This is a genomic window from Azospirillum sp. TSO5 (assembly GCF_003116065.1).
Taxonomy (GTDB): Bacteria; Pseudomonadota; Alphaproteobacteria; order Azospirillales; family Azospirillaceae; genus Azospirillum.
This window is the reverse complement of the sequence record NZ_LGQY01000057.1, coordinates 1-48,771: the sequence shown is the minus strand read 5'-3', so window position 1 is coordinate 48,771 and position 48,771 is coordinate 1. Positions and strand designations below refer to the sequence as shown.

Sequence of the window (48,771 nt, the reverse complement as noted above, 5' to 3'; positions counted from 1 at the left end):
GGCGTCAGGAACTTGGTCAGCAGGTTGAACACCGTGCTCTTGCCGGCGCCGTTCGGGCCGATCAGCGCGTGGATGGTGCCCCGCTTCACTTGCAGGTTCACGCCCCGAACCGCCACGAAGCCTTTGAACTCCTTCGTCAGGTTGCGCGCTTCCAGGATGATGTCGTCGGTCATCGGCGATGCGACCCCCCTTGCCACTCTTCGGTCGTGCAGCCGGCCGGCGATTCCAGGCGGAACTGCCGGCCGGCGCGTCCCCATTGGTCCCGCCCGTCAGCCCTTGACGAGGGGGCACTTGCTTTCGGACAGCGGCAGGAAGGCGTCGTTGCCGGGAATGGTGCTGAGGATCTTGTAATAGTCCCAGCGTCCCTTGGACTCTTGCGGGCTCTTGACCTCGACGAGGTGCATGTCGTGGACCATGCGGCCGTCGGCGCGGACCTTGCCGTTGCGGGCGAACATGTCCTCGATGGGCATGGTCTTCAGCTGGTTGACCACGGTCAGCCCCTTGTCGGTGCCGCTGGCGTCAATGGCCTTCAGGTAGTTCAGCACCGCCGAATAGACGCCGGCCTGCACCATGGTCGGCATCCTGCCCTCGTGACGCTGGCCGAAGCGCTTGGCGAACTCCCGCGTCCGCTCGTCGGTGTCCCAATACCAGCCGGTGGTGATGATCATCCCCTTGGTGACGTCGAGGCCCAGGCTGTCGATGTCGGTCAGGAAGACCAGCATGCCGACCATCTTCTGGCCGCCCTGGGTCAGGCCGAACTCGTTGGCCTGCTTCACCGCGTTGACGAAGTCGCCGCCGGCATTGGCGAGCGCCACCACCTGCGCGCCCGACGCCTGCGCCTGGAGCAGGAAGGAGGAGAAGTCCGGCGTGGCCACCGGCGCCCGGACCGTGCCCAGGACCTCGCCGCCGGCCTTCTTCACTGCGTTCGAGGTGTTGGTTTCAAGGCTGCGGCCGAAGGTGTAGTCGGCGGTGATGAAGAACCAGGACTTGTTGCCCTGCTGGGTCAGGGCGCGGCCGGCGCCGTTGGCGAGCGCGTAGGTGTCGTAGGTCCAGTGGACGCCGGTGGGGGAGCATTTCTCGTTGGTCAGCTCGGTGGTGCCGGCGGTGGAGTTCAGGTGAACCCGCCCGGTCTCGCGCGTCACCTCCTGCACCGCGAGCGCGGCGGCGGAGTTGCCGACATCGACGATCACGTCGACCTGTTCGCGGTCGATCCACTGGCGGGAGACGCTGGCGGCGATGTCGGCCTTGTTCTGGTGGTCGGCGAAGACGACCTGGACCGGCGCGCCCTTGACCTTGCCGCCGAAATCCTCCACCGCCATCTGCGCGGCTACCACCGAGCCGCGCCCGGCAAGGTCGGCATAGATGCCGGTCATGTCGTCGAGCACGGCGATCTTCACCACATTGTCGGAGATCTGTGCCTGCGCCGTGCCGGCCAAGATGCCGGTGAAGGCGAAGGCGGCCATACCCGCGAGCAGAGCGGTCTTGAGCGTGGTCATCCGTTTGTCCTCCCTATTCTGATTGATTTGAAAGGTCGTCTCAGGCCTTGGCTGCCGCCGCGGCGTCGCGCAGCAGGCGGCCGAGCAGGAACTGGTCGCTGTCGCCATGGGCCAGCCGCGTCTGGTCGGCCTGGGCGTCGATGGCCCGCTTGGTCATGCGCAGGGCCAGCGGCGGGACCGCCGCCGCCTCGCCCGCCAGCCGCATGCTTTCGTCGACCGCGGCGCCGTCCTCCGCGACGAGGTCGGCCAGACCCCAATCGAGCGCCAGCGCCGGATCGACCCGCAGGTCGGTGAACAGCAGCCGCTTGGCCCGCGCCGGACCGACCAGCGAGACCAGACGCGGCAGTCCGCCCCAGGCCAGGTTGAAGCCGAGCCGGGCCTCCGGCAGCCGCAGATGCGCGCTCCGCCCGAAGACCCGCAGGTCCAGCGCCAGCGCCAGCACGCCGCCGCCGCCGACCGCCGGTCCCTCCACGGCGGCGATGGTGAGCTGGGGAAGTGCCGCCCAGGCGTCGCACAGGGCACGCCCGCGCTCGACCGCGGCGTGCTGTTCCAGCACATCCGTGCCGGTAGGCCAGAGCAGCGGATCGGACAGGTCGATGCCGCCGGAGAACACCGTGCCGGTGCCGGTCAGCACCACCGCGCGGACGCCGGTGTCGGCGCGCAGGCGGTGAGCGACGTCGGTCAGCCTCTCCATCGCCGCCGCGCTCAAGGCGTTGGCCCGCCCGCCGCGGTCGTAGCGGACCAGCGCCACCCCGTCGGCATGCTCGATCGAAACAAGGCTCATTCCGCTTTTTCCTCCCCGACCATGGCCCGACCATGGCTCCGCCGGCGCGGCGTGCCGTTCTTGCCGGTGCCCACTCCCTAACATTCTACCGAGTATGTTGCAATCTTTTGATTGGCGGTGCAAACATATGAACGGCAGCAGCCGGCACTGGCGCGAGGCCCGTGGTCCGGACAGGGTTTGGAAAGAACAGGGAGGGTTTTCGGCGATGCACGGCGATGATTGGGCGCGGATCCCCACGGCGGACGAGTGCGTGCTGCGCAATCTTCTGGAGGCGCAGGCCGCGCGGCAGCCCGACGCGGTGTTCGTCGCCTTCTGGCGGGGCGAGAGCTGGAGCTACCGGGAGACGCTGGAGCGTGTCCGCCGCCGCGCCGCGGCCCTGCGGGCGCAAGGTGTGCGCCAGGGCGACCATGTGCTGTGCTGGATGGGAAACGGGCCGGACCTGCTGACCGCGTGGTTCGCCATCAACTATCTCGGCGCGGTCTATGTGCCGCTCAACACGGCCAGCCGCGGGCGCCCGCTGGAGCATATGCTGGACAATGCCGGCGCCACGGTCCTCATTGCCCACGCCGCCCTGATCGGCCGCCTGGCGGAGATCGGGCGCGGGCCGCTGGCCAGGATCCTGACCGTCGGCACGGCGGATGCGGACCCGCCCGACCTGCCCGGCGTCTCCGTCGCGCCGCTGGTCGATGCGCCGGCCGATGCGGACCTCAGCCTGCCGCTCGACCGGCCGATCCAGCCCTGGGACCCCCACGCGATCATGTATTCGTCGGGAACCACCGGGGCGGCCAAGGGGGTCGTGACCTCCTACGTGCAGATCTACACGATGGGGCCGGACGCCTTCGACAGCATCACGGCGGACGACCGCTGCATGATCTGCGGTCCGATTTTCCATTGCGGCAGCACGCTTTACGTCTATTGCATGCTGGGCAAGGGCGGGTCGATGGCGATGGTTCCGGAGTTTCGGACGCCGGACTTCTGGGATTCGATCCGCGACACCCGCAGCACGGTGGTCCTGCTTCTGGGCATCATGGCGAACTTCCTGCTGAAGGCGCCGCCGGATGCGCGGGACCGCGACCATACCCTCAAGAAGGTCTTCATCGTCCCCTTCGGCGAGGACGCACCCCGGTTCGGCGAGCGCTTCGGCGTCGAACTCCACACCGTCTACAACATGACCGAGATCGCCAGCCCCCTGACCGCCGGGCCGCGCACCGCCGGACCGGACGGGATGGTGCCGGGCCTGTGCGGCCGCGCGCGCCCCTGCTTCGAGCTGCGCGTGGTCGACGGCAACGATGCCGAGCTGCCGCCGGGCACGGTCGGCGAGCTGATCATCCGCTCGCACCGGCCCTGGGCGCTCGGCTCCGGCTACTACCGCAATCCGGAGGCGACGCTGGCGTCCATGCGCAACGGCTGGTTCCACACCGGCGACGCCTTCCGCATGGAGGCGGACGGGCGCTTCTTCTTCGTCGACCGCCTGAAGGACGTCATCCGCCGCCGCGGCGAGAACATCTCCTCCTTCGAATTGGAGGCGGAGATCTGCGCCCATCCGGCGGTGCGCGAGGCGGTGACCGTCGCCGTGCCCAGCGACGTCGGCGAGGACGAGGTGCTGGCGGTCGTCGCCCCGATCCCCGGCGCCGCGATCGACCCGGCCGAGCTGGTCGGCTTCCTCGCCGCGAGGGTGGCGCACTACATGGTCCCGCGCTATGTCCGCGTGGTGGAGGAACTGCCCAAGACGGCCAGCGGCAAGCTCCAGAAGCACATGCTGCGCGCCGATGGGCTGACGGAGGATTGCTGGGACCGCGAGGCCGCGGGCATCCGCCTCAAGCGCGAAAGGCTCGGCTGAGAAGCGGTCGAGCGCAGTGAGTTTTCAACGGCGGCCGGGCCCCTCTCCCCTTGCGGGAGAGGGGCTTTTCCCTCATCCCGGCGCGTTCAGGCCCTGCATGATCGAATCCACGATCTTATCGGCCAGGATCTCGCGGTCGTCGCGGGTCTCGGCGGGGCGGGGGCGGTACCAGATCGACAGCCAGTTGATGGCGCCCAGTGCCACCTTGACCGCCACCGACACGTCGCTGGTGCGGATCGAGCCGTCCTCGACACCCTCGTAGGCGACCCGCTTGAACAGGCTCTCGAAGTCGTTGCGCACGGTCATCAGCTCGGCCAGCGTGCGGCGCTGCTCGGGCGTCGTGGCGCCGAAGCGGTGCATCTCGACCCCCTGCACGACCACCGCCTCCAGGGCGAGATTCTCCATCATCGACAGGGCGTGCTGGCGGAACATGGCGCTGAGGCGCTTCGCCGCCGGCTCCGGCCCCTTCATCACCGGGGTGACGGCCTCGAAGTTGCGCCGCATTCCCTCGCGGTGGACGTCGAAGAACAGCTCCGTCTTGGAGCGGTAGTAATGATAGATGCGGCCCTTCGTAGCGCCCAGACGCCGCGCCACGTCATCGATGCTCGTCGCGTGATAGCCCTGCTCCATGAAGCATTCGGCGGCGGCGGTCAGGATATCGATGTTCCCGGTCTTGTCGATGCGGGGTGACAGCTGGCTCTTTTCACTGCTCATCGTCCAGTTCCAACTCGATAATTTCGTCGGCGATCAACCCGTTCCGCCCGCATCGTCCCTTCGCGGCACCCCGGCAGGGGCCGGTCAGGCGAAGCTAGGACCAATCCATCCCACAGGCAACATTTCTGCCTGGACAGAGCGGACGCGCTCACATACTACTTGGTAGGTTTTTTGTGCGTGACGCAAGCAATCTTTGCGGCGAGCGCATCCGACCGAAGGCCGAATGGCCACCACGAACATGGCCCAAACGAAGACGGGAACGCGCCCAATGAACGAACCCATTCCCGCCGGGGAGCTGGAGCGGCGCGTCGGCGGCGAGATCGGTGTGTCGCGCTGGTTCGAGATCGACCAGACGCGCATCGACGCCTTTGCCGACGCCATCGACGACCACCAGTTCATCCATGTCGATCCCGAGCGGGCGAGCCGAGACACTCCCTTCGGCGGCACCATCGCCCACGGCTTCCTGTCGCTGTCGCTGCTGACCGCGATGGGGGAGGGCGTGCTGCCGAGGATCGCCGGAGAGGCGATGGTCATCAATTACGGCTTCGACCGCGTCCGCTTCCCCGCCCCGGTTCGGTCCGGCGCACGGGTCCGCGCCCGCTTCGTTCTGAGCGAGGTCACCCGCCGGTCGGATCGGGAACTGGCCGCGCGCTATGCGGTGACGGTGGAGATCGAGGGCGGCGGCAGGCCGGCGCTGGCGGCCGACTGGATCATCCTGACCCTTTTGAAAGAACAGGTGAACGCAGCATGAGCATTGAATCGGAAGGCATCCGCTTCGACGGGCGGGTCGCCATCGTCACCGGGGCGGGGAACGGCCTGGGGCGCGGCTATGCGCTGGAACTGGCGGCGCGCGGCGCCAGGGTGGTGGTCAACGATTTGGGCGGCGGGCGCGACGGCCGCGGCGCCTCCGATGCCGCCGAGACGGTGGTCGCGGAGATCCGCAGCCGCGGCGGCGAGGCCATCGCCGACGGCGCGAACGTCACCGACCCGGCGCAGGTCGCGGCGATGGTCGGGCACGCCCACGGCCTGTGGGGCCGCATCGACGTGCTGATCAACAACGCCGGCATCCTGCGCGACAAGAGCTTCGCCAAGATGGAGCTGGAGGATTTCCGCTCGGTCGTCGACGTGCATCTTATGGGGGCGGCCAACGTCACCCATGCGGTCTGGCCGATCATGCGGGCGCAGGGCTATGGCCGCGTCCTGATGACGACCTCCACCTCGGGCGTCTACGGTAATTTCGGCCAGTCGAACTACGGCGCGGCGAAGGCCGGTCTGGTCGGGCTGATGAATGTCCTGCATCTGGAGGGCATCCGCAACGGCATCCACGTCAACGCGGTCGCCCCGACGGCGGCGACCCGCATGACCTCCGACATCCTCGACGAGACGGCGCTGGCCCGGCTGAACCCGGATTTCGTCACCCCGGCGGCGCTGTTCCTGGTGTCGGAGCGGGCGCCCAGCCGCACGGTGATCCTCGCCGGCGCCGGCACCTACGCCCGGCTCGCCATCGTCGAATCGGACGGCGTCTACCTGCCCGAGGGCGAGCGGACGCCGGAAGCCGTGGCCGCCCGCTTCGCCGAGATCGCCTCGCTCGACCGCCAGCACGAGATCGACGCCGGCCTGAGCCATGTCGACCGCATCCTGAAGCGCGCGGCGGACGCCGCCGGCTGAGCCGGCCGGCCGAGACCCGGCTGAAACGAGGAGAAGACCGGTGAGAGAAGCCGTCATCGTATCGACCGCCCGCACGGCCATCGGCAAGGCCTACCGCGGCGCCTTCAACGACACCCAGGCGCAGGCGCTGGGCGGGCACGCCATCGCCCATGCCGTCGCCCGCGCCGGGATCGATCCCGCCGAAATCGACGACGTGGTGATGGGGGCGGCGCTGCAGCAGGGCGCCACCCACATGAACATGGCCCGGCAATGCGCGCTGCGCGCCGGCTTGCCCACCTCGGTGGCGGCGCAGTCGGTGGACCGGCAATGCGCCTCCGGCCTGATGGCCATCGCCATCGCCGCCAAGCAGATCGTCGCCGACGGCATGACCGTGGCGGTCGGCGGCGGGCTGGAATCGCTGTCGCTGGTGCAGACCGACCGAATGAACGTCGAGCGCTGGCGCGATCCCTGGCTGGTCGAGCACCGCCCCGACGTCTACATGGCGATGATCGAGACGGCGGAGATCGTGGCGGCGCGCTACGGCGTGCCGCGCGAGGCGCAGGACGCCTACGCCGCCCGCTCCCAGGCCCGCACCGCCGAGGCGCAGGATGCCGGGCGTTTCGACGCGGAGATCGTGCCGCTCACCACCACCATGACCCGCTTCGACAAGGCGACCGGCGAGACCACTCGTCATACCGTCACGCTGGACCGTGACGAGAGCAACCGGCCGGACACCACGTTGGCCGGACTGTCGGCGCTGAAGCCGGTGTTCCGCGACGGCCAGCAGATCCGGGAAGGGCGCTTCGTCACCGCCGGCAACGCCTCGCAACTGTCGGACGGGGCGTCGGCCTGCGTTCTGATGGAGGCGTCGGAGGCCGAGCGGCGGGGCCTGCAGGCGCTCGGCATCTACCGGGGTATCGCCGTCGCCGGCTGCGACCCGGACGAGATGGGGATCGGCCCGGTCTTCGCGGTGCCGAAGCTGCTGAAGCAACATGGCCTGACCGTCGACGATATCGGGCTTTGGGAGTTGAACGAGGCCTTCGCCGCCCAGGTGATCCACTGCCGCGACCGGCTCGGCATTCCCGACGAGCGGCTGAACGTCAATGGCGGGGCCATCGCCGTCGGTCATCCCTATGGCATGTCGGGCGCCCGTCTGGTCGGCCACGCCCTGATCGAGGGCAAGCGCCGGGGTGTGCGCCATGTCGTCGTCACCATGTGTGTCGGTGGCGGCATGGGTGCCGCCGGCCTGTTCGAAGTCGCCTGAAGCCCCCGAAAACGAACCAGAGACAGGGAGGAACCCAAATGGACCGCAAGCACGACACCCGCGCCTCCTATCCCCATTTCCAGATCGTCCCGACCCGGTGGATGGACAACGACGCCTACGGCCATGTCAACAACGTGGTCTATTACAGCTATTTCGACACGGTGGTGAACCAGTACCTGATCGAGAACGGCGCGCTCGACATCGAGAACAGCCCGGTGATCGGGCTGGTGGTGGACACCGGCTGCAGCTATTACGCGCCGGTCAGCTTCCCCGACCGGGTCGAGGCCGGGCTGCGCGTGGCGCGGCTGGGCACCAGCAGCGTCCGCTACGAGGTCGGGCTGTTCCGCAACGACGACCCCACCCCGGCGGCCTGCGGCCATTTCGTGCATGTCTACGTCGACCGCGAGACGCGCCGCCCGGCGGCGCTGCCGGAGACGCTCCGCACGGTGCTCGGGCGGCTGGTCGCGCCGGCCGAAACCGCCTGAAACCCCGATCCGGTGAGGACCGAGACATGACGGACTTCGTGTTCGAAACCACGCCGAAGCTGGTGTGCGAGGCGGGGGCGGCGGCCCGGCTGGGCGCAATGGCGAAGGAGCTGGGTATCCGCCGCGCGCTGATCGTCACCGATGCCGGTCTGGTGGCGGCCGGCCTGCTGGAGCCGGTCGAGGCCGGCTTCAAGGCCGCCGGCACCGCCTGCGCCCTGTTCTCCGACGTGCTGGCCGACCCGCCGGAAGAGTCGGTGGCGCTGGCGGTGCGGGCGGCGCGCGAGGCCGGGGCAGACGGGGTGATCGGCTTCGGCGGCGGCAGCTCGCTCGACACCGCCAAGCTGGTCGCCCTGCTGGCCGGCACGCCGCAGGAGCTGCCGGACATCTACGGCATCGGCCTCGCCAAGGGGCCGCGGCTGCCGCTGATCCAGGTGCCGACCACCGCCGGCACGGGGTCGGAGGTGACGCCCATCGCCATCGTCACCACGCCCGCCAGCGAGAAGAAGGGGGTGGTTTCCAGCCTGCTCTATCCCGACCTTGCGGTGCTCGACGCCCATCTGACGCTGGGGCTGCCGCCGCGGGTCACCGCGATGACCGGCATCGACGCGATGGTCCACGCCATCGAGGCCTACACCACCCGCCACAAGAAGAACCCGCTGTCGGACAGCCTCGCGCTGCGGGCGCTGGCCCTGCTGGGCGGCAACATCCGCGCCGTCATCGCGGACGGGCGCGACGTCGCCGCCCGCGCGGCGATGCTCCAGGGCTCGCTGCTCGCCGGCATCGCCTTCGCCAACGCGCCGGTCGGGGCGGTCCACGCCCTGGCCTATCCGCTGGGCGGCCATTTCCACGTGCCGCACGGGCTGAGCAACGCGCTGATGCTCGGACCGGTGCTGGAGTTCAACCGGCCGGCCGCGGAGGGGCTTTATGCCGAACTCGCCCCGGCGATCCTGCCCGGCCGCTCCTTCGCCACGCCGGCCGGGGCGGCGGCGGCCTTCATCGACGCCATGCGCGATCTCGTCGCCGCCATGCCGATGGAGCAGCGGCTGGAACAGGTCGGCGTGCGGCGGGACGATCTGCCGATGCTGGCCGCCGACGCCATGAAGGTGCAGAGGCTTCTGGTCAACAATCCGCGCGATGTCCGCTACGAGGACGCCTTGGATCTCTACGGTCAGGCATGGTGAAGGGGCCGGGCTGATCGGGGAGTGGCGGGCGAGGGGGCCCGCCGAGCATCACGGCGGCCACCGGCTTCCGCCCGACCGTCCCGTCCCAGCCTGATTGTCCTGATTTTCGCGACGACGCATCCCGGTGGCATCGTCACATTAACTTGATCGAGACCAAGAAGGCGGCTGCAGCAGCCCGCCAACGCCCATCAGGCCATCTTGCGGACACACGTCTCCTGCTGCCAGACGGCGAAAGCGTTGGCTCGATAGGCCCGATATTCGGCGGCCGTCATAAGGTGCCGGCGCGGGTGGGAATGCTGGTGAATGGGGCCATGGGCGGAGAGAAACTGCTGGGCCTGCCGGGGTGACGTGAAGCGCTTCATCCGTCGCTCACGCAGCCGGGTCGGCTGGTGCGAGTTCTCAGCGCGATTGTTGAGATACCGGCTTTGCCGGTGCTCCACGCCGGGGATGATCTTCCCTTTGGCGGCGGCGTACGACTTCAGCTTGTCGGTTACGACGACGCGGGGCACGTAGCGCAACCCCGTCAACAGCTTCCTGAAGAAGCGCTTGGCCGCCTTGGTGTTGCGCCGGTTCTGCACCAGGATGTCGAGCACCACACCCTCCTGATCGACCGCGCGCCAGAGGTAGTGCTGGACACCATGGATCTTGATGAAGACCTCGTCCAAGTGCCAGCGGTCACCGGGCTGTGGGCGCCGGCGGCGCAGCCGGTTGGCAAAGGTCTGGGCGAACTTGCGGCACCAGCGCCGCACCGTTTCATAGGAAACCTCAACGCCGCGGTCGGCCAGGAGCAGTTCGACATCCCGAAAGCTGAGCGGGAATGTATGGTAGAGCCAAACCGCATGCGCGATCAGCTCGGCCGGGAAGCGGTGGCGGTAATGGGGATCGGGCTCACGTCTCATCCCGCCACTATGCCCAGTGCAACAGGAGCTCGCCAGCCCCGCGGTTTATGTGACAATGCCCAGTGGATGGTCGAGTGGTGACGATCCACAGCCTCGGCGATCGCCATCATCGGCATTGCGCATAGTTGATGTGATGGTGCTCGGAGAAATTAATCTGCAAGTAATGCTCACCCATCAGCGGTCACAACCGGTAAACCACTGCCATCACAAGAAACTCGCACTTCAGATTAGAACCTACCGCCTACAATATTAAAAACACATAATCTGTGTTATGGAAATAGAATCCGATCATGCGATATCGCATAGGTCTAAAAACGCAAAAGTTTCACGTCCTGGATCATTGACAATCAGGCCAAGGGAAGCGTTCGTCAAAGTTGATGATTATCAAGTGACCTCAACATCATCTCAACATCATGGGACCATGTTGCACGGAAGTGATGAGCAACTGTCTTGTTCATGTGTTGGTGGGAATGGCTGCCAGTGCGTCACGGACCCGAGCGTTGAGAATTGTCAGCATTTTGTGGATGACAGCGACGACAGCGACCTTTCCCGGCTTTCCGGCGGCTCTGAGGCGCTCGGAGAAGGCTTTGAGGGTTGGATCATATCGCATGGCGGTTAGTGCGGCCATGTAGAGTGCGTTGCGCAGTCCAAGGCGCCCACCGCGGATCATGCGCTTGGCGTCGCTCTTGCCGCTTTGGCGGGTGTAAGGGCACACCCCAACCAATGCGGCGATCTTTCGCCGGTCGAGCCTGCCCAGTTCAGGCAACTCGGCCAGCAGGGTGGCGACCGTGACCGGGCCGACTCCCTTGATCGAGTGGATCGGCTTGGTCACGGCGGTCCAGGCCGGATTGGCCTGGATCTGCTTGGCGATCTCGTCGCTGATCCGCTCGATCAGCGTTTCGAGCCGGGTCAGCAGGCCGCGCGTGGCACGGCGCAGGGAGGTGCTGGTCAAGCCACGCAGTTGATTGTCCAGCGCGGTCTTCTGCTCGATCAGCTGGCGGCGCCAGCGCACAGTCTCAGCCAGCCGCTCGGTGGCTTGGTCGAAGACCGCCGGGGTGGTGGTGAAGGTCTGGGCGAAGCGGGCGATGACGCGGGCGTCGATGGCGTCGGTCTTGGCGAACTGACCGGCGGCCTCGGCGAAGCGGCGCACGCGTACCGGATCGAGGATGGAGACGGTATAGCCCGCCTCGGCGAACTTGCGGGCGCAGCCCTTCTCGAAGCCACCGCTGGCCTCCAGGGCGATGGTGATCTGGGCCGGCTCGCCGTGGCGTTCCAGCCACGCCATCAGTTGTTTCCAGCCCTGCTCGGTGTTGTCCGCGCGCCAGGAAGCGTTGCCGGGCAGGAGATGGACATCGAGAGCGTCTTTGCTTACATCAATGCCGACAAATATGAGAAGAAGTGCCATTCTTCGGATCCCTTCCTTGCCTGTTCGGCGGTCGTGCCAGGCAACTGTTCGGGCGTGGAAGACGGCGGAGCGGTCCCAAGCTCATCCGCGGCCGGCCAGGGCCAAGGGTTTAGCGGGTGCCGCTCCACCCTGGGGGGTGGGGCATGCCCCACCCCCCAGGGCTTCTTCTCTAGCAAAATTCAAAGACACAAGGGCTGGAGATCACTCCGGCCCCACCGTCGGCCATGAGAATCGGACGGAGTTCGAGCGCCCAAGATCGATCGTGCGGTCAAGTACCGTGATGCCGACGGCAACCTCCGTTGTCTGCGCTGCATCAGAGCACAAGTACTGCTCCAGCTTAATCCCGCTATTTGTTTATTGTTTCTTGAAGCGTCTTGATTTTCGCAAGTATGTCATCAAAAGACGGAGGCTTTTCATCGAACATCATGGGTGCCATTGCTCTGTAGTCGGCGCGAAGGTCCTTGATCCTCGTCTCGTGCGGCAAGAGCTGCAGCGTTCCTGGGCGAGCGGTATCGTAATTGGCCCAGCCGGAGCGGAAGAACGTGGCTTTGTGCCTGGCGACCTGCGCGAGAAGCTCAAAGTCCCCAGCGGCGATTTTTCCGTCGCTGGTATCGAGGAGCATGGCGAGATCGTAATAGTGCCGTGAAAAATATTGTGGTGTCGGCGATCCAGCGGGCCTGTGAGCCTCGGCATGCAACGCCGTCGCTTTCTCCCAAAAGGTGCGTCGAGCGGATAGGACGACGACAGTGCTGTCCGAGTCTTCGAAGAAGTCAGGAAAATCGTCCGCTGCATAGGGCCGGATGATCCGCTCTTCAGTTGGCCAGGGGTCGCCGCGAGCGCCGAATTCGAGCTTCACGCGGGGAGTGATGTACCCCATGCTCCTGTATTCCGTCGCTGTGAGCGCGGTAGGATAGTGGAAGTTCAATGTTTGAGCGTCGGCGGCATCGATCTCCAATGCCCATTCGTCATTGGTCGGTTCGCCAAGCTGTTTGATGATTGCAATACGAAGCGCAGGAAGAAGATTTTCAGCGATGTACAACTCGACGTCGTGAGTTAGCTTGTCGATGAGCTGCCCCGCCTTCTTTCTACTTAGGCCTTCTTTCTCCGGATCTCGGTCCCCGGTGTAGCCGAGATCGGCCCGATCGAAAGACAGGTCGATATCTTCCGAGAAGCGACGGATGGCGTTGAAGGCCTTGGAGAGAGAGGTGCCGCCCTTGAACACGAGCGCCGCGGTATCGGCCGGTTGCTCAAAGAGACGGCGCAGTGTCCAGCAGACCCAAAAATCTTTCTCAATGATGGTATCCGCGACGCCGCGAGACGCGCCGGTCTCCCCGAATAGGGCGGCACGATCTTGGGCGGGAAGTAGAGCGACCTTATCCATCAGCCTCACCTGACGACACGGTGTTTGCGATAGACACGAGCGTCGGCCGCATCCATGCAGGCGCCTGAACGGCTGTAGACGCAAGCGTCTTCTTATCCTTGGCAGAAAGGTGACGAGCCGCAACCTGCTCAACGTCGGCGGCACGGAAGACCCCGACATGACGCAAGGCTTGGACCACGGTGCCGGCCGCACTTCCCGGCGCGATGAGGTGCTTGGGCGAAGCGTGCCGAAGATCGACGACGCGCTTGCCCAGCACAACCCGACGGGAGGGGCCATTAGTGAGGTAGGTACTCTTTGCCGGAACCTGCGTCGACAGACCGAGCTCATTGGCTGCACGAGCACCAGCGACCTGCACTTGCGAACCCGTCTCCCGCGCCAATGCGTGGGCCACATCATCCGGTGCCGGTGAAAGAGGGCCGAGCTTCGGATGAATCTTGGGAAAGTCGTATAGCCCCCGCGCCAGACGACGAAGCTGACCGCTCTTGGCCAGCCGCGAAAGCGCCTGATCGATCGCCGACCGTCCTGCCACGTCCAAGAAGTCGCTCGGCGTGAAAACGCCACCACGCCCGCGGGCACGGGCGCGTTTCATGATCCGATCAGGAACCGATGTGGCTGTAGCTTTCATATGTCAGAAAATAGGCTATTTTTTCCTGACATTCAAGAGGTGGTCGGTTATGTGGAGCGTGCCCTGCTATCCCGCCAATGTGCAGGGTAGAGGCCGGATGGTGTGAACCAAAATCCAAGTCTGGGGCATTGCTTTGCGCCCTATTACGTTGATGTTGCTGAGAAATCTACTTTGGTCGCGTTGGCAGCAGATCAAACGGATCCGCATTGCACCATCCAGCCGAGCAATCAAATCCAGCGTTTCGGCATCATCTCCTGCTGCTCCGTGCTTTACGGCGTTGGGCGTCATACTCAACCTGGGTCAGCCGCCTGCCGTCTCCTTGGCGCAAACCTCGCTCATCGACCTGCGCCTGGGTGCCGCGCGCCTGCGCCAGGTCGGCTGCCATGCGCTGCCGCTCGCCCCGCGCCAGTCCGGCCGACACCTGTTCGACCAGCTCTCCCCTACCCTGCGAGCGTGCCAGATCGTTCCAGTCGGTGCCGCGGTCATTCGGTCGGAAGGTCGGCAGCAACATCGTCCCTCCAACCCTGGCCGCCGCGTCCTCGGCCTTCTCCCGCCCGACGTTCGGCTTGCCCTGGCGCTCCTTGACGTGGTCGTTGTCGCCGGCGATCACCAGCGGCTTGTCCGGATAACGCTGGCGCAGCGCCTCGGCCACCGGCCCAAGATTGCCGGCGTTGAAGGCCACCGCCACGGCCAACCCGGTTTCCCGGTGCAGCGTCGCCGCGGTGGCATAGCCCTCCGCCACCAGCACCGACTTTGAGGTCGCGGCATCCCCGATCAGGAAGTGCCCGCCTTGGGTGCGTGCCTCCTTCTGAAAGCTCTTGCGCCCCTCGGCGGTGATCGCCTGCACCGACATCACCTTGCCATCCATGTCCCGGATCGGCACCAGCAGGTTCCCCTCGCGGTCCTGGCGCAACCCGTAGGACGGCACATCCTTGGACCGCAGATAGGGATGATCGTCAGTCGCCGGCTCGGCCTGGGCAAGCCGTGCCTCGGCGGCGTTGGCCGCCCGCTCCTGCACCAGCTCGCGCTCCTGCGCGCGGGTCTGCCGGCGCTGGGCCGCCTCCGCCGTCAGCCGGGCCCGGTCCACCGCTGTGGCGGCCTGCACCCGGCCTGGCGCCTTCCAATTCCGCTCCATCCCCGTCTTGTGGTTCTTGATGTAGCCGGCCGGATGCCCATCGGTGTGGCCGACATAGGCGCCGCTGCGCTCGCCTGGCTTGTCGCCCTCCACCTTCACCCGCCGCATCTGCCCATCCATCTCCGGCGGCCCGTCCAGGCGCAAGCCCGCCTCCCGCAAGGCGGCGGCGAACTCGGCGCGGGGATCGCAGCCGGCGTCCACATGCAGATCGGTATGCCCCGGCCGCCATTTCTCCAGCGGCGCCAGATCGACACCGGGCGGCGCATACCACGCCTTCTGCTCGCGGTCCCACCGTGCGCCCAGCCCCTTCGCCTCGTCCTTTTCCGCATAGGGCACCGCCAGATAGACCCGCTCGTCGGCCGTCTGCATTGCCACAGCCTGCGTCTCTGTGATGAGCACCGGCATCTTGACCTGCACCCCCTCGTCCTGGCCCTGCGCCGGCACCGAGGTTTGGTCGGGGCCCTGATCCTGGCTAAGTTGCTGCCCCAGCCCGTTGAGGTGCTTCACGATCTTCTCGGCGTCGGCCGCCGCGCGGAAAATCTCACGCGGGTCCTCCTGCAGGGCTTCGATCCACGAGCCGATGTAGGCGACGTGCTGGCCGGGGTCGTGGCCGATTTCAAGCTGCTGCCCCAGCACCATCGAGGCGATTTCCGCCCGCAATTCCTCCCTCGCGTATCCCGCCGAGCCGAACGGGTGCGACAGGTCGCGGTCCAGGCGGGAGCTGTGTCCGGTCCAATGCCCCTTCTCGTGGAGCGCCGTCGCATAGAAGCCGTCGGCGCTCGGAAACTGCGAGCGCTCCGGCAGCACGATGTGGTCCCATACTGGACTGTAGAAGGCGCGGTTGCCGCCTTCATGGAGGATCTTCGGATCGCCGGCCGACAGCAGGCGCTCCGCTTGCTCCTGCCGCTGCCACTCCGGCAGCGCCGGCTTCGCCTCAGCCGCCGGCAGCCCGTCAACCTGAGCTGCATTGAACACCACGGCGGAGAGAACGCGGGGCCGCTCATAGCGCACCATCTGCTTGAGCGGCTGGCCGTCCTCGCCGGTTACCGGCTTGCCGTCCTGCCCCAGCACCGGCTCCAGGCCCTGCCATTTCCAATACTGGACGCGGGTGCCCGTCTCCCCCTTACGCACCTGGCCATCAAAGCTTTGGGCTTGGTTGTAGGTCATCCAGCGCGGATCGCCGTAGCCCCTGGCCTGCCCCACCGCCATCAGCCACAGGGTGTTGGCGCCGCGATAGTCGTTGCCGGTGGTTGGGTTGTAGGGCAGGTGCCGCTCGCCCGGCTTCCACGGCTTGATCCAGGGCGCCGTTCCCTCCTTGAGCTGGTTGATGATGGTGTCTGCGACAGTCTGGACGAACTCATTCGACGCCATGGCCGTGGCCCTCCAGCGCGTCGCCTAAGTCGGCGTTCGACTCCCAAGCGGCCGCCTCGGTCAGCGCGGTTTCCTCGAACGCGCCCAGCGCCTCGGCCTCGTCGGGATCGACCTCGACCACCACCCCTGGCGTGCCGAAGTCCGACAGGCTGGTGGAGAGGATCGCGTCCTGCTGGATGCGGGTCGGTGCCTGTTCGGCGTCATTGGCGGCCGGGGGCAGAGCCCCGGCGGTCAAGCTGCTGTTGGACATTGGTCGTCCTCCGGTAAGCCGTGGTTTCGACGTGATACGGATCGGCCGGCACCGCCTTGGGCGCCGGCTGGGGGAAGGGCTGGCGCGGCGCTGCCGCGTCGCCCGAAGCTGCACCGGCCGCAAGCGTCACGCCCCCGCCGTAGTAGCGGGCGACATAGCCGTTGCGGAACCCGCGCTCGAAACTGCCGGTGTTGTAGGCGCTGAGCGCGGCCTTCAACGCCTCCTGGCCGGGGCCGTGGCGCTCGATCGCCCGCCCATAGTTGGCGGTCAGGATCGCCGCCCCGGCTTTCAGGTTGGTGCAGGGGTCGAACATCTGCTCGACCGTGTAGCCGAGCCTCGGCAGGTTGGCCGAGTTCACCTGCATAAGGCCGAGATCGACCGTGTGGCCGGCGGCCAGTGCCGAACTGGCCAACTTCACCGCGTCGGCCACATCGATGGCCGGCCGCGCCAGCGTGGCGCCGTTGATGTTGATTGCCAGGGGATTGCCCCCGCTCTCCACCCGGATGATCTCCTGCACGGTCTGCGGCGCCACGTCCGGCGCGCAGGCAAGAATGAGGTCGATCATGACGCCCCCTGCACAAGGATGGGCCGCGCGGTGCCCTGGATGCTCTCCAGCGGCAGCGCCCCGAAATAGCGGCTGTCGAAGGAAGCCGGGTGATGGGAGGACACCACCCACACGGTGCCGGCCTCGACCCGGTAGCGGCCGGGCGGTAGCACCGGCATCGGCCGGCCGGCGCCGTCTGTGGCGAGCGGCCGGCTGTTCACCAGCAGCACGCCGTTCACCCGCACCCCCTCGGCTGTCAGCACTACCTCGTCGCCGGCCTGGGCGACGATAGGCTTGAACAGCGGTTGATAGCCGCCGGGGCAGGACCCCGCCGGCACATAGCCGCGCTCGCGCGCCAGCCGGAATGGTTCGCTGTTGGGCGGGCAGAACTCGACCACCACGCTGAGAGTCACGGCGCCGGCCGCATCGACCCGCCACAGCCCGACCGGCAGGGATGGCGTGGCGTTGATCCGCCAGCCGGCCGTGCCGGCGGTGGTGGTCGCCACCGTGGTCAGGATGGCGGCGCACCATACTCCCATGGCAAAGCGCCGGCTCACAGCACGAACGCCTTGCCCGGTGCCGGGCCGCGCAATCGGTCGGTCGGCGGAGCTGGGACCTTGGCCCGGTCGGCGAAGACCGGATCGCGGAAGTAGAGACTCTGCGTACCATAGACCGGGGCATGGCCGGCGGTGAACACCAGCACGTCGCCCGGCTCGCTGATCCGGCCGGTCTCGTCCTTCACCGGGGCTTTCAGCCGCATCACCTCGTCGGGCGTCAGCAGCGGCCGGCTCACCTCGTGATAGGAGCGTGTCACGGTCTGCAAGACGGCGCCGAAGCGCGACCCGCTGGTGGAGATGTCTTCTTTCACAATCGTCGTGGTGCCGGTCATCTTCGACAGCCATTCGGCCGTCTCGACCTTGTTCGGCGCGTAGGCCACCCGGACATGGCAACTGGACAGAATGCTCTCGTCTTTGCCGTAGAGGCTCCACAGCTGCGCCACGTCCTGAACGATCACATACGCCTTGATGCCGTAGCCGGTGATGAAGGACAGCGCCTCTTGGAAGACCTCCAGCTTGCCGAAGCTGGCGAACTCGTCCAGCAGCAGCAGCAAACGGTGCTTATGAAGCGCCTGCTCCTGGCCGTCGACGAAGGTCATTTCGTCGCGCACCAGCACCCGGACGATCTGGTTGATGACCAGCCGCATCAGCGGTTTCAGCCGGTCCTTGTCGGCGGGGCGGACAACCAGGTAGAGCGACACCGGCCGCTCATGGTCCATCAGATCGCCGACCATGAAATCACTGCGCCCGGTATTCTGCTCCACCAGCGGATCGCGGTAGAGGCTCAAGAAACGCCGTGCGGTCGAGAGGATCGAGGCGCGTTCCTCGTCCTCGGTGTTCAGCATGTCGCGGGCCGCTGCCGCCACCACCGGATGGGCCACCGCCTCGCTGGCCCCCGCCTTCCACAGATGCCGGTTCTCCAGCATCTCCTCGTACAGCTCGATCACCGGCCGCTCTGGATCGGACAGGGCCTGCGCCACCGCCGGCAGGGTGACCGCCCGCCCGTCCTTGGCTTCCTTGTAGCTGAGATGAATGATGACCCCGGTCAGCAGCGCATGCGCCGATGCCGCCCAGTGGTCCAACTGCCCGGTGCCCTGGGGGTCAACCATGATGGTGACGACGTTCTGCACGTCGCCCACCTCGTAGAGCGTGCCGAAGCGGATTTCCGCCAGCGGGTTGAAGGCAACGCTGCCCTCGGCCGCCGCCGGATCGAACTTCATCACCACATGGCCCTGCGCCTTGCGCCAGCCCGCCGACATCGCCCACAGCTCGCCCTTCATGTCGTGGGCCACGACGCTGTGCGGCCAGGACAGCAGGGTGGGGACCACCAGCCCGACGCCCTTGCCGGATCGCGGTGGCGCGATGGCGGCGATGTGCTCCGGCCCGTTGTGCCGCAGGTAATGCAGCCGGCCGGTCGCCGGATCAGTCCAGCCGCCGACATAGACGCCGGCACCCGGCTTGTCCGCCGCCGGCAACAGCCCGCTGCGCTCCACCTCGCTGCGGCCCGCCCAATGGGCGGTGCCATGCACGCCCTCATGCCGGGTGGCGCTGCGCGTCGCGAAACCAACGGCCAGCACAGTGGTCAGGATGCTGGCGCCCAAGCCGCCGAGAAAGCCTAGATTGGCTGTGTCGAACACCTCCTTGGCGTTCCAGTACCAGTCCATCTGCCAGCGGAACCACGCCCATGGCGGATAGACCACCCCAATCACTGGCTCCCCCAGCGCCGGGTGATAGCCGAGACTCTGCGCCACATATTGGGTGCAGACGCTCGACAGCCCGACCGCCGTCCCGGCCAGCAGCAGCGGCCCGAACAGCCGCACCCATGATCGCTTGCGCTTGGGCTGGAGGGTCGGACTTAAGGGACCGGCCGTCGTCATCGCTTGCGCCCTCTCGATGGGGATAGGAAGCGGCCCCGGCTGTCCAGCTCGACCGTCTGCCCCAGCTGCCATGTGCTCGCCTTGGCGGCTTGGGCGGGGGTGACCGGCTTGACCAGCGTCTCGCCGCCTCGATGCAGCAGCACCACCTCGGCACCGTCTTGCAACCTACGGCGGCCTTGGTAGACCACCGGGCCGGCGTCCTTCGCCGTCCACAGGCGCGTATAGTCTATCGACGTTACGCTCTCCCTCCTATTGTTCCGGCGGGAGATGAAGTCGGTAACGGATGTAGATCCTTCGGCCTGGGTCATAGGCTGAGCCATTCGAGTGCGCTCCCGCTCGAGCTCAGGATCGGCAAAGCGCACTTCCAACCCCTTCACCGCCGCGAGCTGCGCCACCTGCGTCTTAAAGGCGTCGGTGCCTTCGACCACCAGGGCTTGGCCGCGGAAGCGATCGTCGGCCAGCGACAGGGCGAGGAAGGCCGCCCCGGCGGTGACCTCGGTCACCCGCACCTGGGCTGCCTCGTCGCTGACCACCCCGCCATCCTCGACCCGGTAGACCAGCGCGCCGTCCTTGCCGGCCTTCGGGCGCAGCCGTTCATAGACGATGTGCCGGGCCACATCGGCGTCGGCAGCGGTCAGCAGGGTCTCCGCCATGCGGCGCTGCCGGCGGGACCGGCTGCGCAGCACCGCCACCGCGCCCTCATTGCCCCGGCTGGCTTCTGCCGTCAGGAACTCCTGCCACGTCGGCAAACCCTGCTCTGCCGCACCCTGGCGCTGCCGGCTTCGCTCCTGCCGCCACGCAGCCGCATCGGCCCGGCGCTGATGCGCCAGCATCGCGTAGGCATGGCGGCGCTCGGCCGCCGTCAGCACCGGACTGCGCTTGATCTCCGCCCGCCGTGCCGCATACCACGCCGCCAGTTCCTTGGCGTGGTCCGCCTGAGCTTGCCGAAGGGCCGCCCGCTGAGCGGCCCGTGCCTTGAGCAGCGCCTCCCTCTGTGCCTGGTACTCTTGGTACAGCGCTTCACTGTTGCCATGGCGGTGCAGCGGCACTCTCTGGTAGCCGCGCCCTGGGTGCGCGGAATCGCCCGCCGGCGCCGATGTGATAAAACGGGCGGCGTCCGCGCCTCCTTGCAAACTGGCACCGTTCGGCCGGCGCTGGGCCGCCATTGGGGGCGGCTCGTAAGCGCCCAGCCGCCTGGTCAACGATTTGGCCGACAGGCTGCGGTCGACACTGCTCGCCTTCACGCCGAGCCCTGTTGCCTCCTGCACGATGGCCAGACCGGCACCCTTGGGACGGATCGCCAGCCCGTAGCGCTCCAGCACCGCGTGCAGCTCGCCCCAGCTCGCCGCCTTGGCTGCCCCCTCCACCAGCTCGGCGCCGGCGGTCTCTTTCACCCACCGCAGGAACGACGCCACACCGGAATGCGCCTCCATGTCGCCCGGCCGGCCGGGCAGCGTCGAGCCATCCATTGGATGGAGCTGAAGGCCATGCTTTTGCTCCAGCGCCCGGCACAGCCGGAACAGAGTCGGGTGGTCGTAGAACGGCTCGACGCACCGCAGAGTGCGGGGATGCACCCGGTTGATCGCGATGTGAATGTGGAAGTGCTGGGTGTTGCTGTGGGCGGCGCTGATCCGCTGATGCTCGGCATAACCGATGCCGGCGCACAACGTGTCCTCGATGTCCTCCAGCAGGGCCCTGGTTGGCACCTCCCCCTCGGGGAAGCTGACGATCAGGTGATAGGTCTTGTCGCCCTTCGCCCGCTTGTTGCGCTCCTGTGTCACCAGGATCTCGCGGATCGCCCACCCCGGTTCGTCACTGGTGCAGTTGGTGATGCGCGACCACGCCAGCTTTTCCCCGCCGCCCTCGACGTCCAGAATGTAGTCCGCCGTCCGTGTCCATAACTGCGCCGCCGCCTCGGTCTTGGCCGCCAGAATATAACGACCCAGTCTTGCAAAATCGGACGTCGCCTTGGTGCGCTTGACCCGCTTGGCGATCATAATCGCGTCACCGCATGGCGAAGCTCGTCCTGGGTATCCTTGATGTGTCCCAGCAGCTCGCGCACGTCGGCAACCGCGGCCCCCCGCCCTGGTGTGTCGGTCAGCCACAACTTTAAGAGGCCGCCCAACCGCCCCAAGTCGGCGTTCACTTTTATCAGCCGCTCCACTGCATCGAGGTCCACCACGCTACGCGGCTGGTGCCCCAGCCCGACACTGCGCAGATAGGCCGACACCGACAATCCGGCCGCTTCAGCCTGCGCCTCAATCCGCACCCGCTCGGCCGCATTCACCCATACCTTCAATGGCCGCTGCCGGTCGCGGGTCTCACCCGCAGTCAGTGCTGTCATGGGGGTTTCTCTCCTGGCGTTCAAAGCGGCGGCAGCCGCCGTATGCCTCGCAGAGCAAGATCAGCGTCGAGCCCAAAGGGCGAGTAAGCGCGGGTGGTGTAGGCCTGCACGGCTTTGCCGTGTAGGCCTACACCACATATCTTGCCAACCAAAACTCTGCGAAACTCTGCAATAGTCTGCAAGTCTCTGCGACGGTCTATCCCACCTGAGTCTCAATCGCAAAGATTTGCAGAGCCTCTAAAACCTTCGCAATGGTTCGCAGAGTTTCGCAGTCTATACCGTCGGAGAGTTTGCGGAACTCTTCGAAACTTTGCGAGACTCGGGCCTCAGTAGCCGCTGAGAGAGCCGATGATGGACAAGCCGGACAGTGCCGGCCCTGCGCGCCACTGGGGCGCCGGCCGAATCGCCTTCCTGACCATCCTTGAACCCGTTCGCAAGGACGTGACCCAGGGTTACCCGCTGACGGTGATCCACCAGCGTTACGCCGCCAGTCTGGGTGTCAGCTACTCAAGCTTCGCCCGCTATGTGCAACGCTACATCACTGAGGTGGACACTGCAGAAAGTCGGCGACGAAAGAGCGACAGGGACGTGACCGCTCCTCCCAATAAGGCCGACCTACCCGCGTCCCCTACGCCGCGGCCGCCCTCCGATCCGAACGCCGGTCCCATGATCCGTCATTTTACATACAATCCTCGCGCGAAAAACCCCGAGGACCTGATTTAAGGAGTCACCGATGACGACAAAGGTCAAACAGGCCACTGATGAGCTCGCAGCGTTACCCCAATCGCCTTCCCAAATTCACATGACACTCCAGGGAAAAGGGGGTGTCGGAAAGTCAATGGTCTCGTCCTTCCTAGCACAATACCTCATCACCCATAACCGGCCCGTCACCTGCATCGACACCGATCCCGTCAACGACACTCTCTCGGGCTACGGAGCCCTCAACGCCCACCGCCTCGACCTCCTCCAGGGCAATCAGATCAACACCCGTAACTTCGACACCATGATCGAGCTGCTGGTGTCAGAGGACGCCAGCGTCGTGGTCGACAATGGTGCCGCCTCCTTTCTGCCCCTCACCAGCTATATGCTCGAGAACGGCGTTGCCGACCTCCTGGCCGCTTCAAGAAGGCAGCTCGTCATCCATACCGTCGTCACTGGCGGTCAGGCCATCATGGATACCCTTACCGGCTTTGATCAGCTCGCCCGCCAGCTTCCCGAAAGCGCCCAGATGGTGGTGTGGCTCAACGAGTATTTCGGCGACATCGTCGCCGACGGAAAGAACTTCGAAGAAATGAAGACATACCAGTTCAACAAGCATCTGGTAAAAGGGCTGGTAAAGATCAAACGCTACACCGGAGAGACCTTCGGCAAGGACATGGAGATGATGCTGGATCGCAAGCTCACATTTGATGAGGCAGTCAGCAGCCCCGATTTTGGCCTGATGGCAAAGCAACGTCTGACGATGATGAAACGTGATATTTTCAATCAGATCGCTCTTGTCGTCTGACCGCCATGGACGTCCAACGCTTAATCGGGGAGGTTGCCAAGCGGCACAACGTACTGCTCGGCCCCTCTGACCCGATCCTCGTCACACTCACCCTCAACGAGCTGGTGTTATCCAGCTACGTAGAGCGGCTGAATGCGGTATTAGAGCAGGCTGAGGATCGGACGGCTGCGGGATCGGCTCAGCAGATCGCCGCAGCTCGTGAGTTGGCAGGCAAGCTAGTCACCGAAACTGGAGGCTACGTGGCCGGGCAGGTTGAGGAAGCCGGGAAGGCCGTCCAGGCGCAGCTTCTCGCCTCACTCGGCCGGCAGGTGCAGGCAGCACAGGAAGCTGCCGAGCAGGCGGCCATGGCCCGCCGGACGGCTCTCTACGCCGCCTTGGTGGCTGTGGGGGCCGTGTGTTGCCTCTTCGGCCTTCTGGTGGGAGCCATCGCCTTTTAGCGAATCTGTCTCCGAATGTTTCACCCGACGCTCACCGATCGGTCTAACGCCAGGGCACAATGAATTATGGTTCTAGCAGCTCGTGTAATGGCTTTCCAACGACCCGCGCCAGCAAAGACATATAGCTCAAACTTGGCGAGTGCAGTGATCTTTCGAGAAAGCTGAGGTAGGTCTGGCTTATACCTGTCAACCTCATGATATCATACTGAGAAAGGCCTGCCTCCAGCCGGGCTTTCTTGAAATTTCTTGCGAATGTTAGGAGCTCTGGCGGCGCAGTCTCTTCAGTGACGCGCTGCTTATGAGTTTTGCGCGGGGTACGGGACTTTTTGCCTTCTTCCGTCACAGCTTGACGACCATCACTTCGTTGGTGAAGGCTTGAGAAGCTCGTGCAGAGGTCTGCCCACCACACGTGCCAGCAAAGCCATGTGGGTCAAGCTCGGGTCAACAACCGCACGCTCCACTTCCGAAACATAAGCCTGGGAAATGCCGATTCTTTTGGTGATGTCGGTTTGTGTCAGTCCTGCAGCGAGGCGGGCCTGTTTAAAATTATGAGCAAAGATCAACAGCTCCACCGGTTTGTCTTTGTGGGACATCCGACGTTTGGGAAGAGCTGGCTCTGGCTTTTCTTCTGGTCCGGTCAAGTCTTTTGCCCGCGCCTACTATTCTGTCACGGTGAGCATCACAACAAGCTGGCTGAGCAGGTAGTTCTGTATCACAACCGGCTTGAGAAGCTCGTTCACTCAAACTTTCGATGAACGTTGTAAGACGCGTAACTGCACAAAACCCCAATATTGCGGCCTGTTTGTTAGGAACGTCACGTCCCACTCCCTGCCCAATTAGCTACACTGCCGTGTTCTCGCTTCCACAGTACTGTGGCAATTTTGGAATTCAAGCCGCTTGCGCTTAAACCCGTATACTCAAACGGCATACCCAAATATGCGCGCATTTTGTGAAACAATGCGTGTGCGGACTCCTCTGTGGCGGTCCTGTCCTTTTGACGGTACAACCTTACCACGACCATTGATGGGTCTTCCTATGCCCTTTTAGCCGTTCTTAGATGATTATGTCGGGGCTATAGTGGCTGCCGCAGGAGAGAACGAAACGGCGACACCATGAGGTGCCAATGAGTGTGACCACTGCCGCCTCGTTCCAACAGGAACACGACCGTCGCGTGCAAGAGAAGCTACGCCGTGAGCTTGGCCCTCTGGTGTGCGGTTTTCTGGCCGAACCGGATGTCGTGGAAATCACGCTGAACCCGGACGGCCGGCTGTGGGTCGAGCGCCTGGGGCAGGAGATGATGCCGGTTGGCACCATGTCGGCCAGCCAGGCGGAATCCCTGATGACCACGGTGGCCGCAGCTTTGCGCACCACCATCACCCGCGACAATCCTATTCTCGAATGCGAGCTGCCCTTTGACGGCTCCCGGTTCGAGGCCCTTATTCCACCAGTCGCTGCCGCTCCCACCTTCGCCATTCGCCGCAAGGCGTCGCGCGTCTTCACGCTCGACGAGTATGTCGAGCGCAGCATCATGACCGAGTGCCAGCGGGCGGTGCTGGTGGAGGCCGTCGCTTCCCGCCGCAACATCCTGGTGGTCGGCGGCACCGGCACCGGCAAGACGACGCTGACCAACGCCCTCATCAAGGAAATCGAACTTGCCACCCCGCACCACCGGCTGATCATCATCGAGGACACGGTGGAGCTTCAATGCAGCGCGCCCAACGCGGTGCCGCTGCGCGCCACCGAGCATGTCAGCATGCTGCGCCTTCTCAAGGCCACCATGCGGTTGCGTCCCGATCGCATTCTGGTCGGTGAGACCCGCGGTCCGGAGGCCCTGGCCCTTCTGAAAGCCTGGAACACCGGCCATCCCGGCGGCGTCGCCACCGTCCACTCCAACACCAGCGACAGCGTCGGCACCGCCGGCCTGGTCCGCCTGGAAAGCCTGATTGCCGAAGCAACCCCGACGCCGATGCACACGCTGATCGCCGAGGCGGTCAACCTGGTGGTGAACATCGAAAAGACCTCGTCTAGCCCCGGCCGGCGCATCGCCGCCGTTCTCGCCGTCGAGGGGTTCGACGGCAGCAATTACGTCCTGTCACAACTCGGATAAAGCCCCCATGCGCAATCCCCTCTTACGCGGCGTCTCAGCCGCCACCCTGACGGCTGCCCTCACGGTTCTGCTGACTGCTCCCCAACCGGCGCTCGCTGCTGGCGGTGGTGGCGGCGGGCTTCCCTGGGAAGCGCCGCTCCAGACCTTCGTCAACTCGCTGACCGGGCCGGTCGCCTTTGCCATCTCGCTGCTCGGCATCGTCGTCTGCGGCGCCATGTTGATCTGGGGCGGTGAAATCAACGAGTTCGCCCGCCGCTTCGTCATGCTGGTGCTGGTGGTCGCCCTGCTGGTCTTCGCCACCAACATCCTGACCCAGCTTTTCGGCGTTGGCGCGGTGATCGCCGCGGCCGGCGCCGGGGTGGTGCTGGCGTGAGCGGCGGCGCCACCAGCGGGCTGCGTCGGACGGAGTTCCGCCGGGCGCTGCACCGGGCCAACCTGCTGATGGGCGGCGAGCGCGAGTTGGTGATGTTCACGGCCCTGGTGGCCGTCGGCCTGATCCTGACGGCACAGAACTGGATCGCCACGGCGGTCGGTCTCAGCGTCTGGTTCGGCCTGATCGGCTTTCTGCGCACGATGGCGAAGGCCGATCCCCGGCTCAGCCACGTCTACACCCGCCACCTCCAATACCAAGCCTACTACCCGGCCCGGTCGCGGCCCGCCCGCGACCGATAAGGAGGGGCCATGCTGGCTCTCAAGACCTATCGCGACAAGGCCAGGGGCGTGCCCGATTTGCTCGACTGGGCCGCCTTGGTCGACGACGGGATCGTCCTCGGCAAGAGCGGTGCCCTGCTCGCCGGCTTCTATTACCGAGGGCCGGACACCGCCTCCTCGACCTACGACGAGCGCAACTATGTGACGGAGCGGGTCAACGCCGCCCTTGCCCGGCTGGGAAGCGGCTGGGTCAGCTGGTTCGAAGCCGCCCGCCTGCCCTCGGCCGGCTATCCGTCGACCGAGGCGTCGGCGTTCCCCGATCCAGTCAGCCGCCTGATCGAGGCGGAGCGCCGCCGCCAGTTCACCACCCACGGCGCGCACTACGAGTCCGACTATGCCCTGGTGGTGCAATACACCCCGCCGCTGCGGCGCAACACCAAGATTCAGGATTACCTGTGGGATGAGGATCCGACCGCCGCGCCGCAGTCGCCGGCTGACCAGACGCTTGCGGCTTTCAGCAAGGCGCTCGACGATCTGGAAGACGCGCTCGGCACCGTGCTGACGGTGCGCCGCATGACCAGCTACACCCATGTCTGCGCCCACGACCGCGAGCACCTGCGCGACGAGCTGGTCGACTATCTGCATTTCTGCCTGACCGGCGACGACACCCCGCTCAACATCCCGCCGGACGGGATGTATCTCGACGCGGTGATTGGCGGGCGCGAGCTGTGGACCGGCGACACCCCGCGCATCGGCGACCGCTACATCGCCTGTGTCTCGCTCGAAGGCTTCCCCGGCGCCTCCCATCCCAACGTCCTCGACGTGCTGGAACATCTGCCGGTGGCCTATCGCTGGTCCTCGCGCTTCATCCATCTCGACCAGCACGAGGCGGTGTCCCACCTCCACCGCTACCGCCGCAAATGGAAGCAGAAGGTGCGGGGCTTCTGGTCCCAGGTCTTCCGCACCCAGGGCGGCGTCATCAACGAGGACGCCCTGCTGATGGCCGGTGAGGCCGAAGCGGCGATCACCGACGCCAGCTCGGCGCTGGTGACCTTCGGCTACTACACCCCGGTCATCGTGCTGATGGGCAAGGACCGCGACCGGCTGCTCGACAGCGCCCGACTGGTGTCGCGCGAGGTGCAACGCCTCGGCTTCGCCTGCCGGCTGGAGACGATCAACGCCGTGGAGGCGTGGCTGGGCACGCTTCCCGGCCATCCCCACCCCAACGTCCGCCGGCCGCTGATCCACACCCTCAACCTCGCCGACCTCCTGCCGCTCGCCAGCGTGTGGGCCGGGCTGGATGCCGCTCCCTGTCCCTTCTATCCGGAAGGCTCACCGCCGCTTTTGTACGGGTCCGCCCCCGGATCGACGCCGTTTCGGCTCAATTTGCACGTTGGCGACGTTGGGCATACCCTGGTCTTCGGCCCGACCGGCGCCGGCAAATCCACTCTGCTCGGCACGGTGGCGGCCCAGTTCCGCCGCTATCCCGGCGCCACCGTGGTGGCCTTCGACAAGGGCCGCTCCATGCAGGCCCTGGCGCTCGCCTGCGGCGGCGCTCACCACGACATCGCCGGCGAGGCCAGCCGGCTCTCTTTCGCCCCGCTCGCCGCGCTCGACACCGCCGGGGATCTCGCCTGGGCGGAAGACTGGATCGAGTCCTGCTACCAGCTCCAGAGCGGCATGCCGCCGACCCCAGCCCAGCGCGAGGAAATCCACCGCGCCATGCGGCTGCTGAGCCAGGAAAAGGGCCCGGAGGAACGCTCCCTGACCGACTTCCTGCTGACGGTGCAGGACGAAAAGCTGCGCTCGGCCCTGACGCCCTACACGATCAGCGGCCCCCTCGGCCATCTGCTCGACAGCACCCGCGACGGGCTGGGCGAGGACGCCTTCACCGTCTTTGAGATCGAGGAGCTGATGGGCATGGGCGAGAAGAGCCTCATCCCAGTCCTGCTCTACCTGTTCCGCCGGTTTGAGAAGTCCCTGCACGGCCAGCCGGCGCTTCTGCTGTTGGACGAGGCCTGGGTCATGCTCGGGCACCCGGTGTTCCGCGAGAAAATCCGGGAATGGCTGAAGGTGCTGCGCAAGGCCAACTGCGCCGTCGTGCTCGCCACGCAAAGCCTGTCGGATGCGGTGCGCTCGGGCCTGCTCGACGTGCTGTTGGAGTCTTGTCCCACCAAGCTGCTGCTGCCCAACGAAGAGGCCGACAAGGGCGGCACGCCACAGGTGCCGGGGCCGCGCGACCTCTATACCGCCATCGGGCTGAACGAGGTGCAGATCGGCATCCTCAAGACCGCGGCCAAGAAGCGCGACTACTACTACCTGTCGCCGGAAGGCCGCCGGCTGTTCTCGCTCGCTCTCGGGCCGGTGGCCCTCGCCTTCGTCGGCGTCTCCGACAAGGAAAGCGTGGTGCAGGTGCGCGAGCTGGCCGCCGACCATGGCGCCGACTGGCCCTTCCAGTGGCTGCAGAAGAAAGGGGTGCGCTATGACTACCTGCTGTAAAGGCGTCCCTGTGGCCGGGGCACTGTTGGCCGGCCTCGCCCTGCTGCCGGCGCCGGCCAAGGCGGACGACTGGGGCTGTCAGGTCCTGCTCTGCATAAGCAACCCCGGCGGGCCGACGCAGTTTGCGGAATGCGTTCCGCCGATTGAGCGGCTGTGGCGGCATCTGCGCCGCGGCGGCAGCTTCCCGACCTGCGACATGGCCGGCTCGCCGGAAAGCGGCGGCTCCTATGTCCAGCAGGTGTTCGACCCCTACGACCTCTGCCCTGCCGGTCTCCAGCCGGCGCCGGCCGGACAGTGGGTCGTCAGCCGCTCGCAGCTTGGACTCTTACCACTTGGGGGCCTGCCGGCCGATGGGGACCCCGCACAATCGGCCCAGTCGGAAGCGTCGATCACCAGCGACCACGGCGGCGGCCTGGGGCCACGGGCCTGTGTCGGCTCACTGATGGGCACCACCGACCAGCGCGGCTCCGACGATGAGCGGATCACCGTCTATGTCTACGACGCCGTGCACTGGCTGCAACCGAAGTCGCCGCAAGCCTTCGACGTCTACATCGACTCCCGGCTCTTCCATCGCGTCCGCATGCAATAGGTGCCCCGATGCGCAAGCCCCTCTCCGCCATCCTGCTGTCCGCCCTGGTGTTCCACACCCTGCCGGCGCACGCGCAAGGCATCCCGGTGATCGACGTGTCGGCTATCGCCCAGATGATCACCCAAGTTGCCAATCAGATGGAGCAGATCAGCAATCAGGTTCAGATGATCGAGAACCAGGCCCGCTCGCTCCAGACGCTGGGCGGCGGCAGCTTCGGCGAGCTGAACGGCAACCTTAGCCAGCAGGTGGGCCAGCTCAACGCGGTGATGAACCGGGTTCAGGGGATCGGCTACCAGCTCGGCGGCATCGAACAGGAATTTAATCAGCTCTTCCCGACAGGGACGAACTGGCAGTCGGTGCCGACGCAAGACGTGGCGCCCTATTACCAGCGCTGGTCCAGTCAGCTGCAGGACGCCTCGCGCACAGCGATGGACAGCCAGGGCGTGGTGCGCAACGTCCAGCGCAACGTCTCGGCCGCACAAGGCATCCTGGCCGACGCGCAAGCCTCGGACGGCGAGGTGCGCCAGCTCCAGGCGACCAACGAGATGCTGGCGCTGCTGGCGACCCAGCTCGGCGACATGACCATGACCATGGCGACCACCGGCCGGGTCACCGCGAGTGCGGCGGCGGCAGCGCAAACACGCTCTGATGCTCAAACTGAGCTTCTGCGCCGCTTCACCGCCCCTGCCACTGTGCCAACTGGTGATGGCAAAGCTTTTTGAAGGGAAAATGGAATGCTTCAAGTAAAGACGTCTGTCGCTATTCTCATTCTCGTGAGTTCAATCGCCGGATCTGCGGTCATCACACACATCGTAACCCGCTACAGCGTAAGCGTTTCCTGCGCCACGGCTGAGTCGCCTCCACTGCGACGGTTCCCAGTGGGCCCAACGGTAAATTCCAACGATGGCAAGGCATTCTAAAGGGAGGGTATGATGCGGCTGAGGACAGTCCTTCAATGTCTTGTTATCGCAGCCTGCTGTGCCGTCATTCTGACAGCGGGTGATGCTCTAGCGCAGGTAGCCAATAACACTCTGGATGAAATCACAACCCTGTATCAAGAGAGGTCTGCTGCTTGGCAAGCAACTTTGCGGAATGCTGCTCTCAATCTCTTTTGGTTGTTAGCAGCAATTGAGTTTACCTGGGCAGCCATCCGTCTTGTGCTGCGAGGCGCCGATTTTGGCGAGTGGTTGACAGAGGTCGTAAATCAATTCCTTTTCATCGGCTTCTTCCTGACCCTGTTACTCAACTCGGCCGATTATGCCCAAGCGATTGTCGATAGCTTCCGGCAAGCCGCCAATCAGGCGAGTGCGGCTAGCGGCGGTTCGCAACAGATTACGCCATCGAACATTTTTGAAGTTGGTTTGAACCTTGCCACCCGTATCGTCGACCAAGTTTCGCTCTTTTCTCCCGGAGATAGCGCTGGGTATGTACTGGCTGCCCTTATCGTACTCATTTGTTTTGCTCTGATCGCTGCTTTTTTGATTTTGGCTCTGGTGGAGAGCTACATCGTCATCTCGGCCGGCGTTCTGCTGATGGGCTTCGGTGGCTCACGCTGGACCAAGGATTATGCCGTCAAGATCATGGTCTACGCCGTGGCGGTCGGCGCCAAGCTGTTCGTCCTCCAACTGCTCGTCGGGCTTGGGCAAGCGATGATTCGGAGCTGGGAAGCCCGGCTCGTCAACAATACTTCCGACATCTTTGTCATCGTCGGCTCCGGTGTTGTCATGCTGGCAATCACCAAGGTGGTGCCGGACATGGTGCAGAGCCTCGTGAACGGCACTGCCCCCAGCGGTGGCGGGGCCTTGATTGGAGCTACCGCCGCTGTTGGCGGCGCAGTGGCTGGTGTAGCAGCAGGTGCGGCCGGCGCCGGGATGGCGGTCGGCGGCGCCTCCAAGCTTGCCAGTGCCCAGCTCGCCAGCTCTGGCCTGTCCTCGTCCCCTCCGCCGGCGTTTGCCGCCCGTATGGCCGCCCGCGCCGCCGGCAATCTCGGCCAAGCGGCGGTGCAGGACGTGGGCCGCCGCCTGTCCGGCCGCCACCACGGCACCATGGGCGGGCGCATGGGCGAGAGCATGATCCACAAGGCCCGCGAGCTGCGGGCCGCTGCCGAAAAGCCACAGGCTCCGCAAGCCCCCCAGCAGGCACAGCCGCCGGCCCAATCCGACAACGTGATCCGCCCCGAATAGGCGTTCGGTTTTGAACGCCAAGGGGATGGAGTCCTTCGCTCTATAGGCAATCGACTATGAAGACCCGCGCCCTTCGCAAGCCGAAAGCTCCGGCAAAACCGCCGACCGAGACCCCCTACCTCTCGGCCCGGCGCGAGTGGAATGAGCGGTATGGTTCCTACATTGCCCGCGCCAATGCCTGGCGCCTGACGGCGCTGTCCAGCCTCGCCATCGCTGCCCTGGCGGTCGGGGGCGTGGTCTGGATCGGCAGCCAAAACCGCCTCGTCCCTTATGTCGTGGAAACCAACAAGCTCGGCGATGCGGTGGGGGTGCGGCGGGCCGATCAGATCTATGTGCCCAACGAGCGGGTCATCCGCTCCCAGCTCGCCCGCTGGGTCAGCAACATCCGCTCCGTCTATGTCGATGCCGCGGCGGAGCGGGCGCTGATCGACGAAGCCTTCGCCATGCTCAACAAGCGCGGCGCTGCCTATCCGCAAATCCTCGAACACTTCCGGTCCAACGATCCCTTCAAGCGCGCGGAAACCGAAACCGTGACCGTCGAGGTGCAATCGGTGCTGCCGATTAGTCAGGACACGTGGCGAATCGAATGGCGGGAAAGCGTGATGAACCGGGACGGCTCGGCCAAACAACCGCCGGTCTCCTGGCAGGCCACGGTGACGATCAGCATCGCCCCGCCAGCCACCGAACAGGCGATCCTCATGAACCCCATGGGGGTCTACGTGAACAGCTACTCCTGGTCCCAGCGGCTCATCTGACAGGTGCCCCCATGCTCAAGGAAACCTTCATCCTGACCGCCCTGGCGGTGACCGTCGCGGGACCGGCGCTTGCCCAACAGGTTCCGGCCATCCAGACGGCGCAGACGGAAGCGCCCGGCGCCACACCGCCGGCCGGCGATCCTCCGGCCGTCCTGACCCGCCGCACCGGCACCCCACCGCCGGTCAACCTGATGTCGGGCAAGGAGGCCGAATTGAACGCCAAGGAACAGCGCGGTATCGCGCTCTCCGGCGAGTGGCTCGGCGGCAAGGACCGCCCGGCGCGCGGGCAGGCTGGCCGCGTCACCTTCACCTACGGCTCCACCCTGCCCTCCGTCGTCTGCGCGCCTCTGCGGGTCTGCAACCTCGAACTCCAGCCGGGCGAGGTGGTCCAGCAGATCGACCTCGGCGACATTGCCCGTTGGAAGGCCACGCCGACCGTCTACGGAACCGGCGCTAACCAGACCAGCGTCATCGTCATCAAGGCGAGCGACAGCGGCCTGACCACCACTATGACCGTCGCCACCGACCGGCGGATGTATGTGGTCCAGCTCGTCAGCCGGACTAAGGACTGGATGCCGCTGGTATCCTTCGTCTATCCGGAGGACGTTCAGCAGGACTGGGACGCTTACCGGGCGGCGGTGAACCGGCGCCAGCAAGCCACCACCCTCTCCGATGGCCTCAATGCCGCCAACCTCGATTTCAATTTCGCGATTCGCGGCGACAGCCCATCCTGGCGGCCGGTGCGGGTCTACACAGACGGGCGCAAGACCTACATCCAGTTTCCCGGCGAGATGCGCTATGACGAGTCCCCCGCCCTGGTGGCGATCGGCGCGGATGACAAGGAACAGCTCGTCAACTACCGAGCCAGCGGCGACCGCTATGTGGTCGACAAGGTGCTGCGCCATGCAGCGCTGATTTCCGGTGTCGGCAGTGACCAGACCAAGGTCGAGATCCTGCGCGAAAGGAACTGAGCCATGCGGCACCCCCTGCATGCCGCGGCGATCGGCGCGATGCTGCTGCTCGGTGGCTGTGCCGGCGTCGGCCCGCGGTCCTCCTACGTCGAGGCGGTGACGCCGGCAGACGCCCCGGTGCTGGCGGCCGACATCGCCCGCTTCGTGGCGGAGCGCCTGCCGGCGGCGGCCACCACCATGGCGCTTGATGCGCCGGCCGGCGAGCTGGCCAGCGACAGCCTGACGCCGGTCCTGCGCGGCGAGTTGCGGCGGATCGGCTTCGGGGTGGCGGACGCCGGTCAAAAAGCACCAGGCGCCCACCCCTTGCGCTATCTGGTGACGCCGCTCGATGCCGGGGTGCTCGTGCGTCTCCAGGTCGACCGGACCACGGCCTCGCGCCTGTGGCTGCGCAACAGTGCCGGCACCCTCCAGGCCGGCTCCCCCTTCACCGTGCGGGAGGACGCCGCAGAATGACCGATCAGACGCAACAACCGGCTGATGGCCCCGACCGCTCGCCCGACTTCCTCGCTGGTCCGATCCTGCGCCAGACCGGTGGCCGGCGCCTGACCCGGGTGCCGATTTACATCCTGATTGGCATTTCCGCCCTCGTGGCCATCGCCATCGCCTACACGATGAATGAGCGAGCCAAGCGCCGGGCGGCCGGCGCCGGCAACAGCGAGGTGGTGGCGGCGCCGGAGCCGGTGGACGCCAAGCCGCTGTTCGGCGCGGCGCAGAATGCCGGCATCATCGAAGCGCGGCGGGCAACTCCGACCCCGACCACCCCGGCGGCGCCACCGATCACTCCCGCCACCATGCCGGGGGCCCCATCGGATCCGATGGGGCGGCCCTCCGGCGCCTACGGCGGGCGGACGCCGGAGGACGATGCCCGGATGCGGGCATGGCAGCAGTATGACGCCGAGGTGCGGCGGATCGAGGAGCAACGCCGGGCAGCCCTCAAGGCGGCTCTGGAAGCGCCGACCACCGTTCCCGGCAACCGCACCCAGCCCGGGCAGATGCAGCAGCCGGCCGCGGCCAGTCCGGGCGGCCCCAGCACCAACTCGCAAGCACTTGCCCAATTCGCCAACGGATTCGGCAGCTCAGGCACGAGCGGCGGCCTGGGCGCCGCCGGTGGCACTGGTGGCGGTGCCGGCTGCTATGGCAGCGGCCAAGGGCGCGGGGGCCAGGGCACCGGCCCGGATGCCAAGCACAACTTTCTCAATCAGCAGCCGGCGCGTGGCTCGCATTATCTCGCCGGCACCCGCGAGGCGGCACTGTCGCCCTATGAGGTGAAGGCCGGCGCCATCATCCCTGGTGTCATGGAAAGCGGCATCAACTCGGACCTGCCGGGCATCATCAAGGCGCGGGTGCGCGAGAACGTCTACGACACCGCCACCGGGCAATACCTGCTGATCCCCAAGGATTCCATGCTGATCGGCAGCTACGACAACGGGGTGGAGATGGGGCAGGAGCGGGTGCTGATCGCCTGGAACCGGATCATCTATCCCGACGCCTCGTCGCTGGATCTCGGCAGCATGCCCGGCGCCGATCAGGGTGGCTATGCCGGCTTCTCCGATCAGGTGAACAACCACTATGTCCGGACCTTCGGCAACGCCCTGCTGCTATCGATCTTCTCGGCCGGCGTCCAGCTCTCCCAGCCGCAGCAGCGCGGCGACACCCGCGGCGGTTACGACGCGCAGCAGATCATCGCCGGCAGCCTCGGCCAGCAGATGGGCCAACTCGGTGCGGAGTACGCCCGCAAAGGCCTGAACGTCGCTCCGACGCTGGAAATCCGTCCTGGCTACCGTTTCAACATCATGGTCAGCAAGGACATGGTCATGCAGCCCTGGCTACGGTAAGCCCAACAGTGCGACCCACAGCCTTGCTGGTAGATTCCACCCATGCGCCCGGACAAGTGAACCGAAGCTGGTAGATTCCACTGACATTGCCGTTGCCGTTCTGCTGGTAGAATCCACCGCCGGCTTAGCAGGACGCGGAAAAACGAACATATTTCGGTTTTTTGCCTCCGCTGAGGCTTGGAAATGGCGTTTCCGAAGCCCGTTTTTGTCGGAATAGAGCGCCTTTTTCGCGCTCCGAGACGCCCAGAGCCGCCGTTCGGGCGGACTCCGGGCGTGATTATGCCGCCGCCAGCAGCTTGGGCAGGCGGATCAGGTTGTAGGCGGTGGCGGTCAGCGTGAACATCCACCCGACACGGGCCGTGCCGCGATGCCGCGTTTTGCGCAAGCCGGCTCCCTTGATCCAGCCGAACACCTCCTCGATCCGTTTGCGGATTCTTAGGCTGACGGCGTAGCCGGGGTGGCGGGTGGTCCGACCGTCGATCGCCGAGCGGCGGTTGCTCGTGTTCCGGGCGACATGCGCAGCGGCGCCCAACTCGCGCATGTTCGCCACGAAATCCTTGGTGTCGTAAGCCTTGTCGGCGCCCACCGTGATGCGGTGGCGGCCGGGAATGGCCTCAACCATGGAAACCGCCGCCTCGCGTTCAGCCAGGCCAGTGGCCGCGGTGAGCCGGACATTCACCACCAGGGCGTTCCGGTTCTCCATCAGGGCGTGGCCCATGAAGGCCAGCTTCGCCGGCTGCCCGTTGCCCTTGCGGTACAGCCGCGCCTCGGGATCGCTGGTCGAGGCATGGGTCTCGTTGGACCGCTTCTCACCATGGAAGTCGCGGTCGCCGTTGCGCCCCGGCCCCGGCGGCTCGCCGCTGCCGTCCTTGGGCCGGAAACTCTTCACCGACGCCCAGGCTTCGATCAGCGTGCCGTCAACCGAGAAGTGCTCGTCCGACAGCAGCGCCTTGACCTTTGGCTGGCCCAGCACGGTGGCCAGGAACTTGGCCGCCACGTCACCGGCCAGCAGGCGCTCCCGGTTCTTGGTGAACACCGTCACGTCCCACACCGGGGCGTCCATCGACAAGCCGACGAACCAGCGGAACAGCAGGTTGTAGTCAAGCTGTTCCATCAGTTGGCGTTCCGAGCGCACCGAGTAGAAAGCCTGGAGCAGCAAAGCCCGCAGCAGCTTCTCCGGCGGGATCGATGGCCGCCCGATCTTGGAGTACAGCCCCTCGAACACCGGCGACATCACCTCCAGCGCCTCGTCCACGATGGCCCGGATCGGCCGCAACGGATGATCGGCCGGAACCCGCGCCTCGCAGCTTACGTAGCTGAAAAGACCCTCGCTGCGTTCGTCCGAGCCCCGCATCGTCTCCTCGCCGGTCGCATTCTTAACGACCGGAGAGAATCACGACCGCCCGCCCAGGCAAAGCCTTTTTCCGCGTCCTGTTAGGTACAAGAGCCAACCTCCGAGTCGCGTACGCTGGTAAATTCCACCACTCAAAAGTCCCCGATTCGGCCAATCACTCTGGTAGATTCCACTGGACATCTATCGCTCCGGCAGGCGGAAAAAGTTGTTCAGTGGAGTCTGGAAGCCAGTCGGGTGGAATTTACCAGCAGGCAGCCGAGTCGCTCAGTGGAATCTGCCAGACAAGCAAATAGGTTGAACCAAATAGCTCCAAATAGCCTGCGCTGGTAGATTCCACCGTTGACGATTTCTCAGCTCAATGAGGAAATAGGCCACATGAGGAACATTCATAAGCTGCTGATCGATCATGGCCTTGATGCCGCTCGTGAGCTTGTCGTCGACAAAGCCGAGCGGCGTCAGTTGGAGATTGCCGCTGCTGTTCTGGCAGAAGAAAGCGAGACCCTCGGCATTTGTCATGCCGGTTTTGCTCTGACTTCGCTACCTCACAAAGACATTATAGAGCCTTTCTGGCGCCGTGAGGGTCATCGAATTACCTTGATGGTCGAATCAGGCCGTGACCGTCAAGGCAATGTAGTAGGTATCCCATACGGTTCAAAAGCCCGAATGATCCTCATCTACCTTCAAACCCAGGCCGTCCGCACTCGATGCCGCGAAGTTGAACTCGGCGGATCTCTCAAGGGCTGGATGAAGAACATGGGAATGGCATCCATCGGCGGAGCCACCTATAAGATGGTTACCGAGCAGGCTCGTCGCATCTCCGCATGCCGCTTGACCTTCTTTACGGATCACGGCCACGCAGACCGGGTCGCCAAGGGTGCGTTTGTCGAAGAATACTTCGACTTGGCCGGTATGCTGAACGATGACAACCAGCCGACCCTGTGGCAAGACAAGGTAACCCTAAACGACGCCTTCTACCGCTCCTTGATCGACCATCCCGTACCAGTGAGCGAAACGGCGCTCCGAGAGATCGGCAACAAGTCCATGGCGATCGACATCTATGTCTGGCTCGCCTACCGCCTTCACAGTCTCAGCAAACCTACACCGGTTTCTTGGCCGGCGCTAATGGCTCAGTTCGGTGCTGGGTTCAACGCGATGCGCAATTTCAAGCCAGCCTTCACTGAGGCGCTTCGCATGGCATTGGCAGCCTACCCAGATGCCAAAGTGCAGGTGGAATCTACCAGCATCACCTTGTACCCAAGCGCACCGCCAATCGCTAAGTCTCGCGACAGGCTTGGGATTTTGTAGGCCGGCTGCGGCCTTTTCGCCACGCCACACCGTTAGGTGCCAGTCTGCAGCCAGAAAGCGTGCGCACTTTACACGGTCACTGCTATTCTCCGGCCAGCTTTATTGCTTGCGCCGACGGAGACCCCAATGAGCATCATCGTCTCGGCCTCCACAAAGGGAGGCCCAGGCAAGACTACGCTCGCGATGTGCCTTGCCAGCTACTGGCACGACGCCGGCGTTTCGGTGAAGTGTATAGACGCAGATCCCAACAAAAACCTTTCCCAGTGGCTCGGCCGGGCTGGACAGCCCTTCCCCTGTGCGGTCGTTGGCGACGACGATGTGGTGCAGGAAGCAGAGTCAGCCAGCGAAGCGTTCGACGTTGTCATTATCGATGTCGCCGGCAGCCAGGGGCAGGCGCTTGTCTACGCTGCCGGTGTGGCTGACCTAGTGCTAATTCCCACACGGCCAGACTTCAAGGACATTATGGAAGCGATCCGGACGCAGCAATTCGTCAAGAACGCCGAACAGATGATGCGCCGCCGGATCCCAGACTTCCGAACGCCTCACTTCGCTGTCCTGACACAAGTTAATCGTCGCGCCGTGGTGACGGAACACAGCCGCAGCCAACTCGAATCCCTCGGCCTGTCAGCGCTCGGTGCCGATCTTCCATCGCGCACCGCCTATAGTCAGTCTTCCTTCGCAGGCGCTTCGCCCCTGGCTGACCAACATATTCGCGCCGACGTGGAGGCCATGGCTGTAGAGATCACCCGGAAGCTGGAGGAAGCTCATGGTTGACCGGGAATCAAATGCACCAAATCCGGAGATTGGCGCCACGACTGTGTCAAAGCCGCGCGGCCGCCGGAACAAACTGCAGGCGATTTCAGCGACGGATGTTCAAACCGTTCTGCAACCTCTTGCCAAGACACTGCCGGCTACCCGGATGCCGGCGTCTGACGTGATCGAGGCCGATTACGCGACCCTGAGCACAGTAGACGAATATGCTTATGAGGTTGGCCGGCTGTGGGGGGAGGCTAGCCGCACCTTCGTCCAAGTTGGGCGACGCATCAACCAAGCGAAGGCGACCCTCGTCCATGGCGAGTTCATGGAGTTGGCTCAGCAGCGCCTCCCCTTTTCGATCGATATTGCCGAGCGGCTTATGGCGATCGCGAGGGCTGTCGATGATGGCATCTATCCGGAGACTGTCCTCCCGCCCAACTGGTCGGTTGCTCACGCGCTGGTCACATTGAAGGATGACGAGCGCCCGAAGGCGCTGGAGGAGGGACTCGTCCGACCCAACGTGACGCGCCGTGAGATTGCCGAATTTAAGAGAAGGCTTCGTAAGGGCGGTGGCGAGGTCGACGAGCGAGCGGCCGCACGCAGGGAACTCGCTCAGCTCCTGACCCGCATGGAACGTGATCGTAAGAGGCTGGCCGAACTGCAGGCATTGCTCGGACGCGAGCTATCGTGAAAGTCTAAACCGTGGTTTAGAAAATGCCGCCCGTCATGCTGTGACGGGCGGCTCACACCGTAAGGTTTCCAAGCCACGCCGGCTTTTTGAGGAACCATCCTCTCAATGTACGGACAGAGGCATCCCGTTCCCGCAGATCGACCGCGTTAACCAAACGGCCCAGTTAGGGGTGATGCACTGCAGCGCTTGCCCCACCTCTGCAGTGTGGATGAGTTGACCAACAGTCGGCGGAGTTCAGGCAGGTTAGTCCTACTCACACATTGAAAATGAAAGCGTTGACCGAAACGCTACTCTTCCGCAAAACTGGCTTGTCGACAGCATTCTGAGACTATGATGAGCGAGACTGAAACCGTCACTGCTGAAGTCATCGCAGTCCGAAAGGCACCTGTTGGTGGAAAGCTTCTGGCGTTGGTCGATGTTACTATTGCCATTCACGGCATCGAGTTCAAGGTCCGCGGGCTTCACGTCTCGCGGGAAATCATGGATGGCAATCACGCGACGTCCGTTACCTCACCGCTCCATCGGGACACCGACGGGCAGTGGAGCCCAACCATCACCTTCCCCGTGGAGCTTCATCAGCCGCTGACAGATATTGTGTTGGCGGCCTGCATCGACGCTGGTGTCTGCCGCGAAGCGTAAGATGGTCAATCCACGATGACAAAGGTTTGCTCTCAGGCCCCCCTTGAAGCGTTCATCCCATTCTCGAACAAACCCGAAAGGTTGTATGGCACCCCCCACCCCCCGAGGCGGCCATCCACCGCGACCGAGCTTCAGCAAGGCGCGGACTTCTGGCGCAGGCCCAGCCGGTGTTCGCCCAGCGCCGGCGCGCGTCGACGGCACAGCCCTTCAAAAGCAGACTCAATGGCTTGCTCGAGCAACCGATGCCGAGCGCAGCGGTGACAGCGTGGAGGCCGAACTCTGCCGTCAGTACGCCGAGCACTGGTTCCGCGTGTCACGAGGGCAGGACTAAGGGAGATGATGCCATGACCGACAGCGTCCTAAGCGCACAGGAGCGAGCCCTGATCCGCAACGAGTTCATGGTCCGCTTCGGCCAAGCGCCGCGGCTGGACGCCGGCATCCTGGTGAAGCGGTGGGCGACCGGTCCGAACAAGGGCAAACCAAAGCCTGGGGCTGTCATTCAAGGGATGCTTGATCGCGGTCTGCTGGAGCTGCGGGATGACGGGGCCCATTGGCTGCGGGCCCGGTTCACCACGGCCGGTCTTGCTGCTCTGCGGCAGATAGCTAAGGATCAGCGCGCCCTTCCTCCGGGCGAGTATTGCCATCTGCTTGAAGAGCTCGGCCTTGTCCAAGCGGCAGATCAAGACAACGCGTCACAAGGTGGTTCTGGCCCTGGGCTTCTCGCATGATACAGCCTGTTCTGACGGTGAATGCCCCCATGCGGCAAGGATGAGCGCATGTTCGTGGTGAGTGAGGAGGAGCGGGCTGCCATCCGTCAGGTGTTCGAGGCCGGCGGTGAGTGGGCTGCCGTGGCCGAGCTGCGCCGGCATTTTCCGCTTCAGCGCAACGAGGATGCCTTAGCGGCCGTCCGAGCAATCATGCAATGGCGATCAGAGCCTCCATTGCAGGTCCGCGGGCATAAACGGGAGGATGCCGGCTCGAAGCAGACGAGTGCCAGCATCGGGCCGATCGACACGGGGCACGACAACAGTTCGGTGTTCGAAACGACGGGGCGGAATGCCACCTTGCTCGACAGGAAGGATTGGACGCCAGCAACCTTTGAGGCGGTCGCGGCTGAGCATGGTGGCACCGGGGCCGTGATCACCATTGCGCTTGAAGGCGAGGTGTGCGGCGCCTTCGGCATTGACCAACGTGCGGCAGCAGATGACGTGATGGTGTGGGTGGTGACGCATCTGCCCACCGGGCAGCGGCTGCCCCGTGAATTCCTGACCCGCGCGGCGGCGATCGCCTGTGTCATCAGGCTGGAGGGGCTTGACTGCTGGAGCATGGTGGATGCTGCGGCGATGCAGAGGCATCCTGACACTGTGGTTGCGCAACGCGTCCTGATCGAAGCGCCCGGCAGCCGCGAGGGGTAGGACGGACCCCTATCCGCGTTTCGATAGTGGCTATGTCGAACGCTCCACGGAGCGTGCTGCGACCGCCCAGCATCAGAGAACAAGAGCCCACCCACCTTGGACTTTCTCTTCCTGCGCCATGGAAGCCTGCGGCGAGCAGAGCGGATGAAGGAGACCACCGTGTTGCAGCACGGTGCCGTCAGTCCAAGGTCGTCGTCTTCGGGCAGGCCGCGGTGTCTATCGGATACCGCGTCCAGCAGAGCGTAAGAGATGTCCGCCCGCGCCCGGATCATTACGCGCTCGACCACGCCGGAGAGCGGCTCGCGATCCTCCTCAGGGGAAGCGGATTGACGTGCGGCATGGGCACAAAAGGACGTCAGCTGCTCTCTGCCATTGCTGTTATGCCCCCTCCCACTGAGAACAATAACATCAAACTGGGCTGAGAGGGGACGGTCAAACCGGAGCGTGGTCTGGTGAGAGCCTCATCCGCCCGGCCGATGTCACCCATCGATGGGAGCCAGCAGGAAATCAAGGTCGTCTGCGGTGAGCAGATCCTCCGCCGTCTGCCCCTGCTCGTAGACCGCGTCGCACAGCCGGCGCTTGCGCTCTTGAAGCTGCACCATGCGCTCTTCCACCGTGCCACTGGTGACCAGCTTGTAGACGAAGACCGGCTTGTCCTGGCCGATGCGGTGGGCACGGTCGGTCGCTTGGTCTTCGACCGCCGGGTTCCACCACGGGTCATAGTGGATCACCGTGTCGGCGGCGGTTAGGTTCAGCCCGGTGCCGCCTGCCTTCAGGCTGATGAGGAACAGCGGCACCTCGCCTGCCTGGAACCGCCTGACCGGCGTCTCACGGTCCCTGGTGTCGCCGGTCAGTTCAACGAAAGGGATGGCGAGCCGGTCGAGTTCCGGCCGGATCAGGTCGAACATTGAGGTGAACTGCGAGAACAGCAGGATACGCCGGCCATCGGCAAGCAGCTCCGGCAGCATCTCCAGCAGTCGGACCAACTTGGCCGACGCAGCTCCCTTGGCCGCCCGCTTGCGCGCACTCTCCAGTTTCACCAGCCGCGGATCGCAGCAGACCTGCCGCAGTTTCAACAGCGCATCTAGGATGGTGATGCGGCTGCGCGCCAGCCCCCTGCGCGCCACCTCGTCGCGCACGCGCTGATCCATCGTCAGGCGGATGGTCTCGTAGAGGTCGCGCTGGCCGCTGTCGGGCTCCACCGCCTCCATAATCTCCGTCTTGGGCGGCAGCTCCGTCGCGACTTCCTCTTTCGTGCGACGCAACAGGAAGGGGCGAACGCGGCGAGCCAGCACGCGTTGGCGCTCGGCGTCGCTATGCTTTTCGATGGGGGTGCGGAAGGTGCGGCGGTAGCCGGTGCGGTCACCGAACAGCGACGGCACGCTGACCGCGAACAGCGCCCACAGCTCGTCCAATGTGTTCTCCACCGGGGTGCCGGTCAGACACAGGCGCTGGCGCGCCTGCAGAGCTTGTGCCGCCTTGCTTGCTTGGCCGGTGGGGTTCTTGAGACACTGTGCTTCGTCGAAGATCGCCAGATGCCAAGCTTGGGCCGTCAGGACGTCGCGATCGCGCGGCAGCAGCGCATAGGAGGTCACCACCAGATCGAACTCGGCCAGCGAACCCTGCGCCGCCTTGCGCCGGGGACCATGCAGAACCAGCGTGCGCAGGCCGGGAGAGAAACGCTGCACCTCCGCCCGCCAGTTGCCAAGCACGCTGGTCGGGGCGATCAGCAGGCTCGGGCGGTCAAGCCGGCCGGCCTCCTTTTCTGCCAGCAGGTGGGCCAGCGCCTGCACGGTCTTCCCCAGCCCCATGTCGTCGGCCAGGATGCCGCCGAAGCCGTGGGTGCTCAGAAACTGCAACCAATCAAGCCCAATCTGCTGGTAAGGGCGCAAGGTGGCGCGCAGCCCCTGCGGCGGGGCCACCGCCGGAACGCCTCCCGCCTTGCGCAGGGCCTTGGCCATGCTACGCACGGCATCAGCGCCGAGCAGTGGGATGCCGGCAGCCGATGCGGCTTCTTCCAGCGCCGAGAGGTCGCCCAGATGGGAGCGGCCGATCCGCAGTTGCCCACCGCCCGGCTGAAGGCCGAACAGTTCCATCAGCACGCCGATCATCGGCGCCACCCGCTCCACCTCCAGCGGGAGGTAGCGGGTGGAGCCGATCCGCACGAACATTGTTCCGGAAGGCGCCAGCTGCTCCAGCACTGCCTCCAGTCCCGGCGACAGCCTGCCTGCCCTACCGGCGGTGTTCTCCTCATCGACGAAGAAGTCATCCTCAAACATGCCGTCGTCGAGCAGGTCCGGACCAATCCGGGCGAGCGCATCGATGACCTCGCGCAGCACCGGCAGCAGGTCGATGCGCTCACCGCCAATGTCGACGCCGAGCGACAGGCCGAACCAGTCGATCCCGGAGCCGTCCTCGACCTCGAAGGCCCAATCCTTCGGCGCCTCCAGAACCTCGAAGGGGAAATCGGGAGCGATCTCGACGCTCCAGCCGGAGGCCCGCAGTCCGGGGAGCCCTGAATGGCAGAAGTTCAACCAGATCGAGCGCACATCAAGGTCGTCGCCGGGGGCGGCGAACAGCTCCTCACGGACCGGCGAGACGCCACCGACGCTGAGCGGCAGTGGCGGGACGGCGAGGCCAGCCTCCTCCAGCCGCTTGATCGCCTTCCTCTCCTCTTTTGGCTGAGGTTCGGCGGTGACGAGGACACCGTCCTCCATCCATTGCAGCGGCGGCCCTCGCCGTTTCCAATGCAGGCGGGTGCCGGCATAGTCGAAGTGCAGGTCGGCGACCGGGAGTTCGGGCATTTCCGTCATCCCATAGGCTGACGGGTACAAGGAAGACATTCCCGCCAGTCGGGCCACGCCCAGCCGCAAGACCGGCCGCGGCACAATACGGCGGTGTTCGGTCCGTGTCGGGGCGTCCGGCAGCACCGGCAGCCGGTCGCCGAGCCGTTCCGCCTCGGCCCGGAAGGCGGCCACCTCGCCCGGCGGCAGCGGCGGGGCCGTCAGCAGGGTGACGGCGATCTGCGGGGACACCGTTGTGGCGTCGACAGGGCCGCAGGTGGCGTTTGTGGGATCGACATAGAGCAGCGGCACCGTCGGCAGCACGATCGCTGGCGCCATGTCGGTGGAGTGCGGCTGAAGCGCGATGGTGAAACGTTGACGGCCGGCGCCATCGGCCTCCCAACGTGGCGTCCCGATCAGCGGCGGGCCTGAGTGCAGCGGACTGCCGGTGCGGAAGTCCCGCCAATACAGCCGGCCGGTGCGCAGCATGCGCTCGATCAACCAGGGTGCCATATCGGCCGGCAGCAGGAAGCCGTACGAACCGGCCTGTGCGTTGCGCGACACGGCATTCAGCAGCGCGTGATCGGCCGGGGTGACGAACTTCGCCGAACTCAGGGTACCAAACTGATAGGCGTCATACGCCTTGTCGTCGTTGGCGAACTGGCCGTCTTTGCGCAGGGTGGCGGAGATGACACGGAGCAACAGCGTCCGCTCGCCGGAGGGGGTGTCATCCAAGCACAGGACATAGAGCAGCCGCTTGCGGACGGTGTCGGCATACTGCTCTGCGGTTTCACGGAGCGCCGCCGCATTGAGCCGCGCCAGCAGGTCCCTCACCGGAAAGGAGAGGCCGGGTTCCGCGGGAGCCATCTGTTCTCGATTGGCAGCCGTCGCCGGTGCCGGCAATGATGGGCTGGACAGACCGGAGAATGGCTGTTCAGACCGCCGGCCGGTCGCGGAGGTGCTGGCGGCGCGTTCTATCCAGGCCAGCAGCGCTGCGGCGACATGCTTGCAATTGTACCCCACCGGACAGTCGCACTCGCCTTCAACCTGCCGCAGCGCGCCATTGACGATCTTCACCGTTATGTCCTGGGCGTAAAGCGCGCGACCCGAGCCCCTGACAGTCGACAACACGCTCCAGCTATCTCCCCGCCGCTGCTGCACCTCAATGGTCTGAACGCGGCCATCTGCCCAATATTGCCGCCCCCGTTCAAGCGAGCCAGCATCGACAAAGCGGCGAAGGTCGGAGGGGGCAAACACGCGCTATGTCTCCTCGCACGTGTCCAGATGTGGTTGGAACGGGCGACCTGCAATGACAGAAGGTGGCGCATTATCCGCAGCTGACTCCTCGGTCGCAAGCGGCGTCAGCGCAGTAGGTGACACTCCCAAATGTGGTTGGGGCCGGGGCAGCGCATAAACGGCACAGGATTGATGGAGGGCCGAATGCGTGGACACCGCGTATACTATCATGCTCCTCAGGGAGGATATGGTGAGGGACGTTGGTGCAAAAGTGCCCGGCTCGTAGCGGAGGGCGAACTTCAGGTCCATCTCCGGCGTATCGCCGTAATCGTAGGACGCCAGATAGCGCTCGATGGTGCGGTGCGCCTCGACGACCTGCCGCCGCTGGCCGCTGCCGACGATGGAGATGACGCTCGGCTTGGGCACCGGCAGGTCGAAGCGGGCGACGAGACCCATGAGGCCGGTGTAGCGCTCGCCTTCGCGCAAGTTGTCTGCCATGTTGGAGTCCTGGGATCGCAAAAGGCTTCGCGGCCGGCCGGCCGCCTGCGGAAATCTTCACGATCCTGCAAAAAACTTCAAGAATCGGCTGTCGTCCTCGAAAACCTTCACGCCGGGTCCGAGCCTCCCGTCGATAGGCGCATCGCCGAACTCGCCCGTGTGCGCCGGGAACGGCTGGTTCTGGGCTTCGGGTGGCAGTCCTTCCGTCCGCTGTCACTGGTCGGCGGCGCCGCGTCGATCACCACCACCGACAGCAACTCGCGCGCACTGGCTGTCAGCCGGTTCACGAGCGCCGTCTTCAACTCCCCCGCCGATGCCGGTGGCGCTGAGCCGTCGCGCGAAGACGTGAGGTCGACCGTGGGGCCGAACCAGAACACAAGATAGACGCCACGTCCGCCCGCCAGCGGATCGGCCGTGTAGAGCCGCTGCAACTGCCCTTCCGCCGCCGTCCACAGCGCATCGTGCATCTGCAGTTTGATCTCGATGGGCAGCACGAGGGTGCCGGCGGTCACGTCGATGTCGGCGCGCTTGCTCCCGGCGTAGTGGCCCTCCGGTTTCGCCACCGCGCCGTGGCGGAGGAGGCGGGGTTTCAGCAGGCCGAGCAGGGCGTTGCGGCAGATGTTCTCCGCCTTGGGTCTGACATGCTTCTCCACCTCGGTGTTCCAAAAGATCTTCCAGCCGTCGCCGGAGCCGGTGCGGATTTCCCCGGCGATGTCCTCCAGATGCTGGACGATGAGCGCCTGCAAGTCCGCCGCGTTGGCCGGCGCCCCGCCGTCGAGCGCCGCCACCACCTGCGCGACGCCGGCGTGTTGGAACAAGGCTTCGCGGCGGACCCGCAGCTGCCGTGCCGCGGCATGGGCGAAAGCGTCATGCCAGGAGGGCTGCCGGGGATCGTCGCGCCAAGCAGCAAGGACATCGGCCGCGTCCGTTGAGGGATCGGCGGCGAGATGGTCGATGCAGGCGCGGATGAGGCGTGCGAACTCGGACACTCCGCGAACCCGGCGCCCGTTCTCGACGCTGTCCGCAGCGTCCTCGAAACGTGGGGCCAGCGACCGGATCAGCACCATGGCCTGCCGGGTGGAAAAGCTCCACCCCTCGGCGCGGCCACCCAGGGCCAACAGCAGGATAGGGGCGATGACGTCCCAGCTCATGTCCTCCCACCGGGACAGCCGGTCTTCGAAATCGGCGGCGAAGCGGTCCGGTGCGAGATGGAAGGCCAGGGCGCTCCACAGCAGGAGCCGCTCGTCGCCCGGATCGTCGCCGGCAAGCCGGTGAGCAGCGAGGTCCAGCAGGGCTTCGCGGTCGCCATGCCACAGGGCGGCGTTCATCAAGCCGTCCACCGCCCGGATCGGCGCTCTCGGGAAATCCCACAGCAAGGTGATCGCCATGCCGCCGGCGACATGTCCAAGGGTCTCCTGCCCCTTCAGTCCGAACAGCCCAGGGGGACACTGCAAACTCCGCTCGAGGCAGACGCGCCAGAACGCCTCGAGAGTTCGCGAAGCCAACTCGGCGCGCTCGGCCAGAATCCACTGCATCCACGGGTCAGAGGTCTGATCCTCGATCACGGCACCGCACAGAGCCGCTTCCAAGGTGCGATCCGACAGACCCAGAACGGCTTCTTTTCCCTCCGCCGCCCACATCTCCATGCCGACCAGGAGCGGGAGTACCGCAAAGTGATGGCGATCTGTCACGGTCGTGTCGGCAAGCTCGGGCGGGCTCGGCAGATCGTCACGGGTCAGAATGGTCCGGAAGCCGGCCATGATCGCATCGGCCGCGTCATCTCCGACATCCTCGGCGATGCGCGTGCGGAAGGCGTTCAGCTTTTCGCCCCCCAGCCCGGTGAATGACCCGAACCCCGCTGCCCAGTCGAGCCTGTCGAAAGCGGCTCCGATCCGGATTTCTTCGAGATGCGGGGCCAGTTCGGCAGCGCCCTCAGCCTGATGAAGCTGACTGGCGTCGCGCAAGCGGCGGGAGAGCGCGATATGCTGGTGATGCTGCTCAGGCACACGCGTCGTAAGGGCCGCGGCAAGGTCCGGCCGGTCTTCGACAAGCGCCGAAAGCTCGTCGAGCGTCACCTCACAACCATCACCGACGCGACCACCGGCCACACGAACGGCCAAGTCGAGCAAGAACCGGCGTGTTGCAGCGAGGTGAGCTGAGCAAGAGATTGCCCGAGCCCCGTTGATAATCAGACGACGCGGACCGAGTTCGGGCGTCCAAGGTCGAGCATGCGGTTGAGGACCGCGACGCCGATGGCCACCTCGGTGGCCTGCGCCGCGTCACAGTGGAAGCGCAGCGCCTCGCCAAGGACACCCTTCCAGCGCGCCATTTGGCTTTCCACGCCCGCCCGCTTGTTGTAGCCGCTAGCCCACTGCCACGCCATTCGGCCCTGCTGCGCGATTATCTGGATGTGGCGGTCACGCTGGCTGGGCACGGTCTGGGCGGTGTCGCCGAGCACGGCATCGCTGCGCGGTGGTGCCACCACGGCCGCCTCGGGATGGCGCTCGTGCACGGCCGCGTAGACGCCGCTCCGGTCATACGCGCCGTCCCCGGTCAGCGAGGCCACCGGTCTGGCGATCTGATCGAGCAAGGGGCCGACTTGCGAGGCGTCATCGACGCCGCGGTCGGTCAGCGTGGCGGCGACAATCCGGCCGCTGCCCGCGTCCATGCCGATGTGCAAGGCGTGCCAGGAGCGCCGCTTCTTGGTACCATGCTTCTCGATCAGCCATTCGCCCGGCCCACACAGCTTCAGCCCGGTGCT

At 65.4% G+C, this 48,771-nt stretch carries 48 protein-coding genes; 27 read left to right on the top strand and 21 right to left on the bottom strand.

Annotated features, from left to right (window positions below; all coding sequences use genetic code 11):
- From TSO5_RS15850 to TSO5_RS15840, 3 genes are all read right to left on the bottom strand, one after another.
- The coding region (locus tag TSO5_RS15850; RefSeq protein WP_146203744.1) for an ATP-binding cassette domain-containing protein at positions 1-173 on the bottom strand (173 nt) is incomplete at its 3' end.
- 96 nt (positions 174-269) lie between these two features.
- Positions 270-1,496, bottom strand: a complete 1,227-nt coding sequence (locus tag TSO5_RS15845; protein ID WP_109152437.1) for an ABC transporter substrate-binding protein — start codon at positions 1,494-1,496, stop codon at positions 270-272.
- 40 nt (positions 1,497-1,536) lie between these two features.
- Entirely contained in the window at positions 1,537-2,280 is a 744-nt protein-coding gene (locus TSO5_RS15840) for an enoyl-CoA hydratase/isomerase family protein (protein ID WP_158282423.1), read from the bottom strand.
- 205 nt (positions 2,281-2,485) lie between these two features.
- Here TSO5_RS15840 and TSO5_RS15835 point away from each other — a divergent pair, with 205 nt between their 5' ends.
- On the top strand, positions 2,486-4,120 hold the full coding sequence (locus tag TSO5_RS15835) for an AMP-binding protein (protein ID WP_109152435.1): 1,635 nt from the start codon (positions 2,486-2,488) through the stop codon (positions 4,118-4,120).
- 72 nt (positions 4,121-4,192) lie between these two features.
- Here TSO5_RS15835 and TSO5_RS15830 read toward each other — a convergent pair whose 3' ends face one another.
- The gene (locus TSO5_RS15830) at positions 4,193-4,834 is read right to left on the bottom strand and encodes a TetR/AcrR family transcriptional regulator (protein ID WP_085091628.1); all 642 of its coding nucleotides are present in this window, start codon (positions 4,832-4,834) and stop codon (positions 4,193-4,195) included.
- A 268-nt stretch (positions 4,835-5,102) separates the two neighbouring features.
- Between TSO5_RS15830 and TSO5_RS15825 the strand changes: the two genes are divergently transcribed.
- The 5 genes from TSO5_RS15825 to TSO5_RS15805 are packed head-to-tail and all read left to right on the top strand — an operon-like array spanning position 5,103 to position 9,411.
- The gene (locus TSO5_RS15825) at positions 5,103-5,585 is read left to right on the top strand and encodes a MaoC family dehydratase (RefSeq protein WP_109152434.1); all 483 of its coding nucleotides are present in this window, start codon (positions 5,103-5,105) and stop codon (positions 5,583-5,585) included.
- Positions 5,582-6,502 (top strand): SDR family NAD(P)-dependent oxidoreductase, encoded by a 921-nt coding sequence (locus TSO5_RS15820; RefSeq protein ID WP_109152433.1) that lies wholly within the window; start codon positions 5,582-5,584, stop codon positions 6,500-6,502. The genes TSO5_RS15825 and TSO5_RS15820 overlap by 4 nt, the downstream gene beginning before the upstream one ends.
- Before the next feature lie 40 nt (positions 6,503-6,542).
- Entirely contained in the window at positions 6,543-7,745 is a 1,203-nt protein-coding gene (locus TSO5_RS15815; protein WP_109152432.1) for an acetyl-CoA C-acyltransferase, read from the top strand.
- A gap of 38 nt (positions 7,746-7,783) precedes the next feature.
- Positions 7,784-8,230 (top strand): thioesterase family protein, encoded by a 447-nt coding sequence (locus TSO5_RS15810; RefSeq protein ID WP_085091632.1) that lies wholly within the window; start codon positions 7,784-7,786, stop codon positions 8,228-8,230.
- A gap of 26 nt (positions 8,231-8,256) precedes the next feature.
- Complete coding sequence (locus TSO5_RS15805; RefSeq protein ID WP_109152431.1) at positions 8,257-9,411, top strand: iron-containing alcohol dehydrogenase; 1,155 nt, start codon at positions 8,257-8,259, stop codon at positions 9,409-9,411.
- A gap of 188 nt (positions 9,412-9,599) precedes the next feature.
- Here TSO5_RS15805 and TSO5_RS15800 read toward each other — a convergent pair whose 3' ends face one another.
- From TSO5_RS15800 to TSO5_RS15750, 11 genes are all read right to left on the bottom strand, one after another.
- The gene (locus TSO5_RS15800; protein WP_109152430.1) at positions 9,600-10,310 is read right to left on the bottom strand and encodes an IS6 family transposase; all 711 of its coding nucleotides are present in this window, start codon (positions 10,308-10,310) and stop codon (positions 9,600-9,602) included.
- 454 nt (positions 10,311-10,764) lie between these two features.
- Entirely contained in the window at positions 10,765-11,700 is a 936-nt protein-coding gene (locus tag TSO5_RS15795) for an IS110 family transposase (protein WP_109152439.1), read from the bottom strand.
- Positions 11,701-12,061: 361 nt separating this feature from the next.
- Positions 12,062-13,096, bottom strand: coding sequence for a nucleotidyl transferase AbiEii/AbiGii toxin family protein (locus TSO5_RS15790; RefSeq protein ID WP_098734997.1), 1,035 nt, complete (start codon positions 13,094-13,096; stop codon positions 12,062-12,064).
- Entirely contained in the window at positions 13,089-13,685 is a 597-nt protein-coding gene (locus TSO5_RS15785) for a DUF6088 family protein (RefSeq protein ID WP_098734998.1), read from the bottom strand. The genes TSO5_RS15790 and TSO5_RS15785 overlap by 8 nt, the downstream gene beginning before the upstream one ends.
- Positions 13,686-13,968: 283 nt before the next feature.
- Positions 13,969-16,227, bottom strand: a complete 2,259-nt coding sequence (locus TSO5_RS15780; RefSeq protein ID WP_098734999.1) for a zincin-like metallopeptidase domain-containing protein — start codon at positions 16,225-16,227, stop codon at positions 13,969-13,971.
- Entirely contained in the window at positions 16,214-16,477 is a 264-nt protein-coding gene (locus TSO5_RS15775) for a hypothetical protein (RefSeq protein ID WP_244592235.1), read from the bottom strand. Before TSO5_RS15775 ends, TSO5_RS15780 begins: the two co-directional genes overlap by 14 nt.
- A complete protein-coding gene (locus TSO5_RS15770) occupies positions 16,428-17,042 on the bottom strand; it encodes a lytic transglycosylase domain-containing protein (RefSeq protein WP_098735000.1) in 615 nt (204 codons plus the stop codon). Before TSO5_RS15770 ends, TSO5_RS15775 begins: the two co-directional genes overlap by 50 nt.
- Positions 17,039-17,578, bottom strand: coding sequence for a conjugative transfer signal peptidase TraF (gene traF, locus TSO5_RS15765; protein ID WP_146203743.1), 540 nt, complete (start codon positions 17,576-17,578; stop codon positions 17,039-17,041). Before traF ends, TSO5_RS15770 begins: the two co-directional genes overlap by 4 nt.
- Positions 17,575-19,455 (bottom strand): type IV secretory system conjugative DNA transfer family protein, encoded by a 1,881-nt coding sequence (locus TSO5_RS15760; RefSeq protein WP_098735002.1) that lies wholly within the window; start codon positions 19,453-19,455, stop codon positions 17,575-17,577. Before TSO5_RS15760 ends, traF begins: the two co-directional genes overlap by 4 nt.
- Positions 19,452-21,452 (bottom strand): TraI/MobA(P) family conjugative relaxase, encoded by a 2,001-nt coding sequence (gene traI / locus TSO5_RS15755; RefSeq protein WP_098735003.1) that lies wholly within the window; start codon positions 21,450-21,452, stop codon positions 19,452-19,454. Before traI ends, TSO5_RS15760 begins: the two co-directional genes overlap by 4 nt.
- Positions 21,449-21,799 (bottom strand): hypothetical protein, encoded by a 351-nt coding sequence (locus TSO5_RS15750; protein WP_098735004.1) that lies wholly within the window; start codon positions 21,797-21,799, stop codon positions 21,449-21,451. The genes traI and TSO5_RS15750 overlap by 4 nt, the downstream gene beginning before the upstream one ends.
- A 348-nt stretch (positions 21,800-22,147) precedes the next feature.
- Between TSO5_RS15750 and TSO5_RS15745 the strand changes: the two genes are divergently transcribed.
- From TSO5_RS15745 to TSO5_RS15735, 3 genes are read left to right on the top strand one after another with little or no spacing between them, the layout of a single operon-like run.
- Positions 22,148-22,522, top strand: a complete 375-nt coding sequence (locus tag TSO5_RS15745) for a hypothetical protein (protein WP_098735005.1) — start codon at positions 22,148-22,150, stop codon at positions 22,520-22,522.
- A gap of 10 nt (positions 22,523-22,532) precedes the next feature.
- Positions 22,533-23,306, top strand: coding sequence for a conjugal transfer protein TraL (locus tag TSO5_RS15740; protein ID WP_098735006.1), 774 nt, complete (start codon positions 22,533-22,535; stop codon positions 23,304-23,306).
- Positions 23,307-23,311: 5 nt separating this feature from the next.
- Positions 23,312-23,743 carry a hypothetical protein gene (locus TSO5_RS15735; RefSeq protein ID WP_098735007.1) on the top strand — a complete coding sequence of 144 codons (432 nt, stop codon included), beginning with the start codon at positions 23,312-23,314 and terminating at the stop codon, positions 23,741-23,743.
- A 356-nt stretch (positions 23,744-24,099) separates the two neighbouring features.
- On the opposite strand, the gene TSO5_RS15725 is transcribed toward TSO5_RS15735, so the two are convergent.
- On the bottom strand, positions 24,100-24,315 hold the full coding sequence (locus TSO5_RS15725) for a helix-turn-helix transcriptional regulator (RefSeq protein ID WP_158282422.1): 216 nt from the start codon (positions 24,313-24,315) through the stop codon (positions 24,100-24,102).
- Between the two features lie 551 nt (positions 24,316-24,866).
- Between TSO5_RS15725 and trbB the strand changes: the two genes are divergently transcribed.
- From trbB to TSO5_RS15670, 11 genes are all read left to right on the top strand, one after another.
- Positions 24,867-25,850 carry a P-type conjugative transfer ATPase TrbB gene (trbB, locus tag TSO5_RS15720; protein WP_098735010.1) on the top strand — a complete coding sequence of 328 codons (984 nt, stop codon included), beginning with the start codon at positions 24,867-24,869 and terminating at the stop codon, positions 25,848-25,850.
- A gap of 7 nt (positions 25,851-25,857) precedes the next feature.
- Complete coding sequence (locus tag TSO5_RS15715; RefSeq protein WP_098735011.1) at positions 25,858-26,223, top strand: TrbC/VirB2 family protein; 366 nt, start codon at positions 25,858-25,860, stop codon at positions 26,221-26,223.
- Entirely contained in the window at positions 26,220-26,522 is a 303-nt protein-coding gene (locus TSO5_RS15710; RefSeq protein WP_247870785.1) for a conjugal transfer protein TrbD, read from the top strand. Before TSO5_RS15715 ends, TSO5_RS15710 begins: the two co-directional genes overlap by 4 nt.
- A 9-nt stretch (positions 26,523-26,531) precedes the next feature.
- On the top strand, positions 26,532-29,000 hold the full coding sequence (locus tag TSO5_RS15705) for a transporter (protein WP_109152429.1): 2,469 nt from the start codon (positions 26,532-26,534) through the stop codon (positions 28,998-29,000).
- A 10-nt stretch (positions 29,001-29,010) separates the two neighbouring features.
- On the top strand, positions 29,011-29,589 hold the full coding sequence (locus TSO5_RS15700; RefSeq protein WP_109152428.1) for a hypothetical protein: 579 nt from the start codon (positions 29,011-29,013) through the stop codon (positions 29,587-29,589).
- A gap of 8 nt (positions 29,590-29,597) precedes the next feature.
- A complete protein-coding gene (locus TSO5_RS15695; RefSeq protein WP_109152427.1) occupies positions 29,598-30,311 on the top strand; it encodes a hypothetical protein in 714 nt (237 codons plus the stop codon).
- A 207-nt stretch (positions 30,312-30,518) separates the two neighbouring features.
- The gene (gene trbL, locus TSO5_RS15690; protein WP_109152426.1) at positions 30,519-31,772 is read left to right on the top strand and encodes a P-type conjugative transfer protein TrbL; all 1,254 of its coding nucleotides are present in this window, start codon (positions 30,519-30,521) and stop codon (positions 31,770-31,772) included.
- Between the two features lie 56 nt (positions 31,773-31,828).
- Complete coding sequence (trbF, locus tag TSO5_RS15685; protein ID WP_098735016.1) at positions 31,829-32,527, top strand: conjugal transfer protein TrbF; 699 nt, start codon at positions 31,829-31,831, stop codon at positions 32,525-32,527.
- Between the two features lie 11 nt (positions 32,528-32,538).
- Positions 32,539-33,498 (top strand): P-type conjugative transfer protein TrbG, encoded by a 960-nt coding sequence (gene trbG, locus TSO5_RS15680; RefSeq protein ID WP_109152425.1) that lies wholly within the window; start codon positions 32,539-32,541, stop codon positions 33,496-33,498.
- Positions 33,499-33,501: 3 nt separating this feature from the next.
- On the top strand, positions 33,502-33,951 hold the full coding sequence (locus TSO5_RS15675; protein ID WP_098735018.1) for a conjugal transfer protein TrbH: 450 nt from the start codon (positions 33,502-33,504) through the stop codon (positions 33,949-33,951).
- Positions 33,948-35,333: a TrbI/VirB10 family protein gene (locus tag TSO5_RS15670; protein ID WP_109152424.1), complete on the top strand. Its 1,386-nt coding sequence runs from the start codon at positions 33,948-33,950 to the stop codon at positions 35,331-35,333. The genes TSO5_RS15675 and TSO5_RS15670 overlap by 4 nt, the downstream gene beginning before the upstream one ends.
- A 277-nt stretch (positions 35,334-35,610) precedes the next feature.
- On the opposite strand, the gene TSO5_RS15665 is transcribed toward TSO5_RS15670, so the two are convergent.
- On the bottom strand, positions 35,611-36,687 hold the full coding sequence (locus TSO5_RS15665; RefSeq protein WP_109152423.1) for an IS5-like element ISAzs10 family transposase: 1,077 nt from the start codon (positions 36,685-36,687) through the stop codon (positions 35,611-35,613).
- Between the two features lie 375 nt (positions 36,688-37,062).
- Here TSO5_RS15665 and TSO5_RS15660 point away from each other — a divergent pair, with 375 nt between their 5' ends.
- The 7 genes from TSO5_RS15660 (at position 37,063) to TSO5_RS15630 (ending at position 41,493) form a co-directional block, all read left to right on the top strand.
- The gene (locus TSO5_RS15660; protein ID WP_098735020.1) at positions 37,063-37,992 is read left to right on the top strand and encodes a replication protein RepA; all 930 of its coding nucleotides are present in this window, start codon (positions 37,063-37,065) and stop codon (positions 37,990-37,992) included.
- 126 nt (positions 37,993-38,118) lie between these two features.
- Positions 38,119-38,766 (top strand): ParA family protein, encoded by a 648-nt coding sequence (locus TSO5_RS15655; protein ID WP_098735021.1) that lies wholly within the window; start codon positions 38,119-38,121, stop codon positions 38,764-38,766.
- Positions 38,759-39,439, top strand: coding sequence for a DUF3102 domain-containing protein (locus TSO5_RS15650; protein ID WP_098735022.1), 681 nt, complete (start codon positions 38,759-38,761; stop codon positions 39,437-39,439). Before TSO5_RS15655 ends, TSO5_RS15650 begins: the two co-directional genes overlap by 8 nt.
- A 330-nt stretch (positions 39,440-39,769) precedes the next feature.
- Entirely contained in the window at positions 39,770-40,078 is a 309-nt protein-coding gene (locus TSO5_RS15645; RefSeq protein ID WP_146203742.1) for a hypothetical protein, read from the top strand.
- An 85-nt stretch (positions 40,079-40,163) separates the two neighbouring features.
- Positions 40,164-40,409, top strand: coding sequence for a DUF4167 domain-containing protein (locus TSO5_RS15640; protein ID WP_098735024.1), 246 nt, complete (start codon positions 40,164-40,166; stop codon positions 40,407-40,409).
- Positions 40,410-40,422: 13 nt separating this feature from the next.
- On the top strand, positions 40,423-40,806 hold the full coding sequence (locus tag TSO5_RS32225; protein WP_143273049.1) for a hypothetical protein: 384 nt from the start codon (positions 40,423-40,425) through the stop codon (positions 40,804-40,806).
- A gap of 48 nt (positions 40,807-40,854) precedes the next feature.
- Positions 40,855-41,493, top strand: a complete 639-nt coding sequence (locus TSO5_RS15630) for a hypothetical protein (protein WP_167421613.1) — start codon at positions 40,855-40,857, stop codon at positions 41,491-41,493.
- A gap of 479 nt (positions 41,494-41,972) precedes the next feature.
- On the opposite strand, the gene TSO5_RS15625 is transcribed toward TSO5_RS15630, so the two are convergent.
- The 4 genes from TSO5_RS15625 to TSO5_RS15610 form a co-directional block, all read right to left on the bottom strand.
- Complete coding sequence (locus TSO5_RS15625; protein ID WP_247870784.1) at positions 41,973-45,353, bottom strand: DEAD/DEAH box helicase; 3,381 nt, start codon at positions 45,351-45,353, stop codon at positions 41,973-41,975.
- Between the two features lie 183 nt (positions 45,354-45,536).
- A complete protein-coding gene (locus TSO5_RS15620; RefSeq protein ID WP_109152422.1) occupies positions 45,537-46,010 on the bottom strand; it encodes a hypothetical protein in 474 nt (157 codons plus the stop codon).
- A gap of 107 nt (positions 46,011-46,117) precedes the next feature.
- Complete coding sequence (locus TSO5_RS32955) at positions 46,118-48,085, bottom strand: hypothetical protein (protein ID WP_199230913.1); 1,968 nt, start codon at positions 48,083-48,085, stop codon at positions 46,118-46,120.
- Between the two features lie 113 nt (positions 48,086-48,198).
- On the bottom strand, positions 48,199-48,771 hold a 573-nt coding region (locus TSO5_RS15610), incomplete at its 5' end, for an IS5 family transposase (RefSeq protein ID WP_109152421.1).

Bases quoted from the DNA above. Each gene is read 5' to 3' on its own strand.
- TSO5_RS15845 (WP_109152437.1), bottom strand. From the start codon at position 1,496: ATGACCACGCTCAAGACCGCTCTGCTCGCGGGTATGGCCGCCTTCGCC.
- TSO5_RS15840 (WP_158282423.1), bottom strand. From the start codon at position 2,280: ATGAGCCTTGTTTCGATCGAGCATGCCGACGGGGTGGCGCTGGTCCGC.
- TSO5_RS15835 (WP_109152435.1), top strand. From the start codon at position 2,486: ATGCACGGCGATGATTGGGCGCGGATCCCCACGGCGGACGAGTGCGTG.
- TSO5_RS15830 (WP_085091628.1), bottom strand. From the start codon at position 4,834: ATGAGCAGTGAAAAGAGCCAGCTGTCACCCCGCATCGACAAGACCGGG.
- TSO5_RS15825 (WP_109152434.1), top strand. From the start codon at position 5,103: ATGAACGAACCCATTCCCGCCGGGGAGCTGGAGCGGCGCGTCGGCGGC.
- TSO5_RS15820 (WP_109152433.1), top strand. From the start codon at position 5,582: ATGAGCATTGAATCGGAAGGCATCCGCTTCGACGGGCGGGTCGCCATC.
- TSO5_RS15810 (WP_085091632.1), top strand. From the start codon at position 7,784: ATGGACCGCAAGCACGACACCCGCGCCTCCTATCCCCATTTCCAGATC.
- TSO5_RS15805 (WP_109152431.1), top strand. From the start codon at position 8,257: ATGACGGACTTCGTGTTCGAAACCACGCCGAAGCTGGTGTGCGAGGCG.
- TSO5_RS15800 (WP_109152430.1), bottom strand. From the start codon at position 10,310: ATGAGACGTGAGCCCGATCCCCATTACCGCCACCGCTTCCCGGCCGAG.
- TSO5_RS15790 (WP_098734997.1), bottom strand. From the start codon at position 13,096: ATGGATAAGGTCGCTCTACTTCCCGCCCAAGATCGTGCCGCCCTATTC.
- TSO5_RS15785 (WP_098734998.1), bottom strand. From the start codon at position 13,685: ATGAAACGCGCCCGTGCCCGCGGGCGTGGTGGCGTTTTCACGCCGAGC.
- TSO5_RS15780 (WP_098734999.1), bottom strand. From the start codon at position 16,227: ATGGCGTCGAATGAGTTCGTCCAGACTGTCGCAGACACCATCATCAAC.
- TSO5_RS15775 (WP_244592235.1), bottom strand. From the start codon at position 16,477: ATGTCCAACAGCAGCTTGACCGCCGGGGCTCTGCCCCCGGCCGCCAAT.
- TSO5_RS15770 (WP_098735000.1), bottom strand. From the start codon at position 17,042: ATGATCGACCTCATTCTTGCCTGCGCGCCGGACGTGGCGCCGCAGACC.
- TSO5_RS15760 (WP_098735002.1), bottom strand. From the start codon at position 19,455: ATGACGACGGCCGGTCCCTTAAGTCCGACCCTCCAGCCCAAGCGCAAG.
- traI (WP_098735003.1), bottom strand. From the start codon at position 21,452: ATGATCGCCAAGCGGGTCAAGCGCACCAAGGCGACGTCCGATTTTGCA.
- TSO5_RS15750 (WP_098735004.1), bottom strand. From the start codon at position 21,799: ATGACAGCACTGACTGCGGGTGAGACCCGCGACCGGCAGCGGCCATTG.
- TSO5_RS15745 (WP_098735005.1), top strand. From the start codon at position 22,148: ATGATGGACAAGCCGGACAGTGCCGGCCCTGCGCGCCACTGGGGCGCC.
- TSO5_RS15740 (WP_098735006.1), top strand. From the start codon at position 22,533: ATGACGACAAAGGTCAAACAGGCCACTGATGAGCTCGCAGCGTTACCC.
- TSO5_RS15735 (WP_098735007.1), top strand. From the start codon at position 23,312: ATGGACGTCCAACGCTTAATCGGGGAGGTTGCCAAGCGGCACAACGTA.
- trbB (WP_098735010.1), top strand. From the start codon at position 24,867: ATGAGTGTGACCACTGCCGCCTCGTTCCAACAGGAACACGACCGTCGC.
- TSO5_RS15715 (WP_098735011.1), top strand. From the start codon at position 25,858: ATGCGCAATCCCCTCTTACGCGGCGTCTCAGCCGCCACCCTGACGGCT.
- TSO5_RS15705 (WP_109152429.1), top strand. From the start codon at position 26,532: ATGCTGGCTCTCAAGACCTATCGCGACAAGGCCAGGGGCGTGCCCGAT.
- TSO5_RS15695 (WP_109152427.1), top strand. From the start codon at position 29,598: ATGCGCAAGCCCCTCTCCGCCATCCTGCTGTCCGCCCTGGTGTTCCAC.
- trbL (WP_109152426.1), top strand. From the start codon at position 30,519: ATGATGCGGCTGAGGACAGTCCTTCAATGTCTTGTTATCGCAGCCTGC.
- trbF (WP_098735016.1), top strand. From the start codon at position 31,829: ATGAAGACCCGCGCCCTTCGCAAGCCGAAAGCTCCGGCAAAACCGCCG.
- trbG (WP_109152425.1), top strand. From the start codon at position 32,539: ATGCTCAAGGAAACCTTCATCCTGACCGCCCTGGCGGTGACCGTCGCG.
- TSO5_RS15675 (WP_098735018.1), top strand. From the start codon at position 33,502: ATGCGGCACCCCCTGCATGCCGCGGCGATCGGCGCGATGCTGCTGCTC.
- TSO5_RS15670 (WP_109152424.1), top strand. From the start codon at position 33,948: ATGACCGATCAGACGCAACAACCGGCTGATGGCCCCGACCGCTCGCCC.
- TSO5_RS15665 (WP_109152423.1), bottom strand. From the start codon at position 36,687: ATGCGGGGCTCGGACGAACGCAGCGAGGGTCTTTTCAGCTACGTAAGC.
- TSO5_RS15660 (WP_098735020.1), top strand. From the start codon at position 37,063: ATGAGGAACATTCATAAGCTGCTGATCGATCATGGCCTTGATGCCGCT.
- TSO5_RS15655 (WP_098735021.1), top strand. From the start codon at position 38,119: ATGAGCATCATCGTCTCGGCCTCCACAAAGGGAGGCCCAGGCAAGACT.
- TSO5_RS15650 (WP_098735022.1), top strand. From the start codon at position 38,759: ATGGTTGACCGGGAATCAAATGCACCAAATCCGGAGATTGGCGCCACG.
- TSO5_RS15645 (WP_146203742.1), top strand. From the start codon at position 39,770: ATGATGAGCGAGACTGAAACCGTCACTGCTGAAGTCATCGCAGTCCGA.
- TSO5_RS15640 (WP_098735024.1), top strand. From the start codon at position 40,164: ATGGCACCCCCCACCCCCCGAGGCGGCCATCCACCGCGACCGAGCTTC.
- TSO5_RS32225 (WP_143273049.1), top strand. From the start codon at position 40,423: ATGACCGACAGCGTCCTAAGCGCACAGGAGCGAGCCCTGATCCGCAAC.
- TSO5_RS15630 (WP_167421613.1), top strand. From the start codon at position 40,855: ATGTTCGTGGTGAGTGAGGAGGAGCGGGCTGCCATCCGTCAGGTGTTC.
- TSO5_RS15620 (WP_109152422.1), bottom strand. From the start codon at position 46,010: ATGGCAGACAACTTGCGCGAAGGCGAGCGCTACACCGGCCTCATGGGT.